Raw genomic sequence first — 57,671 nt, 5'->3', positions numbered from 1 at the left:
CTGGCAGATACGTTCGATTTCCGCCTGCAATGCGTTGAGTTCAGGCGAGGGGGATACACCCGCATAGATGCTGTGCGGCTTCTTGGAGCCGAAAGCATGGACACCCGACAGGTTGAGCATGAATTCAGGTCGCCGCACGCGATCAAGCGCATTGGCAACCTCGTCGGCCACATGGCCTTCCACATCTCCGATAAAACGTAGCGTTATGTGGTAGTTTTCAACATCAATCCAGCGTGCGCCGGGGAGACCGCCTCGCAACAACGAGAGCGAAAGCGCGGCGTCGCGCGGGATTTCGAGGGCAGTGAAAAGACGCGGCATAAGGCATCCTCCTCGAAGCGTTCCATGCCAGAGCGCCGGGCATCCAAAGGATGCATAAAGGACACTCTAGCATAGTGGTCTGATCTCGACATTTGCTTCCCGGTGCTACCATCTGCTCATGCAAATGTCGGGATCGAAAAGACCACTATTGACTTATAATTCTAGTGGATTTTTCGAATTTGACGTTTGAAGCAGCATCTATGTCGGTCGGGATTCAAACGTCAAATTCAATCCACTAGTAGAGTCAGTGCATCGTTCCATCGAAGATGATTCGATATTTGCCGATGCAGACTCAGCGAATCAAAGTTTGAGTCCGGGAGCAAGCTGTTTATGCTCCCGACCGGCGTCAGCCTCCCGATGTCCCCTTGTTTTGCATGTTCGTCAGGCTCTTTTCGATAGTGGGCATAAAGTTAGTCACCATCGTTTCGACGCCCTTTTCATTGGGGTGCATTCCGTCCTCGAGCAAAAAATCCTTCTTGGTTGCTACGCCGTCGAGGAAAAACGGGTAGAGCGGCACGCCATATTTTTGTGCCAGCTTCGGATAGATCGGGTTGAACTTGGCGGCATAGTCCTTGCCCATATTGGGCGGGGCCATCATGCCCGCAAGAATGACTGAAATGCCGCGCTGCTGCAGGCGCGCCAGCATCTCGTCGAGATTCTTTTCGGTAATGTCGGGTTCGATACCGCGCAGCGCGTCATTCGCACCCAGTTCAAGGATCACGAGATCGGTGCCATCGGGAACGGACCAGTCGATGCGCGAAAGCCCGCCCGTGGTCGTGTCGCCCGATACGCCCGCATTCTCGATCGAAACCTCGACGCCCTTGTCGTTGAGCGCCTTTTCCAGCTGCTGCGGAAAGGCGGCACCGGACGGCAGCATATAGCCCGCCATCAGGCTGTCGCCGAAGCCGACGATCTTGACCTGTGAAAGCTGCTCCGTCGGCAGTGCGTCTTCGAGGCCGGTCGGATCTTCCTGCGCGCTTGCCGCAATGATGGGACTTGCTGCCATAAAAGACGCAATCACCGCAAAAATCGGGAGCCATGCCGGAATTGAGAGTTTGAAACGCATCGTCGAAAACCCATATTTGAGGGGCTGTGGGCAAATGGCCCGCCGGACTTCTTCAATAATTGGCGCAACATAGGTTCAAATTTGTGGCGCGCTGTTTGGTTCTAAAGATTCATATAGGATAAAAACCGCGTGACGGAACAGGTTGTTGGCCCGATTATCGAACTTGAGAACGTTCATCTAACCCTTGGTCACGCCGCCTCATCGGTGCATGTGCTGAAGGGCGTCTCCCTTCATATATCGCAAGGACAATCGGTCGGCATCGTTGGTCCGTCCGGTTCCGGAAAGTCCACGCTGCTGATGGTTTTGGCCGGTCTGGAGCATGTCGATAACGGAACTGTGAAGATTGCAGGTCGGACGATCAGCCAGATGAGCGAAGATCAGGCCGCGGCTTTCCGCGGCGCCAATATCGGCATCGTGTTCCAGTCCTTCCACCTCATTCCCAACATGACGGCGCTCGAAAATGTCGCCGTACCGCTGGAGCTTGCCGGGCGCAGAGATGCTTTCGAGGTGGCGGAACGCGAATTGCGCGCCGTCGGCCTTGGCGAGCGCCTTACCCATTATCCATCCGAGCTTTCCGGCGGCGAACAGCAGCGCGTGGCGATTGCCCGCGCCCTTGCGCCAAGCCCGAAAATACTGATTGCCGATGAACCGACCGGCAATCTCGACACCACGACGGGACGTCAGATTGCCGATCTTCTGTTCACCAAGCAGCGCGAAAACGGCCTGACCATGGTTCTGGTCACGCATGATCCCGCACTTGCGGCGCGCTGCGACATCGAAATTCCGGTGCGCTCGGGCCGGATCGAGGAACCTGCACAGGGCACCTCCGTTCTCGAATCGCTGGCAGCTGGCGCATGAGTGCGGCAAAGTCGTTCTCGCTTGCTCTCCGTTTTGCGCTGCGTGAAATGCGCGGCGGCCTGTCCGGTTTCTATATTTTCCTCGCCTGTATCGCGCTTGGCGTTGCCGCAATCGGCGGCGTCAATTCGGTAGCACGGTCGGTGAGTACCGGCATTGCATCGGAAGGCCAGAGCATTCTGGGCGGCGATGTCAGCTTTGCGCTCAATCAGCGGGAAGCAACGGCGAAAGAGCGCGCCTTCATCGAAAAGCAGGGCAGAATGGCGGAGAGCGCCACGATGCGCTCCATGGCGCGCATGCCCGATGGCTCCGACCAGTCGCTGGTCGAGGTGAAGGCTGTCGACGCTGCCTATCCGCTCTATGGTCAATTGAAGGTCCAGCCGCAGCAATCGCTCGCTGACATAACCGGTGAGAAGGACGGCATCTATGGCGCCGCCGTCGCCCAGGATTTTCTCAATCGCATGGACCTGTCGCTTGGTGCGAAAGTGCTGCTCGGTTCGCAAGTGTTCGAACTGCGCGGCCTGATCGAAAGCGAACCGGACCTCTTGTCGTCCGGCTTCAATTTTGCACCGCGGTTTCTCGTTTCGCTTGATGGCTTGCGGGCTTCTGGCCTCATCCAGCCCGGCAGCCTTGTCCATCATATCTACAAGGTAGCGCTTCCCGATGGTGCGCCGGATGCGGCAATCGCCGACGTCAGGCGTCAGGCTGCCGCCGATTTTCCGGATGCAGGCTGGAATATCCGCTCCCGCGCCAATGCTGCGCCAGCGCTGAGCGCCAATATCGAGCGCTTTTCGCAATTCCTGACATTGGTGGGCCTGACGGCCTTGATCGTCGGCGGTGTCGGCGTTGCCAATGCGGTGCGCGCCTATCTTGATGGCAAGCGCGGCGTGATCGCCACCTTCAAGTCGCTTGGCGCGCCTGCGCGCTTCGCCGTGCTGGTCTATCTCGTGCAGATCATGGTGATCGGCCTGATCGGCATCGTGCTCGGACTCATTCTGGCGGCGATTATCCCCTATGCCGCTGCGCTGGCGCTCGCCAATTATCTGCCGGTCGCCGGTGGCGGCGGTTTCTTCCCCGGTGCGCTGGCACTTGCCGCCGTCTTCGGCCTCATCACCACGCTTGCCTTCGCGATCATTCCGCTTGGCAGGGCGCGGGATATTCCCGCGACGGCGTTGTTCCGCGAGCAGGGTTTTGAGCAGCGTGGCCTGCCGCCGCTGCTTTATCTTGGATTGGCGGTTCTGCTGATCGCAGCTCTTGCTGGGCTGGCGCTCTACGTCGCCTATGACCGGCGCATCGCCGCAATCTTCATCGTTTCGGCTATCGCAGCCTTCGGTGTGCTGCGGCTTGTCGCCGACGGTATTCGCTGGCTTGCCCGCCGGGTTCCGCGCGTGCGTTCGACAGCGCTTCGGCTGGCAGTGGGTAACATCCATCGTCCCGGCGCGCTTACCCCTTCGGTGGTGCTTTCGCTTGGCCTTGGCCTGACGTTGATGGTTGCGATTGCCCTGATCGATGGCAATCTGCGCCGTCAGGTCACGGAAAACATTCCGGCGCAGGCGCCTGACTTTTTCTTCGTCGATATTCAGAACCGCGACATCGGCGATTTCACCAAGCTGGTGAGCGACATCGTGCCGGATGGCAAACTCACTTCCGGTCCGATGCTGCGCGGGCGTATTGTTGCCTTCAACGGCACCAATGTGCGCGACATGACCATTCCGCCCGAAGCGGCCTGGGTGCTGCGTGGCGATCGCGGCATCACATTTGCCGATAAGGTGCCGGATAATTCGACCTTGAGCGAAGGCGAATGGTGGCCTGCCGATTATAGCGGTGAGCCGCTGGTCTCCTTCGCCGAACGCGAAGGCAAGGAACTGGGCCTGAAACTCGGCGACACGGTGACGGTCAATGTGCTTGGCCGCAACATCACCGCAAAGATCGCCAGCTTCCGGCAGGTGCAGTGGGAAACGCTTGCGATGAACTTCGTGATGGTGTTTTCGCCCAACACCTTTGCCGGTGCGCCGGCGACGTGGCTGGCGACGCTCACCATTCCCGACGGCCAGAAGAACTTTGCGCCTGATGTGCTGCGACAGGTAACCAAGACATGGCCCGCCGTCACGACCGTCAGTGTGACCGATGCGCTCAATGTCGCGAATGATCTGATCAGCCAGCTCGCGACCGCCATCCGTGCGGCGGCTTCCATTGCGCTGGCTGCATCGGTTCTGGTGCTGGGCGGGGCGCTGGCAGCCGGTAACCGTGCCCGCGTCCACGACGCAGTGGTGCTGAAGACGCTTGGCGCCACACGCGGCACGCTGATTACGGCCTATGTGTTTGAATATATGCTGCTCGGGCTTGCAACGGCGCTCTTCGCACTCGTCGCCGGCAGCGTGGCGGGCTGGTATGTCGTGGTGGAAATCATGAAGCTGAAAGCAAGCTTCCTGCCTGATGTCGCGCTGATGACCGTTGCCATAGCGCTGGTGCTGACTGTCGGTTTCGGCCTTGCAGGGACATGGCGCGTTCTCGGCCAGAAGCCTGCACAGGTACTCAGAACCATATGAACGATTTGTAATACGGAAGGGTGAGAAAACGTAAGCCGTTGGATATTATGGATAATGCGTTTGTGCTTTCACGCCGCTGCATCACGTTTTTTTACGGATGGTACTTGTACGCGAAGGCCGAAATCCCCATAATGTCAGGCAGGCATGCTGGGGTCCCGCCAGCGGCGCCTGGCGGCGGCTCGCCGGAATGAGCGCCCCGACACCGGACGGGACATGGCAAGAGGATTTAAGTCATGGCTGACTTTCGTAATATTCAGGCGCAGCAGAGGCCGGTAGGCGGCGCTCGTGCTGATGCAGGCATCGATCAGGGCCTGCGCAGCTATATGCTCGGCGTCTATAACATGATGGCTATCGGCTTGGCCGTTACCGGCCTTGCCGCATTTGCCGTTGCAGCACTCGCAACGACCACGGACCCGTCCGCAGCCGTCGCGCAGCTTGCCAACGGCAAGATGCTCACCGGTCTCGGTGTAGCGCTCTACACGTCCCCGCTTCGCTGGGTTGTGATGCTTGCGCCGCTCGCGGCAGTGTTCTTCCTGAGCTTCCGCATCGAGCGCATGTCGGTCTCGACCGCTAACGCCGTCTTCTGGGGCTATGCAGCTCTCGTCGGCCTGTCGCTGTCGTCGATCTTCCTGGTCTTCACCGGCCAGAGCATCGTTCGCACCTTCTTTGTGACGGCTGCTTCCTTTGGCGCGCTGTCGCTCTACGGTTACACGACCAAGCGCGACCTGTCCGCCATGGGATCGTTCCTGATCATGGGCCTGTTCGGCCTGATCCTGGCATCGGTCGTCAACATCTTCCTCGGTTCCACCGCGCTGCAGTTCGCGATCTCGGTGATCGGCGTTCTGATCTTCGCAGGCCTCACCGCCTATGACACGCAGTCGATCAAGGAAATGTATTACGAAGGCGATTCTTCTGATGCGCACGGTCGCAAGGTCGTGATGGGCGCGCTGCGTCTCTATCTCGACTTCATCAACATGTTCACCTTCCTGCTGCAGTTCATGGGCAACCGCGAATAGTCAGCTGAAGAGTGCTTGAACAAAAAGGGCAGCGGAAACGCTGCCCTTTTTGCTTTTATCGAGGCAACTCCTGATGCATTGTGAGGGCCAGTCCATGATTTGTCTGGTTCCCCTCATGCCTGTCATTCGTGATTTCCAGCCTGCCGATATCGAAACGATCACCGCAATCTATACGGAAGCCGTTCTGACCGGCGCCGGCTCCTACGAGATCAAGCCGCCGACAATGGACGAAATGGTGAAGCGCTTCGCGGCATTTGCGGAGCAGGGCTTTCCGATCCTCGTCGCGGAGGAGGATGGCCGGATTCTGGGCTATGCCTATGCGAGTTATTTCCGCGTCAGGCCTGCCTATCGCTGGCTTGCGGAGGATTCGATCTATATCGCTCCGGATGCGAAGGGAAAGGGCGTCGGCAAGCTCCTCCTGCGCGAACTTATCGAGCGCATCTCCGCATTGGGGTTCCGGCAATTGCTGGCGGTGATCGGCGATGGCGAACACAATATCGGTTCGGTGAAGCTGCATGAGAGCCTTGGTTTCACCCATTGCGGACGTATCGAGGGTTCCGGCTTCAAGCACGGACGCTGGCTGGACACCGTGCTGATGCAGCTGCCGCTCAACGGCGGGCGTTCAATCGAGCCGGGAACGCCGCCGCTTTCATAATCTACTGATGCATCGAAGGCTCAGCTTTCGACAAGCTTGAGGCTCTTGTCGAACACGCGCAGGACGCGCTCCAGCTCATGGCCGCGCTTCATGATAAGCCCGCTTGCGGCGATGACCGAATAGGCGCCTTGCTTCTGCGCCAGCTTCGGATTCTTCTCGATGCGGAAAAGCGGTATCTCGCTTGCCCGACGAAAGATGGAGAACACGGCGCGGTCAGCCAGATGGTCGATGGCATAATCGCGCCACGTGCCGGAGGCGACCATGCGGCCATAGATATTCAGGATTTTGCCGAGTTCGTGCCGGTTGAAACTGACGGGAGCAGATCGCGCACGGTCGAGGGGAATGACCTTTGGCGAAGCAGACGAGGGAGAAGGGGATGACAAATCCTCATTCGCTGCGCTTGACGTATCCATTTCCTTCCTTTCAGCCTTTTGCAGAGCACGGACCGAAAATCGGGCAGGCTCATAAACAAACTGCGCGCAACCGGTTTGGATATTCGGCAATGGCGAAGAAGCGAACCGAACCGGCGCATGACAACAGGGTGATGCTTTTGTGAAGCAATTTCAAGGGGAGGCTTCGGCGGGCCGATTTCAACCGCTGATTATTCACTGGAAAAAACCCCAATAAATAGGGACTGGAGGCCAAATATTAGTTATTCACGAAAAGAGAATGCCTGTTTGCAATGGTGATTGTCGGCCACATTTTCGCCTTGTCAGTTTCGCATTCCAGCCTGATTATGGCTTCAGCATCTACACGTTGCCTGAGACGGTTCGGTTCGGGTATGTCCGACCCCAAGCCCCCCGCCCAAAGGACTGCCCGAGCCGAACCAACCTTTTCCAGCTTCCGCTGAACCAAGTTGCAACACGCGCCCATAAGCCCTATGCAGAAGCCCGGCACGGCATCAGCCCAAAAGGAAAATCTGTTCGATCTGATCGGACGCGTTTCTCGCTATAAATCGCGCGAGAGCGATGAGGCTTGCTGAAGGCTCAGAGGCCGACTGGTTTCTTTTGCTTGAACATGCCGGCACCATGGATGGGGCCGAGCGTGTTGTCGTCGCGGGTTTCCTGCAGCACCACGGCACAGCCCGAAACGTCCTTGCGTTTCAGTTCCGAAGCCGGGATTTCGATTTTCAGTGGCTTGCCATCCCACATGCCGATCGTATTGGTATCGCGGACGGTGTTGCGATAGGTGACGGCCTGACCGGCATTTTCACCCTCCGTGATCGGGATAGTCACGGAATCACGGAAATAGAACAGCACCACATGCACAGGGGCCTTTGGTTTCTTGCCTGCGCCGATTTCGATGGATAGGCGCCCGTCATCGAGCTGTGTGATCGAAACCGGCACATCCAGCTTGTTGGCCGCAATCTGTGCCTGAACGGCTTCCCTGTCGCGCCCGTTGACCTCCGCCGTGCCATTGATGATGGCCTGCGGCGTATAGATCATGCGCGCATTGAAGGAATTGCGATAGGCGTTCTGCCGGTCGGTGTTCTCCTGGGTGGCAAGCGTATCGCGCCATCCCATATAATCCCAGTAATTGACGTGAAACGACAGTGCCAGAACATTGGGATCGTCGGCATATTTCGCGAAATTCTGGTCAGCCTGGGGGCAGGACTTGCAGCCCTGGCTGGTGTAAAGCTCCAGAACTGCGGTCTTCTTGCTGCTGTCCTGTGCCTTGGCTTGTCCCTGCATGGAGATGCAGCCGGTGAAAGCCAGCCCCAGAACGGCACAGATGCTACGCCAGCCGGGCAAATGCTCGCCGGTAAGCCATGGACCTGTCCCATAGAGAGGGGCGTGGAGTATCACTTCGTTTCATCCTGCAATTATTGTCGCTGACATCTATTATGTAAGAAGTCCTGCAATCAATAGGAATTCACGTTGCGGTGAGATTCGCAGAGGTCGCGAAACTCTTTTCAAAATTAGCTCACAACGGATCGTGCGGAAAAGAGACTGGTTGAACATGAGATCGAGCTTGAGAGAAAAAGCCATCGCTATCTGCGATGAGAAGATAGCGAAAAAGGGCGAACTGGTCGGTATTTCGTTCTATGCCTTCTTTGCCAACAGGAACACGGAGCCGGAATTGCTCATGGAGGCTGCCGAGTGGTGGATCAACACCCATACCCTCGATCACTTTGAAAAAGCGGTAAAAATCAGGGAAATGATCCGTTCGGGCCGATAGGTTCCGTGTCCAGTCCAAAATAAAAAAGCCGCCGGATTTCTCCGGCGACTTCTGATTTTTATGCTTTTGCCGATTAAGCGGCGAGGTCACGCAGAACGGTTTGCAGGATGCCGCCGTTCTTCATGTAGTCGAGCTCGTCCAGCGTATCGATGCGGCAGATGAGTGGAACCTTCTTCACCGAGCCGTCGGCATAGGTGATGGAGGCTTCGACCTTCTGACGCGGACGCACATCGGCCAGACCTTCGATGGTGACGATTTCGTCGCCCTTGAGGCCGAGCGTCTGCCAGCTCGTGCCTTCCTCGAAGACGAAAGGCACAATGCCCATACCGACGAGGTTGGAACGGTGGATACGCTCGAAGGACTGCGCGATCACAGCCTTGACGCCAAGCAGGTTGGTACCCTTGGCCGCCCAGTCGCGCGACGAACCGTTACCATATTCGACGCCTGCGAAGACGACGAGCGGCACGCCCTCGGCCTTGTATTCCATGGCCGCGTCGTAGATCGACATTTCTTCCTTCGACGGATAGTGGATGGTGTAGCCGCCTTCACGTCCGTTTTCGCCCAGCATGTGGTTGCGAATACGGATGTTTGCGAAGGTGCCGCGCATCATCACTTCATGGTTGCCGCGACGCGTGCCGTACTGGTTGAAGTCTGCAACGCCGACGCCATGGTCCAGCAGATACTTGCCGGCCGGCGACTGCGCCTTGATGGAACCGGCAGGCGAAATGTGGTCGGTCGTAATCTTGTCGCCGAAGAGGCCCAGAACGCGGGCGCCCTTGACGTCGCCGATCTGACCTGCCGACTTGCCCATGCCGACGAAGTAAGGCGGGTTCTGCACATAGGTCGAATCGTCGTCCCATGCATAGGTCTGGCCTGCGGGAACCTGAACGGCCTGCCAGTTTGCATCGCCCTTGAATACGTCCGCATATTTCTCCGAGAAAATCTTGCGGGTAACATTCTTGGCGATGAAATCCTGGATTTCCTGAGAGGAAGGCCAGATGTCACGCAGGAATACCGGGTTGCCGTCCTTGTCTTCGCCGAGCGGCTCCTTGGTCAGATCCTTGGTGACCGTACCGGCGAGAGCGTGAGCGACGACGAGCGGCGGCGAAGCCAGATAGTTGGCCTGAACGTCCGGCGAAACACGGCCTTCAAAGTTGCGGTTTCCGGAAAGAACGGCAGCCGCGATCAGGCCCTTCTCATTGATCACTTTGGAAATCGGTGCAGGCAGCGGACCGGAGTTACCGATGCAGGTCGTGCAACCGAAACCGACGAGATTGAAGCCGAGCGCGTCGAGATCCTTCTGGAGACCAGCGGATTCGAGATAGGCGGCAACCACCTGCGAGCCGGGGGCAAGCGAGGTCTTGACCCATGGCTTGGACTTGAGGCCCTTGGCAACCGCATTGCGTGCCAGAAGACCGGCTGCAATCAGGACGCTCGGGTTCGAGGTATTGGTGCATGACGTGATGGCGGCAATTGCCACATCGCCATGGCCGAGGTCATAGTCTTCACCTTCGACGGCATAACGTGTGGTCTGGCCGGTGGTCTTCTTGTACTCGTTTTCGAGCGAGGTGGCGAAACCGGAGCCGATGTTTTCCAGCGCAATGCGGCCTTCCGGGCGCTTCGGGCCAGCCATTGACGGAACGACATCGCCCATGTCGAGTTCGAGAACATCGGTGAAGACCGGATCAGCCGATCCGCTTTCACGCCACATGCCCTGCGCACGGCAGTAAGCTTCGACCAGTTCAAGACGGTGCTCGTCGCGACCGGTCATATGCATATAGGCAAGCGTTTCCTGATCGACCGGGAAGAAACCGCAGGTCGCGCCGTATTCGGGTGCCATATTGCCGATGGTCGCACGGTCGGCGAGCGTCATGTTTTCAAGGCCTGCGCCGAAGAACTCGACGAACTTGCCGACAACACCCTTCTTGCGCAGCATCTGCGTTACGGTGAGAACGAGGTCGGTCGCGGTCACGCCTTCCTTGAGCTTGCCGGTGAGGCGGAAGCCGATGACTTCCGGCAGAAGCATGGAAACTGGCTGACCGAGCATGGCCGCTTCGGCTTCGATGCCGCCGACGCCCCAGCCCAGAACGCCAAGGCCGTTGACCATGGTGGTGTGGCTGTCGGTGCCGACGCAGGTGTCAGGATAGGCAACAGTTTCGCCGTCTTCTTCCTTGGTCCAGACAGCCTGGGCCAGATATTCGAGGTTCACCTGATGGCAGATGCCGGTGCCCGGAGGAACGACGCGGAAGTTCTTGAATGCCTGCTGACCCCATTTGAGGAAGCGGTAGCGTTCGCCATTGCGCTGATATTCGAGGTCCACATTGGCCTTGAACGCGCTTGGATTGCCGAATTCGTCGACGATGACCGAGTGGTCGATGACGAGATCGACGGGAACGAGCGGATTGATCTTTTCCGGGTCGCCGCCGAGCGACTTGAGGCCGTCGCGCATGGCTGCGAGGTCAACGACGGCGGGAACGCCGGTGAAGTCCTGCATCAGCACGCGGGCCGGGCGGTAGGCGATTTCTGCGCCGGCAGAGCCGCGATCGTTCAGCCACTTGGCGACAGCTTCGATATCCGACTTCTTGACGGAGCGGTCGTCCTCAAAGCGGAGCAGGTTCTCGAGCAGAACCTTCATGGAGAATGGAAGCTTGGAAACGCCCTCAAGGCCGTTCTTTTCGGCTTCGGTCAGGCTGTAATAAACATAATCCTTACCACCCACGGTAAGGGTTTTGCGGCATTTAAAGCTGTCGATGTGCGACACTGCGTTCGTCCTTCATGCTACTGGCCGGAAAACCAGGACGAACGCCTAGGCTAGCGTTTCAAGGACGCGCCAAGGTGCGGGTGCAGTCATTTCCGCTGTCCGTCCCGAAGCCTGGGTCCTTACGGGCGCCAAGTGTTTGAGATCGGCCAAAAATGGTTTCCACGCCGACCGCTGGCGTGGTAGCCCTCATATAGAGAGTTTTCTAAAACGATTCCAGACAGAATATCGTGAATTCGGCCCCTTGCGGCGAAATGTTGCGATGCCTTTCCATGGATATTTCGGGGCTCCGGTTCTATTGGTCTGGCAATTATCCATCGGGGCTTAGAGGTATAAAATGCGGCTGGAAGCCGAAAATCTGGCGGGCGAAAGAGGCGGCGAAACGATTTTCGCTGGCCTGTATTTTGCTCTCAGTGAAGGCGAGGCGCTGGTGGTGACCGGACCGAATGGTTCGGGCAAATCCACGTTGCTGCGAATCATCTGCGGCCTGCTTCAGCCCGAAGCCGGAAAGGTGAAATTGAGCGACGACGGCACGGTTCTGCCGGTGCGTGCCGCTTGCCATTATCTCGGACACCAGAATGCGATGAAACCGGCGCTCAGCGTGCGCGAGAACCTGTCCTTCTGGCAGAAGTTCAACGGCGCCGCGCAAGCGGAGATCGATGAGGCGCTGGAAGCCGTCGATCTGCCCGGTGTGGAGCATCTGCCGTTCGGCTATCTGTCGACGGGGCAGAAGCGCCGTGTTTCCATCGCCAAGCTTCTGGTCAGCCATCGTCCGCTCTGGATCGTGGACGAGCCGACCGCCGGTCTCGACAAGGCGTCGGAAGCCCGCTTTGCAGAAATCATGCGCGGCCATATGCGAGAAGGGGGCATGATCGTCGCTGCAACGCATATTCCGTTGGGCTTGGATGCAGTTTCAGGGAAAGTGGAAACCGGTTTCCCGTCCGAAACTGCATTGGAAAGAAGTATTGGTGTCAGCACGCTCGACATGGCCGCCTATTCAGGTGAGGGCGCCTGATGCTGGCACTTTTCCTGAGAGACTTGCGCCTCAGTTTCCGCGCCGGTGGCGGCGCGCTGATCGGCATATTGTTCTTCCTCGCGGTCATTGCCGTCATGCCCTTCGGCGTCGGGCCTGACCTCAACCTTCTGGCGCGGATCGGCCCCGCCATGCTGTGGATCGGTGCGTTGCTGGCAACGCTCCTCGGCCTCGATCGGCTGTTTCAGGCAGACCGGGAGGATGGTTCGCTCGATCTGCTGCTGATCGGCGCGGACAGTCACATGCTGGCCTTCACGGTTTTTGTGAAATGCGCGGCCCATTGGGTGGCAAGTGTGCTGCCGCTGGTGATCGCATCGCCCATGCTCGGCCTGTTCATGAATATGGAGGCGACGGCAATCGGCGCAACATCGCTGACGCTTCTGGTGGGAACGCCCGCCATTGCCTTCATCGGCGCTGTGGGTGCAGCCCTTGCCGTAGCGCTGCCGCGCGGCGGGTTGCTGGTGTCGGTGATTGTTCTGCCGCTCACCATTCCGGTGCTCATTTTCGGTGTATCAGCTTCGCATGGAGCGACAGTAGACAATGCGCCCTTTCTGGCGCCCTTTCTCATTTTGGCCGCTCTCACCCTGTTCTTTGCCGTTCTTGGGCCGCTGGCCGCGAGCGCAGCGCTGAAAAGTTCGGCGGATTGACGCAGTTGATTACGGTCAATTGAACGGGACAGGGGTGGAAGGTAAATATAGGCCATGGAAAAAGACATGACCAAAGATGCCGTTAAAACCACGAGCTGGCTCGATCTGGCCAATCCCACGCGGTTCCTTGCCTTTGCAGGCAAGGTCTTGCCGTGGCTGGCCGGGCTTTCGGTACTGTTTCTGGCGGTTGGCCTCTATATGGTCTTCTTCCAGTCGCCGGAGGACTATCAGCAGGGGATGACGGTCCGCATCATGTATATCCATGTGCCTTTCGCATGGCTTTCCATGATGTGCTACTCGATCATGGCGGTGTCGGCGCTGGGCACGCTGGTCTGGCGGCATCCGCTGGCCGATGTCTCGATCCGCGCAGCCGCTCCGCTCGGCGCCGTCTTCACCGCGCTTGCGCTTGCCACCGGTTCGCTCTGGGGCAAGCCGATGTGGGGTACATGGTGGGTGTGGGATGCGCGGCTGACCTCGGTCTTCGTGCTGTTCCTGATGTATCTCGGCATTATCGCGCTGTCGCGCGCCATGGATGATCCGGCGAAAAGCGCCAGGCCGGTGGCCGTGCTCACGCTGGTCGGCTTCATTAATATTCCGATCATCAAATTCTCGGTCGACTGGTGGAACACGCTGCACCAGCCGGCTTCGGTGTTCCGCATGGACGGCCCCACCATCGATGCATCCATGCTGCGTCCGCTTTTCGTGATGGCCATCGGCTTTTCGCTTCTGTTCTTCACGCTGCACATGATGGCCATGCGCAATGAAATCTGGCGCCGCCGCGTGGCGTCGATGAAAAAGCTTGCCGCACGGAATGCCGACCGCAAGACCAAGACACAGGAGGGTGTAATATGAACCATCTCGGCTTTGTTCTGGCCTCCTATGGCATCACGGCAGCAGCGCTTGTCATCATCATCGGCTGGATATTGATCGATCAGCGCATCCAGAAAAACGAATTGAAACGGCTGGAAGTGCAGGGCGTGCGCCGCCGTTCTGCAAAAGCCCCCGGTAAAGCACAATGACCGAAACGACCGAGAAACCCGTCGCGCCGAAAAAGCGCTCCACATGGGTTGCCCTTTTGCCGCTGGCAATTTTCGTCGGACTGGCGGCGGTATTTGCCGTCCAGCTTCTGTCGGGCAAGGACAATACGACGATCCCTTCCGCGCTGATCGGCAAACAGGCGCCGCAGACGAACCTGCCGCCTGTCGAAGGTCTGCTGCGCGATGGCGTGCCTGTTCCCGGCCTCAACAGCGAAGATTTTAAGGGCAAGCTCACACTGGTGAATGTCTGGGGATCGTGGTGCGTTCCCTGTCGTCAGGAGCATCCGCTCTTGATGGAAATCGCCAAGGATGAGCGCGTCCGCGTGGTTGGCCTCAATTACAAGGACCAGCCGGAAAATGCGCGCCGTTTCCTCGGCGATCTCGGTAATCCCTTTGCTGCCGTCGGCGCCGACCGCGTCGGGCGTTCAGCCATCGAATGGGGCGTCTACGGCGTGCCGGAAACCTTCCTCGTCGATCAGGACGGCAAGATTGTCTACAAGCATGTGGGGCCGTTTACGCCGGAGTCGGTGAAGAACGATCTGATGCCGGCGGTGGAGAAGGTCCTTCAGTAATAGTCGTTGTGCTTAGTCCTGAATCGATGATTTGAGATCCTGCTGCAGCTTCTCCAGCATGGGAGCAGGCATGTTCAATCCCGCGAAATCGCAATATTCATCCAGAAGTTCTGGAGATTTCTGTCTGAACTTGGAGGTGTCGACTTCGCCCTCATCAGTCACGGCTCCAACCTTGTAAAGAAGGTCAGCAGTCGCTTTGACCGAGATACGGCCTAACTTAAAAGCAATGACTTCTTGCTGATCTCGGGCCATGATCGCAACCGTATCCAGTTTAAACTCTGAAGGCATGTCAAGCGTGAGGTCCATGACGCTAATCTTGTTGCTTTCCAGCGCCTCATAATACTGCTTGCCGAGCTCATAAGCCTTTTGTGTAAAACTGGACGACAAAAGGTAGGACGAGGCAGATGGATTTATTGCAGTTCCCATGTTCTGGATGAGAATTGCACATTGAAAATTTTTCAAAGATTTTGCAGGGAGTGCTAGATAATCTTGCTTGGTTAATTCCTGGCTCTGTGCCGGTGCAATTGACAACAGCGACGTTGATATAGATGCAAAAAGCATTGTTCTAAAATTCATGATTTCCAGTCTCCCAAAAAAATAAAAAGGGCTCCGAAGAGCCCTTAATAAAATACTTCGTAATGGAATCAATCCGGCAATTTCCGGACCGCACCCTTGGCAGCACTGGTTGCCATTGAGGCATAGGCCTTCAGCGCCGTGGAAATCTTGCGCTTGCGTTCCTCTGCTGGCTTCCAGCCGGTTGCATCCTGCTCGGCGCGGCGTTCTGCCAGCGTTGCATCATCAACAGCGAGGTGGATCTTGCGGTTCGGAATGTCGATATCGATGATATCGCCTTCGCGCACCAGGCCGATGGTGCCGCCTTCAGCCGCTTCCGGCGAGACATGGCCGATGGAGAGGCCCGAAGAGCCGCCCGAGAAACGTCCGTCGGTGATGAGCGCGCAGGCTTTGCCGAGGCCCTTCGACTTCAGATAGCTGGTCGGGTAGAGCATTTCCTGCATGCCGGGGCCGCCGCGCGGGCCTTCATAGCGGATCAGCACAATGTCGCCCGGCTTGATCTTGCCGTTCAAAATGCCGAGCACAGCCGAATCCTGGCTCTCGAAGATGCGGGCAGGGCCGGAGAATTTCAGGATGGAATCGTCCACGCCTGCCGTTTTCACGATGCAGCCGTCTTCGGCCAGATTGCCGTAAAGTACCGCCAGACCACCGTCCTGACTGAAGGCATGTTCCTTGGAACGGATGACGCCCTTTTCACGGTCAGAATCGACGCTGTCAAAGCGGCGCTCCTGAGAGAAGGCAACCTGCGTCGGCACGCCGCCGGGAGCAGCCCTATAGAACTTGTGCACCATCTCGCTATTGGAGCGCGTGACGTCCCAATGATCGAGCGCCTTACCCATGGATTCACTATGGACGGTCGGCAGATCGGTGTTGATGAGGCCCGCCTTTTCGAGCTGGCCCAGAATACCCATGATGCCGCCAGCGCGATGCACGTCTTCCATATGAACGGAGGCGACGGCAGGCGCGACCTTGCAGAGGACCGGCACGCGACGCGACAGGCGGTCGATATCGGCCATGGTGAAGTCAATCTCGGCTTCCTGTGCAGCGGCAAGCAGATGCAGAACCGTATTGGTCGAACCGCCCATGGCAATGTCGAGCGTCATGGCGTTTTCAAAAGCCGGGAAGCTTGCAATCGAGCGCGGCAGCACGCTTTCGTCGTTCTGCTCGTAATAACGCCGCGCGAGATCGACGACCAGATGACCGGCTTCCACGAAGAGGCGCTTGCGGTCGGCATGGGTTGCGAGCGTCGAGCCATTGCCCGGCAGCGACAGACCCAGCGCTTCGGTGAGGCAGTTCATCGAATTGGCGGTGAACATGCCCGAGCAGGAGCCGCAAGTCGGGCAGGCGGAGCGCTCGATTGCCTTGACCTGATCGTCAGTGTAGTGGTCGTCGGCAGCGGCAACCATCGCATCCACGAGGTCGAGCTTCTTGACGGAATCGTCCCAGACCACCTTGCCCGCTTCCATCGGTCCGCCGGAAACGAACACGACCGGGATATTGAGGCGCAGCGCGGCCATCAGCATGCCGGGGGTGATCTTGTCGCAGTTGGAAATGCACACCATCGCGTCGGCGCAATGCGCATTGACCATATATTCGACCGAGTCGGCGATGAGTTCACGCGACGGCAGCGAATAGAGCATGCCGTCATGGCCCATGGCGATGCCGTCATCGACCGCAATGGTGTTGAATTCTTTTGCCACGCCGCCAGCGCTTTCGATTTCGCGTGCGACGAGCTGGCCGAGGTCTTTCAGATGCACATGGCCCGGCACGAACTGGGTGAACGAGTTCACCACGGCAATAATCGGCTTGCCGAAATCCTCATCCTTCATGCCGGTGGCGCGCCATAGGCCGCGCGCGCCGGCCATGTTGCGACCGTGGGTGGTTGTACGCGAACGATAAGGAGGCATTTTCAAACCTTTTAGGAACTATTCTAATTGTAACCGCTATGACAGAACCGCCCCCGCTGGGCAAAGCGCAAATTGCCCCATATCGCCCATTTTGCCCGGAGTACGGGGAGAGCAGCGAGACCGTTTGCAGACTTGCGGACAACGGAAAGGGTTCCGGCGTGCGACAGCTTTCGCAGGCACAGACAGGGCAATCTAGCACGTTCTTGTTATAAGGCAAAAGATTTTGCGCTGAAAACGTAAGGAAATTGCTTGGCTTTAAGTGGACGCCGTGGCCATGGCGGTATCGAGCAGGGCATTTGCCGTTTTCATCCGCTGTTCTGCGGCAGGGCGAAACTCTTCCGGCAGGCGGTCGGGATGGTTGCTGGCGGCAAAGCTGCGGCGTCGTTGCTGCAATTCTGCGCGTTTCAGGTCAGGGCGCAGGTCCAGCTCCCGGCGGATCGCATCCGGTGACTGTTTCTGCATGCGCGTTTCTATTGCCTGCCTTTCCTGTTCAGGCGCTGGTCCAGTCTCCGGCAGGTCTTCGACGTCGAACAGGCTATCCAGATTGTCCGGCTGGCGGGGCGGCATCGGGGCGTTGTCCAAGTCAGCGGAAAAGACGGCCGACGCAAACCCGAATTGCGGACGGCGGCCGTGGTCCGCCTGATCTGCATCGGCCTCGACTTCCTTCAGCACGGTTGCAAAATCGGGAGATGTCTGCCGCATCCTGCCTCGTCAGACCATATGCGAAGCGAGGGCGGAAGCCAGCGTGCGTGTCAGCACCGATGGCGGGATCGGCTTCTGGAAAACCGGCACTTCCGGATAGCGGTCCGCCAGACGGGCAGGCAATCCGCCCCCGGTATGGATGACCACGAAGATGTCGCGGCTCTTTAACCGGTCCAGCACCGCTTCCACATCGCCATCGGCAAGGTTTACATCGAGAATGGCTGCGTCGACTTCATTGCGGTTGATGATATCGATCGCCTGCCGGACGGTACCCACCGGACCCAGCACGGTGCCGTTGGCATCCTCGACAGTCGCGGCGACGTCAAGTGCGACGAAAATCTCGTCTTCCACCACCAATACCCGCCGCTGTCCAAGATCGTTCATCACCTGTCTCGCTGCCTCCTTTTTGAGGTAAGCCCTTCACGCAAGAAATGCGCGAGCGCAAGCAGAGGTTCCCTTTGCCGACATGATAATTCGTTAATGGTGAATCAAACCTTTACCGGTCGGGAGCGATGAAGCGAGCGCGTGTCAGAACGCCGTAAAGGTCAGCGTCGTCAGCGAGCGAACGATATTGGGAATGTCGAGGACATTCTGGGCGATGAACTTGCCGATGTCCTGATCTTCGGCGATGTAGATCTTGGCCAGAAGGTCGAACTCGCCGCTGGTGGAATAAAGCTCGGAGACGATTTCACGCTGAAAGAGCGTATCGGCGACTTCGTAGGTCTTGCCGGGCGTGCACTGCAGTTGCAGGAAAACGGGCTTCATGTCTCTTCCTTTCGCGACGGGACTGCGTGGCGCATATGATAGCGCATATCACGGCAATGTTTGCAGGTTACAAACACGGACAGCCCGATGAAATCAAGAGCGAAAGCGGCGGATTGCGACATGCAGCCGGATGGTCATGTCTGCAGTCCTGCCCAGCACGCATAGCTGGTCAACCAGGAAGTTTTAATTTACGCAATTGTAATTTTCTTTAGAGGGCGCGATAAGTCTTCTCCCAAAAATTGCAAGTTTCGCGTCCGATTTATATGAAATTCGTGCTGCCCGCCGTTCTGCTTCTGTTTTCGATGGCTCTCGCGATCACGTGGATTTCCGATCGTGAACGCCGGATACTTGTTTGGTGCAGCCTGGGTTTTATGTTCATCGGTATCGCCATGTTGTCGCAATTGGCCTTTGTGCCGGGCGATGTCGGCCTGAACACGCTTGTTTCGGCGACCCTTTATGTGGCCGGTACTCTGGCGGGCGGCCGCGGTATCCTGCTGCGCTCGGATATGGATATTTCCTGGTTGTTTGTTGCTATCAGCTTCGCTCTGATCATCGGGGGTATCGGGTATTTCTTTTACATCGACCGGAATCTTGTTGCGCGTGTCTATATTCTGAATTTTGGCATGGCTGCTATGATTCTGGTCTTCGCCTGGCGATTGCGCAGACTGGCAAAAGGCGCCCTGATAGATCGTCTCCTGCTTGTCACGCTCGTTCTCGTGGCATTGCATTTCATTCCGCGCACGCTACTGACGATACAATCCCTGGTGGACGACGAGAATGTTGCCAATTTCGCGGTTACGGCCTTCTGGCAATGGACAGTGTTTTCCACCACCATCGCAGCGGTCGTTCTAGGCTTCGTATTGCTGGCTGCCGCCGGTTATGACCGTATCGGTGTGCTGTCACACGAACGTGACAGCGATCCCCTGACCGGACTTCTCAACCGGCGCGGACTGGAAATACGTTACAATGCGCTTTCGCAGGCGAAAAAGGGCGTATCCGGCTGGGTCGCTGTTTGCGATATCGATTACTTCAAAGCGGTGAACGATGCTTACGGTCACGCGGCGGGCGATGCCGTCCTGAAGGAGTTTGCCGGAATCCTGCGCAGGCTCATCGGCGAACGGCCGCTGATTGCCCGTACCGGTGGTGAGGAATTCGTGATCTGTCTCGACGAGATGCACGCTGATAATGTCCTCCAGCTTATGGAAGGGGTGAGGCAGAATATCGAGAGACATCGTTTCCAGCGCCTATCCAAGGAAACCAGTGTCACCTGCAGCATTGGCTGTGTCCGTCTGCCGGAGCGGGGGGATCTCTGGCAAACAGTCGATAGGGCCGACAAAGTCCTCTATGCCGCCAAGAAAGGAGGGCGCAATCGGACCTATGTGGAAGAGTGAGCCCAAATAGCCGTATGCGAAGATAAATTTGGGGGATGGCGGTTTTTACGGTTGGCCTTCGATAAGTTTCCGGTGATGATCCGTACATTGCCGCAAATCATGGCTACTATCACCACCGATAATGTGAGTGCCGAGGAGTTCCCGAAAGTCCGATGAAATTCATGCCCGTTCTGTTGTCCGCATCCGCTGTTGCCAGTCTATTCCTTTTCGATGCGGCGTTTTCCCCGTCTTTTGCGATGAACGCCTCTGAAAAGGCCCAGCTTGAGAAGCTCGATCCGGCAACCCGCCTTGAGCAGCGTTGCGATGTGGAAGCCATGGAGCGCATCACGCGGGAACAGAAGTTTTCGGTCGACAAGGTTCTGGCCTATGCCTTTTCTGACCCGGTAACCAGGAAGAATTCCATCAGGGCCGATGGTGCGGCCTTCCGCAGTCGCGAGCATTGGTACAAGCTGTCCTTCGTCTGCAAGACGGACGAAGACCATATTAATATCGTTTCGTTCCGCTACGATATCGGTGACGAAGTGCCCCACAACCAATGGGACAAGCATTACCTCGTCCCGTAACGGGGATCTCCTATTCTTCCGGATCGTCCGAACGGCACGCCGACAGCAGCGTCACTTCCTTGGCCGTGTGATCGGCTTCGAGATGGCTCAGCACGGCCTGTCCGTCCTTATCGCTCCAGCGGTAGCTGTCCTGCTCATCAATGGCGACATACTTTTTGAGATTGTCGTGCCATTGCAGCGCAATCATCTTGCCCTCGGCATCGAGCACGGCAAATTCGGGAGCGCTGCCGTTGCGGATATAGGTGACAGGCACGACGACCCCGCGCTCGCATATGTAATCGACCCGCTCAATGGGGTTCAGATTCTGGGCTTGCGCTGATGCAGAAGGTGCGAACAGCATTGCCGGGCCTGTCGCAATCACGAAAAGAGCGCCGATATAGCGCCTGCAATATGCCATGGTCGGAAAATCCTCTGGTCAGTCAATCGATACAGGGAAAGTAACTCTTCGGCGGCATAGTTCAAGAGAGCGCTTGGTGCGCTCGATATGGCTGCAACTCGACTGCAAAAAATAATCGACCGTAACTGATTTCCTGCAACCGAAACAGGTTTCGCCCGTTGTTAGTCTGCCGGTCGCGAGACTGGCCGAGGCCCGGATGAATACTTGCCCCCGCAACCCCAGTCCGGGCCTCGCCTGCATGGGCTGCCGGTTCCTTTACGGCTTCAATGGGAAACGCTTTGAACTTTGCGTCCGAAGGCAGTTTTGCAGGTCGAATGGAAAAAATATTTCCCGATGCCGCGTAGGAAAAGAGCAGATTTTTCGAAGTCGTTTCAAATAACGACCGGCTTGTGGCATCCTGTCTTCAAAGAGCTCTGATACTGTCTTGACCAATGAACCATGGAGGCGGTCATGAAGATATCGAGATTTTCGCTCACATTGGCGGCATTGGTCGCTGCGGCTTCGCTGGCCGGGACAGTTCGGCCAGGCTTTGCAGATCAGACGCTTCTGAACGTATCCTACGATCCGACGCGTGAACTCTACAAGGATTACAACGCCGCTTTTGCCGCCCACTGGAAGGCGGAAACCGGCGAAACTGTCACCATTCGCGCATCCCATGGCGGGTCGGGCAAGCAGGCGCGGTCGGTGATCGACGGAATCAAGGCCGACGTGGTCACGCTTGCGCTGGAAAGCGATATCGATGCTATCGCTGAGCTTTCAGGCAAGATCGACAAGGACTGGCGCAAGCGCTTGCCCAACAATTCGGCGCCCTATACGTCAACCATCGTCTTTCTCGTGCGCAAGGGTAACCCAAAGGGCATCAAGGATTGGGGCGATCTGGTGAAGGACGGCGTCGAGGTCATCACGCCGAACCCGAAGACTTCCGGCGGCGCACGCTGGAACTATCTCGCCGCTTGGGCTTGGGCCTACAAGCAATACGGTGGCGACGAGCAGAAGATCAAGGATTACATCGGCGAACTGTTCCGCCATGTGCCTGTGCTCGACACCGGCGCGCGTGGCGCGACGACCACTTTCGTGCAGCGCCAGCTCGGCGATGTGCTGTTGGCCTGGGAGAACGAAGCCTATCTCTCGGTCGCGGAATTTGGCGAGGATGCATTCGACATCGTCGTTCCGCCGCAGTCCATTCTGGCCGAACCGCCGGTCGCGGTGGTGGACAAGAACGCTGAGGAAAACGGCACCACCAAACTGGCAACTGCCTATCTCGAATATCTGTATTCGCCGGAAGGGCAAGCGCTTGCCGCCAAGCATTTCTACCGTCCGTCGAAGCCTGACGTCATTCCAGCCGACAAGCAGCGCAAGTTCCCTGACTTGACGCTGGTGACGATCGATGATCCGATTTTCGGCGGATGGGCCAAGGCTCAGCCCTATCATTTCGGCGACGGAGGAACCTTCGACCAGATCTACAAGCCGGGAAAATAGTCCGGAAATCGAGGACAAGCAGCAAACAGTAAGTACTGAAGAGGGAACAAACCAACGCATGTCTTCGCTCCCTGCACGGGCCAGGGCGGGGTCGCACTTTCGAAAGCCGAGCGTCATTCCCGGTTTCGGGCTGACGTTCGGCTTCAGTGTTGCCTATCTGACCCTTCTCATTCTCATTCCGCTTGCGGCATTGGTGCTGCGTTCCAGCGAAGTCGGGATTTCCGGCTTCTGGCGACTCATTACTGATGAGCGCACCTTGAAGGCGCTTGAAACGAGCTTCGGCACCGCCTTCATCGCGGCGCTGGTCAATGTGGTCTTTGGCGTCATCCTCGCCTGGGTGCTCGTGCGTTATCGGTTTCCAGGGCGCCGATTTGTCGATGCCATCGTCGATATTCCGTTTGCTTTGCCGACGGCAGTGGCGGGTATTGCACTTGCCGCGATCTATGCGCCGAATGGCTGGATCGGCAGCCTGCTGACCCCGCTCGGCATTCGCATCGCCTTTTCGCGGGCGGGCATCGTCATCGCGCTGATCTTCATCGGCCTGCCCTTTGTGGTGCGCACGGTCCAGCCGATCATGGAGGAAATCAGCCGTGAGGTCGAAGAGGCTGCGGCAACCCTTGGCGCATCCCGGTTCCAGACCATCTGGCGGGTGTTGTTGCCGAGCCTGCAACCTGCCATCCTGACTGGCTTCGCGCTCGCCTTCGCGCGCGGCGTCGGCGAATATGGCTCGGTCATCTTCATCGCGGGCAACACGCCCTATGTCTCGGAAATCGCGCCGCTTCTGATCGTCATCAAGCTGGAGGAATATGATTATGCCGGGGCGACCGCGCTTGCCACGGTGATGCTGGCGCTTTCCTTCGCGATGCTGCTTTTCATCAATCTCATCCAGTCGTGGACACGGAGGAAATACGGTCATGGCGAATGAACCTGTCTCTTCCGCTGCCCGCAAAAGCCGAAGCGCTGTCACCGAAAGTCTGCCGACGCGCATCACGTTGATCGCTCTGGCGCTGGCTTTTCTGGCTCTCTTCCTCATCCTGCCGGTCATTGCGGTCTTCGTTGAAGCCTTCCGCAAGGGAGCAGGTGAATATCTGGCAGCACTGGTCGAGCCGGATGCCTGGGCCGCGATAAAGCTAACGCTCATGGTCGCTGCCATCGCCGTGCCGCTCAATCTGGCCTTCGGCATTGCAGCTGCTTGGGCCATCGCCAAGTTCGAGTTCAAGGGCAAGGCGCTGCTGACGACGCTGATCGATCTGCCTTTTTCCGTGTCGCCGGTCATTTCAGGCCTTGTTTTCGTGCTGCTTTTTTCCAGTCACAGCCTGCTTGGCCCGTGGCTGTCGCGGCATGGGATCGAGATATTGTTCGCAGTCCCCGGCATCGTGCTGGCAACGGTATTCGTGACGTTTCCCTTCGTTGCGCGCGAACTGATCCCGCTGATGCAGGAACAAGGAACCGGCGACGAGGAGGCAGCCATTTCGCTGGGCGCCAATGGCTGGCAGACTTTCCGTTACGTGACGCTGCCCAATATCAAATGGGGGCTGCTTTACGGTGTGCTGCTCTGCAATGCGCGTGCAATGGGCGAGTTCGGCGCTGTTTCCGTTGTGTCCGGACATATTCGCGGTCTCACCAATACGATGCCGCTGCATGTGGAAATTCTCTACAACGAATATAACTTCGTCGGTGCATTCGCGGTGGCGTCGCTCCTGGCTTTTCTGGCCTTGTTGACGCTTGCCATCAAGACAGCGCTGGAACTGCGCTATGGCGATGAACTGGCCGGCAGCGGAAACGGACATTAAAATTAAACCGATAGCCGTCCGCAAGGCGGTAGAAATGAACATGGCCGCGCAGCGGCAGGGGAAAGGATTGGGAATGGAAGTTCGTGTTGCCGGTGTGCGTAAGGAGTTCGCTCGCTTCCCGGCGTTGCATAATGTCTCGCTGGATATTCGTTCCGGCGAGCTGATCGCCCTGCTTGGACCTTCCGGTTCGGGCAAGACCACGCTTTTGCGTCTGATTGCCGGGCTGGAAACACCGACCGAAGGCACGATCTTCTTCGGTGAAGAGGATGCGTCGCAGAAGAGCGTTCAGGAGCGCAATGTCGGCTTCGTCTTCCAGCATTATGCGCTGTTCCGTCATATGACGGTGGCCGACAATATCGGCTTCGGCCTCAAGGTGCGCCCGAGCGCGACGCGCCCGTCGAGCGAAGCCATTCGCAATCGCGCGCTGGAGTTGCTCGATCTCGTTCAGCTGCAGGGACTGGAGAAGCGCTATCCGGCGCAGCTTTCCGGCGGCCAGCGCCAGCGCGTGGCGCTTGCCCGCGCCATGGCGATCGAACCAAAAGTCCTGCTTCTCGACGAACCTTTCGGCGCGCTCGATGCGCTGGTGCGCAAGGAATTGCGCCGCTGGCTGCGCGAAATCCACGACAAGACCGGCCATACCACCGTTTTCGTGACGCATGATCAGGATGAGGCGCTGGAACTGGCCGACCGCGTGGTGGTGATGAGCCAGGGCCGTATCGAGCAGATCGGCACGCCGGACGAGGTCTATGACAATCCGAATTCCCCCGGCGTCTATGGCTTCATCGGCGAGTCCAGCACGCTTCCGGTGCGGGTTGAAAAGGGCGAAATCTGGTTGGTGGATCGCAATATCGGCCTGACGGCGCAAGATGTGGCGGATGGTGATGCGCAGCTTTTCTTCCGTCCGCATGATGTCGAATTGCTGGATGGCTGCGGCGGCTGCATCGCAGGCACGGTGGTTGCCAGCCGCCGTTCGGGCGGCAAGCGGCGTGTCGAACTGGAAGTGGGTGGCGCGCGCGAGCGGGTCGAGATCGAAATTCCTGCGGAACATCCAGCCGCAGAAAAGAGCCGCATCGCTTTCCGACCGCGTTACTGGAAGCTTTTTCCGGCCAATGAAACCGGTTCATGATCGTCACTTTCTGGTGAACTGAAACGCAAGGCCCGGCAGACATGCGGTGATTCCCGAATGTCTGCCGGGCTTTTCTCTATTGAGGGTCGCAGCCTTGCCGCGCTGAAATTTTCCAGCACGTTACCTGCGGTAGTATTATTTTTATTTTCAATATGTTAGGGTTGCAGGAAACGGGGTGTTCCATAACGCAACATTAATGGGCGGAAAGAATTGTGCGTTGCGATTCAAACGGTTTGAATATCAGCACATTGCGCCGTCGCATTTTGGCCAAATGCGGTCGACATTCAGGGAACCGAACACGGATACTGCCGTTTCCTTGAAATGAAAATTCAGAATAATGTCAGTATCCACCCGCCGCAGATAACTCATTTCCTTCGGAAAGGCTGTTAAGGCAGATGCCGGAATTGTCTTCTTCGCTCTCCAATTCAACCTCTACCGAGAATAAATCGCCGATGCAGAAACCTTCGATGGAGCCCAAATCCAGCGAGCCCGATGCATCGGGCCGGATTCCGCCTGAACAGCCATCTCCCATCCGGGCCTTGTACAAAACCGAGGAAGAGCTTGGCGCGCTTGCCGCTGCCGTGGCGCGCGGCGAAGACATTCCGCTGCCGGGCTATATCGCCTTCCCGTTCGATCAGCGTCTTTCTGAAAACGGCAAGCTGATCCTGCATGCCTATCGCGCTTCCGACGCCGCATCGCGGGCGGGTGAAACCATCACGCCAGCTGCACAATGGCTGCTCGACAATCACTACCAGATCGACAAGAACGTGCAGCAGGCCCGTCGCGACCTGCCGCGCCGCTTCATTCGCCAGCTGCCGCTCTACAAGGCCCCGGCTGAAAATTACGAGGGCATGCCGCGCATTTTCGCGCTGGCCTGGCTCTATGTCGCCCATACGGACAGCAATTTCTCGCTGAAGACGTTGACGGCTATCGTCAAGGGTTTCCAGACCGTCGAACCGCTGAAGATCGGTGAATTGTGGGCGCTGCCGTCTGCGGTGCGCTATTTCCTGATCGAAAATGCGCGCCGTCTGGCGCTGCGGGTCGATCGCGCGCGCATCATGCGCAATCTGGCCAATACGGCTGCCGACCGCATCGTGGTCGCTGCCGACGGGGCCGAACTGGATTCGGTTCTGGCGCAGTATGCCGATGCCGCCCGCGACAGCACTTTCGCGACCCATCTTCTTTATCGCCTGCGCTCCTCTTCGACCGACACCACGGCTGCTGCCGGCTGGCTGGAACGGATTCTGGAGCAGGAGGGCAGCAATCCCGAAGACGCCATCGTCGAGGAACATGCCCGCCAGTCCACTGGCGGCGTCACGATGGGCAACGTCATCCGCTCGCTCAAATCCATTGATGATGTGGACTGGGAAACCTGGTTTGAAACCGTCAACGAGGTTGATGCGATCCTGCGCGACCACAGCGATTTCGAACTTCTGGATTTCCGCTCCCGCAATGCCTATCGCGTGACCATCGAAAAGCTCGCCCGCTATTCGGACATGAGCGAAATCGATATCACATGGGCAGCGCTCAAGCTGGCCGAGGATGGGCACCGTGCGGAAAAGGCCGGTCATCCGGAAGCGGAAGGTAAGGGCGCAATCGCCTATTATCTTTCGGGCGAAGGCCGCAAGGAATTGGAAAAAGTCTGCGGTTACAAAGCGCCGTTTGGTGTCAAGGCGCTGCGTTTCTATCGCGGTCTTGGTCTCTGGGGCCTGTTCGTGCCCACGGCGATCTTCACGATCCTCATTCTGTTGCTCGTCAATTACTGCATGATCCGTGCCGGTCTTTCGACCGATCTGCGCACGCTGTTCACGCTTCTGGCAATCTTCCCGGCAATGGATGCGTCCTATTCGCTGTTCAATGCGCTGGTGCCATGGTTCGTCCAGCCGACACGGCTCATCGGTTTCGAATATAAGGAAGGCTTGCCGGAGGAGGCGCGCACGCTGGTCGCGGTGCCGACCTTCATCACCTCGCGTGATTCCATCGACGAGCAGATTCGCAATCTCGAAGTGCATTATCTCACCAATCCGCGTGGCGAAATCTACTTCGCTCTGGTCAGCGACTGGACCGATGCGAAGCACGAGATCACGCCTGCGGATATGGAAATCTACGAATATGCGCGTGAGGAAATCGCCAAGCTCAACGAGCACTATACCGGCGACGACCAGCCGCGTTTCTTCCTTCTGCATCGCCGCCGCCTGTTCAACGAGAAGCAGAATTGCTGGATGGGCTGGGAGCGCAAGCGCGGCAAGCTGCATGAGCTGAACCTGCTCTTACGCGGTGATCAGGATACAAGCTTCTTCCCCGCCGACGAACGTCTGCCGAAGGCAATCAAATATGTCATGACGCTGGACGCCGACACGCGTCTGACACCGGAATCCGTCACGCATCTGGCCGGCAAGCTCAGCCATCCGCTGAACCGTCCCGTCATCGACGAAAAGACCGGCAAGGTCATCCGTGGCTATGGCATTCTTCAGCCGCGCGTCACGCCATCGCTCACCACCGGCGACGAAGCATCGTTCCTGCAGCGTGTCTTCTCGGTCAATCGCGGTATCGACCCTTATGTCTTCGCCGTCTCCGACACCTATCAGGACCTGCTTGGCGAAGGCACGTTCACCGGCAAGGGGCTTTACGACATCGATGCTTTCGAGGCGGCGCTGAAAGGCCGCGTGCCGGAAAACACGCTGCTCAGCCACGATCTTCTCGAAGGCGGCTATGCCCGCGCGGCTCTGGTCAGCGACGTCGAAGTGGTCGAGGATTATCCGACCGGCTACAATGTCGATGTATCGCGTCACCATCGCTGGGCGCGTGGCGACTGGCAGCTGCTGCCCTGGCTGTTTTCGACGAGCCGTGGCGTCAGCCACATCACGCGCTGGAAGATGGTCGATAATCTGCGCCGCTCGCTCAATCCGATCCTGTGGCTGATCGCAGCCGTCGTCGGCTGGAGCGTGCTGCCAATCGGGCCTGCTGCCGTCTGGCAGGGCTTCCTCATTCTCTCCATGTTCGTCGCGCCGACATTCGGCATTGTCACCAATCTTATTCCATCAAACATGGACTATTCGCTGAAAGGCCATGCGCAGTCGGTGCTGACCGACATCGCGCTCGGCACGGCTGATGTGGCGCTGCGCACCACCTTCATCGCGCATTCGGCGTTCCTGATGGCGGATGCCATTGCGCGCACCGTCTATCGCCTGTTCGTTTCGCATCGCAATCTTCTGGAATGGCGCACGGCAGCGCAGGCGAGAACCTCGCCCGATACGCTGCTTTACTATTTCCAGCTCATGTGGCCCGCCATAGCGATTGCGGGTCTGGCGATATTCTTCCCGCTTGCCGCCCAAAGTCATGCGGCAATGATCGCAGCGCCGTTTGCCGTCATCTGGTTTGCCTCGCCGCTGATTGCTTGGCTGGTCAGCCGCTCGGCGAAGCCGCAGGACACGCTGGAGGTGCTTTCTTCCGACAAGTCGGACCTGCGCCGCTATGCACGCCGGACCTGGCGTTACTTCGCCGAGTTCGCAAATGACGAAAATCATCATTTGCCGCCGGATAACTTCCAGGAAGATCCGGCACCGATTGTCGCGCAGCGCACGTCGCCGACCAATATCGGTGTCTATCTCCTGTCCGTCGTCGCCGCGCGCGATTTCGGCTGGATCGGCTTCGGTGAAACGCTGGATCGCGTTCAGGCCACTGTCGATACGCTTGAGAAGATGGAGAAGTATCAGGGCCATCTCTATAACTGGTACGAGACCAATACGCTGACGCCGATGCGCCCGCTTTATGTCTCGGCAGTGGATAGCGGCAATCTTGCCGGTCATCTGGTCACACTGTCGTCGGCATTGGAAGAATGGGCGGAAGCACCGTCTGTCTATATGCAGGGCGACCTTGACGGCATTCTCGATGTCAATGATATCCTTGAAGAAACCATCGCCGGAATCCCGGATGATCGCCGGATTCTGCGTCCGCTGCGCCGCCGTCTGGAAGAGCGGATTGCCAATTTCCGCCGGGCGGTGCTGTCTATCAAGGATGAGCCGGAAACGGCATCCTTCCGCACCATCAACCTGTCGCTGTTCGCAACCGACATCGTTCGCCTGATGGACGAACTCGATGGCGAAATCGAAACACCGGCAAGCGCTGAAGCCGTGGAATGGGCGCGCATTCTGGTCGATACCTGCAAGGCGCATACCGATGATTCCATCGGCGAGCACGATACGGACGCGTTGCGTGAGCGCTTGCGCGACCTTGCGACCCGTTCGCGCCAGCTCGCATTCGACATGCAGTTCGGCTTCCTTGAACGGAAAGAACGCCGCCTTCTCTCCATCGGTTTCCGCGTGCAGGAAAACGAACTGGATGAAAGCTGCTACGATCTTCTGGCGTCCGAAGCGCGTCTGGCGAGCCTGTTTGCGATTGCCAAGGGCGACGTGCCGGTCGAACATTGGTTCAAGCTTGGCCGTCTTCTGGTGCCGGTGGGCTGGAAGGGCGCTCTGCTCTCCTGGTCCGGCTCGATGTTCGAATATCTGATGCCGCCGCTGGTCATGTCTGAGCCGCTCGGTTCGCTTCTCGACCAGACCAACAAGCTCGTGGTGCAGCGCCAGATCGACTACGCGACCTCGCGCGGCCTGCCATGGGGTATTTCGGAAGCGGCGTTCAATGCGCGTGACGCACATATGAACTACCAGTATTCCAACTTCGGTGTGCCCAATCTGGGCCTCCAGCGCGGCCTGTCGCGCAATGCGGTTATTGCACCCTATGCGAGCCTGCTTGCCGCGCAGTATCAGCCTGCTGCCGCTGTCGCAAACCTGAAGCGCCTCGCCAAGCTTGGCGCGCTCGGACGCTATGGCTTCCACGATTCGGTGGACTTCACGCCGTCGCGTGTTCGCGAAGGCGAGCTTTGCGCTGTGGTGAAGAACTACTACGCCCACCACCACGGCATGGCGATCATCGCGGTCAACAACGTGATCTTTGAAGGCCGGATGCGCGAGCGTTTCCACTCCGATCCGGTGATCGAGGCTGCCGAACTGCTGCTGCAGGAAAAGGCACCGCGTGAAATCCCGATGATCTACGCCAAGACGGAAAATCCGATGCGCGTGGATTCCGGCGGCTTCGACGATGCGCCGATGCGGATTGTCGACAAGCCGTTCAAGGCACCGCGTACCACGCATATGATGTCGAACGGACAATATGCGCTGATGGTGACGGCAAACGGTTCGGGCTACAGCCGTTGGCACAATTGGGACATTACCCGCTTCCACGCCGATGCGTCGGAAGATTTGCAGGGCACGTTCCTGTTCCTGCGCGACATGGAAAGCGGATATTGGTGGTCGGCGACCGGCGAACCGGTCCGCAATCCGGAAGAGGAAACCAAGACGGTCTTCACCGAGGACAAGGCGGAATTCTACAAGACCGCCGGTGACATCAAGACCGTCATGGAAGTGATCGTGTCGTCGGAATCGGACGGCGAAGGCCGCAGGCTCGACATCATCAACACGTCTGCCCGCGATCGTATGATCGAGGTCACCTCCTATGCGGAACTGGTGTTGAACGATAGCGACAGCGATGCCGCCCATCCGGCCTTTGCCAAGATGTTCGTGGAAACCGAAATCTCCGATAACGGTTCCACCATCTATGCCAAGCGCCGCAAGCGGGCGCCGTCCGATCCGGATATCCACGTTGCGCATTTCGTGACCGATCTTTCCGGCTCGATCCGCGAAACGGAAGTCGAAACCGACCGCCGTGCCTTTGTCGGGCGTGGTCGCAGCTTGCGCGATGCGGCTGCCTTCGATCAGGGTGCCAAGTTCACCGGCAGCCAGGGCTGTGTGCTCGACCCGATTGCTTCGGTGCGCACACGCGTCCGCGTACCGGCGCACAAGAAGGTGAGCCTCGTGTTCTGGACTTTCGCAGGCGGCAGCCGCGATGCGGTGGAACATGCCGTGGCGCTGCATCGCCATCCGGAAACCTTCGCCCGCGAATATTCCCTGTCGTGGACCAGTTCGCAGGTACAGCTCTACCATATCGGCATCAAGCCTGCCGAGGCTGCCGATTATCAGAAGGTGGCTGCCTATCTGCTCTATCCGGAGCGGACATTGCGTCAGCCGCCGGAAACCATCGCCAGCGGCCTCGGCAAGCAGTCGGACCTGTGGCCGATGTCGATTTCCGGCGACTATCCGATCTTCGCGCTGCGCATCGACAACGAAGCTGATCTCGACGTGTTGCGCGGCGTGCTGCGCGCGCAGGAATACTGGCGCAGCAAGGGTCTTACGGTCGATGTCGTGGCGGTCAACGAACGTGCCTTCTCCTATGCGCAGGACACACAGCGGGCCATCGACTGGATCGTGGAAGGTTTCCGTGCTCGTGGCGGCGGTCAGCCGCACATCTTCGCGGTGCGCCGCGACCAGATGAGCGATGAAAGCTACAATACGCTGCTTGCTTCGGCGCGCATCGTCATGCATGCGCAGAACGGCTCGCTGGCCGAACAGCTCCGCCGCAGCGAAGAAATCACCGTCGATCTGGCTGCGCGCGACGCCAAGACCGCCATTGGCAGTCAGGCTTCGGCTCAGATGTCTGCTCAGGGACTCGGCGCTGCAGGTCTTGCACCTGTCGCCATCGAGCGTGGAACGGAAGAACGCCGTCCTGTGGTCAAGCCTGCGGTGAACCGTCCTGCTCCGTCCGGCGACGATCTCCGCTTCTGGAACGGCTATGGCGGCTTTGCCGAGGATGGCTCTTATGTGGTGCGCATCAACAATCGCACCAACACGCCGCATCCGTGGATCAATGTGATCGCCAATCCGAATTTCGGGTTCCATGTCTCGGCGGAAGGTTCGGCCTTCACCTGGGCAGGCAACAGCCGCGATTATCAGCTCACCCCATGGGCGAACGATCCGGTAACGAACCGTCCGGGCGAGGCGATCTATATCCTTGACCGCGAAACGGGCCGCACCTTTGCACCGACGGCAAGTGTGCTGCGCGATGAGGCGGTGACCTATGAAGCACGTCATGGACATGGCTATTCGAGCTTCGGGGCACAGCATGGTGAACTGGCGCTTGATCTGACCCACATTGTGGATGCGGACAAGCCAGTGCGTCTGTCGCGCCTGACCGTCACCAATAATGGACGTTCCAAGCGCAAGCTGCGCGTCTATGGTTATGTCGAATGGGTGCTGGGCAATGCCCGCTCCAAGAATGTGCCTTTCATCGTGCCATCGCAGGACGAGGAACTGGGCGCGCTCTTTGCAGGCAATCCGTATCATCCGGACAAGTCCGGGCAGGTCGCCTTCTTTGCTGCAACCGAACAGCCGCAATCCGTCACTGCCGACCGCAGCGAGTTCATCGGCACCACCGGTTCGGTGGATAAGCCGGAGGTTGTGCTGGCTGGCAAGGCGCTTTCGGATACAGTTGAAGCAGGCCGTGATCCATGCGCCGCGCTTGCCCTCGATATCGAAGTGGGGCCGGGTGAAGCACGCGAGATCGTCTTCCTGCTTGGCAATGCTGCCGATCAGAAACAGGCAAAGGCTTTGATCGCCGAGACCCGCAAGGCTTCGTTCGGCGACAAGCTTGCCGCCGCCAAGCAACAGTGGGAAGGCCTGTTCGACCGCGTTCAGGTGAAAACGCCAGACCCGGCTTTCGACCTTCTGGTCAATGGCTGGCTGCCTTATCAGGCTATTGCCTGCCGCATCTGGGCGCGCGCTGCCTTCTATCAGGCAAGTGGTGCCTTCGGCTTCCGCGACCAGTTGCAGGACACGCTTTCGCTGCTTCTGATCGATCCGACGCTTGCCCGTGCGCAGTTACTCAATGCTGCATCGCGGCAGTTCCCGGAAGGCGATGTTCAGCATTGGTGGCTGCCAGCAACGGGTGCGGGCGTACGCACACTGATCTCGGACGATGTGGTCTGGCTTGGCTATGGTGCCTCACTTTATGTCGAGACGACGGGCGACCGCTCGATTCTCGATGAAAAGCTGTCGTTCCTCGAAGGGCGCAAGCTGGAGGACGGCGAACATGATGCCTTCTATCAGCCGGAAATCTCCGAGAAGACGGCAAGCCTTTATGAGCATTGCGCCCTGGCGCTCGACCTTGCGGTGGAACGTACCGGCAAGCACGGCCTGCCGCTGATCCTTGGCGGCGACTGGAACGACGGCATGAATCTCGTCGGCGTGAAGGGAGAGGGCGAGAGCGTGTGGCTCGGCTGGTTCCTCGCCTATACGCTCGGCAAGTTCATCCCGATTGCCGAAGCACGCAAGGACAAGAAGCGCGTCGATATCTGGAAAGCGCATCTGGAAAGCCTGACGAAGGCCCTCGACCGCGATGGTTGGGATGGCCAGTGGTATCGCCGTGGTTTCTACGACAGTGGCGCGCCGCTTGGCTCGAAGGACAGCGACGAATGCCAGATCGATGCCATCGCGCAATCGTGGAGCGTGCTGTCCGGCGTTGCCGATCCGAAGCGCGCCGAACAGGCGATGGCCTCGCTCGAAAAATACCTGCTGGATGACGAAGGCGAATTGCTGCGTCTGTTCACGCCGCCTTTCGACGTCACCATTCAGGAGCCGGGCTATATCAAGGGCTATCCGCCGGGCGTTCGTGAGAATGGTGGCCAATACACGCACGGCGCGACCTGGGCTATTCTGGCGCTCGCCCGTATGGGAAAGACGGCGGAAGCATGGAAGCTGTTCTCGCTCATCAGCCCGGTCAGCCATGGCCGTAATCCGGACACTTACCGTGTCGAGCCCTATGTGATTGCAGCCGACATCTATTCCGTCGAGCCGCGTCGCGGGCAGGGCGGCTGGACCTGGTATACTGGCTCCGCAGGCTGGTTCTACCGCGTTGCGACCGAGGGTATTCTCGGCGTCACAAAACGTGGCGACCGGCTGCATCTCGATCCGGCCCTGCCGCCGGAATGGGACGGCTATGAAGCAGAGCTCCGCTTCGGCGAAGCGCTCTATCGCGTCAAGGTCGTTGCCGGTGCCAAAGACAGGACGGTAAAGCTCAATGGTCGGAAGGTGAGCAAGCCGGATGAAGGCGTGCCGATCAAGCCGGACGGCGAACATGAAATCGTCGTAGAGCTTCCCAAACAGAAGTGAACCGATTAGAAAGGCGGGTGAAAACCCGCCTTTCTTTTTGCTGCCAAGCATTTGGTTTGGTTGAAGCATATGATCATGCAATGGAGGCCGTCATGGCCAAGACTGATATTGCGCGCCGCGTCTACAATCACGCATGGAAGCTCGATCCCATTGTCCGCAGCCTTCTGGATACGGATTTCTACAAGCTTCTGATGCTGCAGATGATCTGGGGCCTTTACCCCAAGGTGGATGCAACCTTCTCGCTCATCAACCGCACGACTTCCGTGCGCCTTGCCGACGAAATCGACGAGGGCGAACTGCGTGCGCAGCTCGATCATGCGCGCACGCTACGCTTTTCCAAGAAGGAAATGATCTGGCTGGCGGGTAACAGTTTCTATGGCCGCAAGCAGATTTTCCAGCCCGAGTTCCTGAACTGGCTGCACGATTTCCAGCTGCCGGAGTATGATCTGCGCCGTAAGGACGGCCAGTACGAGCTGCATTTCCATGGACCGTGGTCGCACACGACCATGTGGGAAATTCCCGCACTTGCCATCATCAATGAGCTGCGTTCGCGCGCGGCGATGAAAAATCTCGGGCCATTTTCGCTCGACGTGCTTTATGCGCGCGCCAAAGCGAAGATGTGGAGCAAGGTCGAACGTCTGCGCCAGCTTCCCGACCTGAAGATTTCGGACTTCGGCACGCGCCGCCGCCATTCATTCCTGTGGCAGCGCTGGTGCGTCGAGGCGCTGAAGGAAGGCATCGGCAATGCCTTTACCGGCACCAGCAATGTGCTTCTGGCTATGGATACCGACGTTGAAGCGCTCGGCACCAATGCGCATGAATTGCCGATGGTGCTGGCAGCGCTTGCCAAGAATGACGAGGAACTGCGTTCAGCGCCTTATCGTGTGCTGCAAGACTGGAACCGTTACTATGGCGGCAATCTTCTGATCGTGCTGCCCGATGCTTTCGGAACGGCTGCCTTCCTGCGCAATGCGCCCGACTGGGTTGCCGACTGGACCGGCTTCCGCCCCGACAGCGCCCCGCCTATCGAAGGCGGTGAGCGCATCATCGAATGGTGGAAGTCGCGCGGCAAGGACCCGCGTGAAAAACTGCTGATCTTTTCCGATGCGCTTGATGTGGACACGATCGAGGAGACCTATCGTCATTTCGAGGGACGTGTGCGCATGAGCTTCGGCTGGGGCACCAATCTCACCAATGATTTCGCGGGCTGCGCCCCGAAGGAAATCGAAGGGCTGAATGCCATCTCGCTGGTCTGCAAGGTGACGGATGCAAACGGCCATCCGGCGGTCAAGCTTTCCGACAATCCGCAAAAGGCGACGGGCGATCCCAAGGAAGTGGCGCGTTATCTCAAGTTCTTCGGGAATGAGGAACGGGTGGAGCAGCTCGTCCGTGTGTGACGAGCTGCAACGCTGTCTATTTGTTTTTACGCATGTCTTTATCCCGTCGTAGCGGGGTCAGAAATCAATCCAGTGGACTGATTTCCCCGCGGAGGCGGTTTCCACTTTCGGGAGACATGCTCTATTCCATCAACCGCGCTGTGCCGGAAACGCGGATAGAGCCGCCGCGTTCATTGCCGATCCGGGCGCGCAGATGTGAGGGGCTGCCCATATCCTCGCCTTGAAAGACCTCGATCTCGCCGCCATGAGGCCAGCCGCTGTCACGCAGATAAGCGGCAAAGGCCGCCGTGGCCGCACCGGTCGCCGGGTCTTCATATACTCCGCCCGATGCAAACGGGTTGCGGCTGTGAAAGCGCTGCGGCGTTTCCGAATAGATGAGCAGGATCGTCGTCCATCCCTGCCGGTTCATCAGGATGCGTCCGCGCGGCAGGTCGTAATGCATCGAAGCGAGCTTCTCGCGTGAACGAAGCGGAAGCACGATATGGTCCGCACCGGCATGGATCAGTGCGGGCGCAAGGCCGGGCGCCAGATCGTCTTTTTCATAACCGAACAGGGCGAGCGCCTGCTCGATTTCCGTTTCCGTAGCGGCGCGCTGGCGTGTTGGCGGCGATTGCAGGCTGGCCGCAAACAGCTCGCCTTCCTTGCGGCCTTCGACGCTGATATCGCCATTGTTGAGCTTGAGCGCGAAACGGCCATCGCCTTCACGCATGGCCAACGCGGCGCCGAGAGCAATCGTGGCATGACCGCAGAACGGCACTTCCATTTCCGGCGCAAAATAACGAACGCGCCAGCTATCGTCCTCCGGCGCAGCAAAGGCGGTTTCGGAAAAGCCGACATCCTTTGCGATTTTCTGCATATCCTGCGGGGAGGGCAGGCGATCGGCGATCAACACTCCAGCGGGATTGCCGCCCTGATTGCCTTGCGAAAAGGCAGCAATGCGCAACACGTCCATGGTTTCTCCTCGCCAGTCTGATTCGTGTCCCGCCCACCCCTATAAAAAGCGTGAAATGTGGCCGGTCAAGCAGTCTGTCGGCTAGTGTGGCGAATTCGAAATTCGCATCACTTGGGAGCAGCGCCGTGAACGATTTTCGGATTCAAGTCCACCACATTGGCGGAAACTATCAACAGCATAGGCCGCTCCATTTCCTCCGACAGGGCTGGCCATGCCGCGATCTGCTCTGGCGACGGTCTCCATTCCTCCAGCCGGTTGATGGCAAATCCGGCCTCAATCAGTGCGTTGACTGTCGTGCTGAGACGGCGGTGATATTTGATGACGCCGTCTGCCAGCCAGTCGGTTCGCCGCTCACCTTCCACGGCGTAATGATCCACTGGCCACCGCTTCTGGCCATTACTTTCTTCGATCCAGCCCGGCGCGTGTGGTGCCATGAAGATCGGATGCTCGATCGTGAAAACAAACCGGCCTTCGGACCGCAAAGCCGCGTGGATCGTTTTCAAAAGCCGCGGGAAATCGCGAATATAGTGAAAGGCCAAGGAACTATAGACGAGATCGAAGCTTGCTTTCGGAAGTTCCAGCTCCTCCATGTCTGCCTGAATATAGCGAACGGCGTCATCATCAGTGTCGCGGCGCGCGCGTTCCAGCATGTTTTCCGAAAGATCGTAGCCGGTGACGGAGGCAGCCCCCTTTGCGCGGGCAAAGCGGCAAAACCAGCCGAAGCCGCAGCCGAGATCGCCGACGTCACGACCGGTCAGATCGGGCAGAAGGGAGCGGACGAAGGGCCATTCCGGTGCGCCTTCCAGCCCATGCACCGAGCGCGGCAGCTGGCTGTAAGCGGTGAAGAAATCGTCGCGATCATAAATATTCTGGGCCATGGTCTATCGTTCGGTCAGTGCGAGTTTTGCCCCGAGCGCGACGAAGGCGGCAGCAAAGCTGCGGCGCATCCATGCAAGTACGGCGGGGCGCGATATGATCTGGTTGCGGACGCCAGCTGCGAAAACACCGTAGATCGCAAACACCACGAATGTCATCGCCATGAAAACGAGCGACAGTTCCACCATGCGGGCAACCGTCCCGCCCTGCTGCGTATTCACGAATTGCGGCAGGAAGGCAAAGAAGAATATCGACAGTTTGGGATTCAACAGATTGACGAGGATCGCCGACCAGATCACCTCACGGTCCGAACGCGGCGCGTCGTCAGTCTCGATCTTCAGTGTGCCGTGTTCCTTGAGCGTCATCCACGCCATATAGAGCAGATAGGCAACACCTGCATATTTGATGATTTCAAAAGCCAGTGCGCTGGCATGGAGCAGGGCTGCGAGCCCTGTCACGGCAGCCAGCATATGCGGCACGATGCCGAGCGCGCAGCCGAGCGCGGCAATGACCGAGGCGCGTGCGCCACGGGAGAGCCCGGCAGCAAGCGTTACCAGCACGCCAGTGCCGGGGGAGGCAACGATGATGAAGGATGTCAGCAGAAATTCGATGCTCATGATGCGTCAGCTTTCTTTTGCGCATTATCCTACGCAAAACCGCTTCGCACTTTTGCTGGAAATACTTGTGCACGCATCATGTCACGGCTTTTCTGTGCGTCAATCCTTCATCTCATGCGCCCATGGCGGGTTTGCCCCTGCGCGCGAAACAGTTACCGCAGCAGCCCGGACTCCGAGCGCGACAGCGGAATGAATCTGGTCTTCGGTCAGTTCGGCAAGCGCATCCTTGTCGAGAAGGCTCTGATTGTGAAGGCTGGCAAGAATGCCTGCGTTGACTGTGTCTCCCGCGCCAACGGTGTCGACCACGTCCACTTTTACACCCGGCACACGCACGGTTGCCTTGGCGGTATAGGCGTCGGCACCATGCGCACCCTTGGTGATGACCACCAGTTTCGGTCCAAGCTTCAGCCATTCGGCGGCGATTTCGTCGTGGCTACCCTTTTCGCCAAACCAGGCAAGGTCTTCGTCCGAGAGCTTCACGATATCGGCAAGCGCGATCATACGTTTCATGCGTGCCAGATGCTTTTTGCGGTCGGTGATGAAGCTTGCGCGGATATTCGGGTCGAGGAACATGACACGTCTTGATGCTTCGCGCGTCATCAGCGATTCATAAACACTGCCGCACGGTTCGGAAATCAGGCTGATACAGCCGAACAGCATGGCATCGATGGCATCGTCGACATAGGGCATGTCGCTTTCTGCCAGCATGCGGCCTGCTGTGTTTTCATCATAGAAGGCATAACGTGCCTGTCCGTCCACCAGACGCACGAAAGCCAGTGTCGTCGGCCGATCCGAGATTGCCGCGAAGGAATAATCGACATTGGATCGCGCCAGATTATCGCGCAGCACTTCGCCAAAAAAATCAGATGAAATACCGGAAAAGAAACCGGTTGGTACATCAAGCCGTCCAAGTGCGATGGCCGTGTTGAAGACAGAACCGCCCGCGAAAGGCTGGAACGCGGTCTCACCGCCTGTTGTTTCGCGTGGCAGCATGTCGATCAGGGATTCACCGCAGCACAGGATCATGAAGGCACAACTCAGCTGTTAAATCGATTGAAACAGACATAAGCACAAAAGCACGGAGAATTTCAATCTCCGCGCTTTGTTTGGATATCAGACGTGCTGGCCGCCATTGATATGAATTTCCGAGCCCGTCACATAGGACGAAGCCTCAGAACAGAGGAAATAGATGGTTTCTGCCACTTCCGATGTTTTGCCGAGGCGGCGCATCGGAAGCTGTTCCACCAGCTTGTCGGTCCCCGGCGAAAGGATCGCCGTATCGATTTCGCCGGGCGCAATGGCATTGACGCGGATGCCATAGGGCCCGAAGTCGGACGCCATTTCGCGGGTCAGGGCAGCAAGTGCGGCCTTCGAGGTTGCATAGGCGGTTCCGGCGAATGGGTGCACGCGGCTACCGGCGATAGAGGTCACATTGACGACAGAGCCTTGTGCTGCTTCCAGTTCCTTGAACAGGCCGCGGGCCAGCATGATCGGCGCCATGAAATTTACCTGGAACACGTCACGCCAGACTGCCATCGGTGTCTCGATGGAATTCATGCGGCGACCGCCTTCGGCCTTCGGCGAAATGCCCGCATTGTTGACCAGCGCATGCAGCTTGCTGCCATCGGCCTCGAGACGGCGGCGGATTTCGGCTATTGCCTTGCCGACATCTTCCTGATCGGCCAGATCGACCTTGATGTGGTCTTCCGGTCCTGCGGGCCAGGGGCAATTGTCGGAAAAATCCTGTCGGGAGCAGGTGATGACACGCCACCCGGCACGCGAAAAACGTTTCACTGTCGCGTGGCCGATGCCACGGCTGGCCCCGGTCAGGACCAGAGTTTTACGCTCGGTATCCGTCTTGGGAGTATCGGAATCGGAAACGTCTGTTTTGGTAACTTGGGACATGGAAACCTCGCTCTCCAATCTTGAATAGACCAAGCCGCTCAAGATTTCGAGGGGAATTAAAGCGCATTCCGAAAAGTGTGAAACGGTTTTCGGATTTAATACGCGTTAGCGAAAATAGTGAGAGCGCCGTTCTGATTTAATCAGATCGAAACGCCCTTGAGCACACTTGCATTGAAGCTGCTTCACTTGATCGTACGTAAAGGCCGCCTGTGGTGACGGCCCCTGCTGGTGCTACTGCGAATTACCCATGATGATGTCGAGCAATGTCGTGGATTTTCCCGACTGCTGCCCACCGCCCACATCGCCGGGGGGAACCGGGCGATAGTTATCATTGGCCGGGTATGTGGCCGCGCCGGATTGTTCGGCGAGCGGGCGTCCCGTCTCACTCGACTGCTGGATCCCGTTGCGGGCCGTGGAATCCGGCGCAGGCGGCCAATAGCCGTCATCACCATTGCCTGCCATCGGCTGATTGCCATAGGGATCCTGGGGCATCATGCCGGGATCGTAAGGCGCATTCGGGTCGATGCCGTCGCTGCCGCCAGGGACAATGTTCTGGATGTCGTAGTGGCCGGGAAGTTGGGCGATAGGCACGCCCTTGTGTGCTTCCTTCATGAAATTTTTCCAGGCTGCCACGGGAAGGGTCGAACCGAATACGCGCTTCATGCCCTTGCCGTCATCATTGCCGAACCATACGCCGGTTGTGAGATTGGCCGTATAGCCGACGAACCAGGCATCACGGAAGTTCTGGCTGGTGCCGGTCTTGCCTGCGGCAGGCCAGCCGAAGGCAGCACGCTTTGCCGTTCCGTCCTCGACGGTGCGCTGCAGCATGGCATTCATCATGCCGACATTGCGCTCGTCAATCACGCGCGGGCCGACGCCATCTTCCTTCTGATAAAGTACCTTGCCGTCCGAATCCGTTACCTTGGTGATAAAATAGACCGGCGCGCGATAGCCGCCATTGGCAAACGGTACATAGGCGTCGGTCAGTTCCAGCAAGGTCACTTCCGATGTTCCGAGCGCCAGCGAGGCATTGGCTTCGAGTTTCGATTGAACCCCAAGCCGATGCGCCGTGTCGATCACGGTCTGCGGGCCGACTTCCATCACGAGCTGTGCCGCTACCGAGTTCAGCGAATGAGAAAGCGCGGTCGCGAGCGTCACCTGTCCCATATATTTGCCATTATCGTTGCTTGGCGTCCACTTGCCGATGCGGACAGGGGCGTCATTGCGTACCGAATCCGGCGTGCGGCCCTGTTCCAGCGCTGAAAGATAGACGAAAGGCTTGAAAGAGGAGGCTGGCTGGCGGCGCGCATCGGTGACACGGTCGAACTGGCTTGTCGCGTAATCGACGCCACCGACCATGGTGCGAACAGCGCCGGTGCTATCTATGGAAACGAGCGCACCCTGGCTGGCATTCATCTTTTTGCCATTCTGGGAAATCTGGTCCTTGATTGCCTCTTCACCGGCGCGCTGCAGGTTGAGGTCAATGGTGGTCTGGACGGTGATGTCTTCCTTCGCTTCACCGATCAGCTCGGGCAGTTCCGCCACAACCTTGTCGGCGACATAGTTTTCGGAACCCTGCCAGTAGGATGGCGCACGCGTCATCGGTTCGCTCTCCGCGATCGCCATCTGGCTGTCGTCGATCATGCCTTCCTGACGCATGGCGCCCAGCACCAGCTTGGCACGTGCGGCGGCGGCTTCCGGATCGCGGGCAGGCGACAGGCGCGACGGTGCTTTTAGAAGACCAGCAAGTGTTGCCGCTTCCATCAGGTTCACGTCCTTGGCGGGCTTGCTGAAATAACGCCGCGAGGCTGCATCAACGCCGAAAGCGCCGGAACCGAGATAGACCCGGTTCAGATACATCTCGAGGATTTGATCCTTGGTGTATTTGTGCTCGAGCCACAGCGCGAGCATGACTTCCTGCACCTTACGCTCCAGTGTGCGATCAGGAGAAAGAAAAAGGTTCTTGGCAAGTTGCTGCGTGAGCGTCGATCCGCCTTGAACGGCGCGGCCTGAAACGACATTGGTTACAACCGCGCGCGCAAGGCCGATAGGATCTATGCCGAAATGCGAATAGAAGCGCCGATCCTCGATGGCGATGACCGCTTTTGGAATATAAGGCGACATTTCATGCAAGCCGACAGCCTCGCCGCCGGTGGTGCCGCGATTGGCGATCAGGTTACCGTTGACATCGACGATGCGTACATTCGGTGGACGATCCGGGATAGTCCAGTCGGTCGTCGGCGGCATTTTGGCGGCGAAATAGACGAGCATGCCTGCAAAGGCGATGCCGCCCCATAATCCCAGCACGAGGCACCAATAGATCGAGCGGCGCAGAAAACCGAGAAAGCCGCGCGGCTTCTTCTTGCCGCGTCGTGAGGAACGCGGTTCCGGTTCGTCTGATTTCTTGCGCCGGCGTTGCTGTGTGCGAGCCATGCGGTCCTCCTCATCAACGCGAAACACCTCGTCATCTTTTTTCTCTTCGCCACCGAAGGAAGGTTCGATGCGTCGGTTTTTATCGTCACGCGATGCCATGTCAGTCTGGAGCCGCCCACCCGTTTGCCGGTACAATCGTGATGAAAACCGGTCATTATGAATAATGTTTGCGTGTTTTACGGGATTTTGCGCCGCAAAAGCAAACAAGGGTCTAACCCGGTGCAGGGTAAATGCGGCAGTTTAAAGGGAGGCTTCTTATTAATACGTAAAAAGCCCCGCATGCTGCGAGGCTTTTCAAAGCGTGCTTTAAAAGCGATCAGAACTTGTATGCTACACCGAGACGAATGTCATTCGTGGTGAAGTGGTTCTTCGTGCCGACATCAATGCCCGCAGGCCGGATATCATTCTTACCGAAGTCGGTGTAGCGGTATTCCAGGCGAAGAATGATGTTATCCGTTGCAGCGTAATCAACACCGGCACCTGCGGTCCAACCGGTGCTCGTTTTGCTGGACGTACCGCTGATGACATGCAGTTGGTCAAGAACAATATTGTATGAGTTTTTGACCTGACCGAAGGCGACGCCGCCTGCTACGTAGGGCATAAAGCGGTCGGCAGCGTAACCGATACGGCCGCGAACAGCGCCAGACCAGCGGTTTTTGGTTTCAATGCTGTTATCGCCGCCGAAAGCAAATTTCTTGGAGATGCCAGCATAGGAAAAATCGCCGTCGACGCCGAGAATGACGTTGTTTCCGACGTCAAAATTATAACCCGCATAAACGCCGCCGAGAAAGCCCTTGGGCTTGAAGGAATCAACGCCGTCACCAAAGTCCGTATTGCTGAATTTCGATTTGCCGAAGCCGTATCCAACTTGACCGCCGATATAGGCGCCGCTCCAGCTAAAGCCTGGCATGACAGCGATCGGTGCAGGTTCTTCAGCAACGATTGCATCAGCCGCTTTGGCGCTGGTCACAGCCAAGAGTCCAAAGAAAGATGCGGTGATCAACGATCCAAATTTCATTACAATCTCCTAAAATAAATATAGTATGGAACTATTCTTTTCGTATAAAGCATCGTGTCATTTATGTATGTAGTAAATATGCAACTATAAATCAAATTCACATAGTTTAAAATTATTACATATTATTGTTAAGTAATAGTTTAGTGTATATTATGAGATAATGAAATTGATTTTCCGCCAGTCGATGGTGATGTTTCTCTATATGAGGAAGTCAATCCGACGACCGATTTCCTTACCTGGCTCTAAACGCGAAAAAGCCCCGCATTGCGGGGCTTTCCGAACTTGATCCAATCAGAATTAGAACTTGTATGCGACGCCCAGGCGGACTTCGTTGGTCTTGAAATCCTGGTTGACGTTCACGCCGCCGAAGTCGATATCCTTGTCGCCGTAGTCAGTGTAGCGATATTCGAGGCGCAGGATCACATTGTCCGTTGCGGCGTAATCAACGCCGGCACCTGCCGTCCAACCGGTAAGCGTCTTGCTCTCGGAGAACTCTACGGGGCCAACATTGCCGCTGGTTTTGACCTGTCCGAAGGCTACACCACCTGCGATATAAGGCAGGAAGCGATCAAATGCGTAGCCGACACGGCCGCGAACGGCGCCCGACCAGCGAAGCTTGCTTTCAAGCGAGCCGCCAAGTCCGGTGAAGTCATCTTTCAGATTGTTGTAAGTAGCGTCACCATCAATGCCGAGAACGACATTGTTGCCGAGGTCAAAGTTGTAACCGGCATAGAGACCGCCGAGGAAGCCATCCGGCTTCAGTTCGAGAGTATCGAAACCATCATCAAATCGGGATTTGCCCCAGCCATAACCGATCTGGCCACCGATATAGGCACCGTTCCAGGTGAAGGTTGGAGCAATCACGACCGGAGCCGGTTCCTGTTCGATGACGGCGTCAGCGGCCTTCGCGCCGGTAGCGGCTACAACGGCGACAGTCGATGCAAGAAGAAGGGCTTTGAGCTTCATGATAAACCTCCTGAAGGAAAGTCTCAGAACCAATAGTTGTCCCTAATATAAGCGATCGCTGTTAAATGTCTGTAGCAAACAAGACACATCAAGGGGAATGTCGCTTGGGTAGTACACGTTCCCGTGAATGCCATGAGAGGGGTTTTCACCTCAGACAGGTGCAATATGGCGCAGGCTCACGCAGATTCTTCGGGATACTATTCTGCCGCCGTTCGCGTTATAGAAGGCAGCTGAACTTGCGGGGGAAACGAGAATGCATGACATGAAGAGCGTAAACGGGCGGATCGACTGGGTCGATATTGCCAAGGGCATCTGCATCATCTTCGTGGTCATGATGCATTCCACGCTTGGCGTGGAGAAGGCAGCCGGTGCACAAGGCTGGATGCACTACGTTGTCGCCTTTGCCAAGCCTTTCCGTATGCCGGATTTCTTCATGATATCGGGCCTGTTCCTCAGTCTTGTCATTGATAGGCCATGGCGGCGCTATCTCGACCGCAAGATCGTACACTTTCTCTATTTTTATGTTCTGTGGCTCACGATACAGTTTGCCTTCAAGGCACCGGGCATTGCCAGCGAAGCGGGGATTTCCGGTGTGCTGAACGCTTATCTGATGGCCTTCATAGAGCCATTCGGGACGTTGTGGTTCATCTATATTCTGCCTGTTTTCTTCATCGCGACGCGGCTTTTAAAGCGCGTGCCTGTGGGGGTGACCTTTACCGCACTGGCTTTTCTGGAAATTCTGCCCGTGCATACGGGCTGGGTGATGATCGACGAATTCTGCTCGCGTTTCGTCTATTTTTATGCGGGCTATGCCTTTGCTCCCGCCATCTTTCGGGCTGCAGACTGGCTACGCCAGCGTCCGTTGATCGCCATTGTCGGACTGCTCGTCTGGGGTCTTGTCGAATATAAGCTCGTCTTTATGCCAGTGCCGGAAAGCCTTGCTGCGTTAATATCGCCCGCAAGCGACCTTCTGAACGGGCGCGGTGCAGTCAGTGATCTGCCGGTTGTGTCGCTCCTGTTGGGGCTGGTGGGAGCACTGGCGATCATCTCTATCTCCTCACTTCTGAGTCTGCTGCCAGTCAGAAACTGGCTGCATCGTGGCTTGAGCTGGCTCGGCGCGCATTCGATTGTCGTCTATCTGGCCTTCTTCTTGCCCATGGCCATTGCCCGCACGGTGCTGCTGAAACTCGGCATCGGCGATATCGGCACCGTCTCGCTTCTGACAACCGCAAGCGGCGTTATTGGCCCGGTCATTCTTTATGGCCTTATCCAGTGGAGCGGCCACGGGCAATTTCTGTTCCGCCGCCCCGGCTGGGCTTATATCGACCAGGCGCCGCAAAAGAAAACGGCGGCTGCCGCCGCCATTTGATTTCATCACGAATGCGCGAAAATATCGTCTTCCGGCCAGCCCATCAGATCGAGTTCCGAGCGCGTCGGCAGGAATTTGAAGCAGGCCTCGGCCTGTTTCGCGCGGCTATCGCGCTCAAGACGCTGTTCCAGAACGGCCTTCAGGCGATGCAGATAGAGCACGTCGGATGCCGCATATTCGAGCTGGGCAGCGGACAGAGTTTCCGCGGCCCAGTCGGATGATTGCTGCTGCTTGGAAATCGACACGTCGAGAAGCTCGTTGCAAAGCTCTTTCAGCCCGTGACGATCCGTATAGGTGCGGGTCAGCTTCGACGCGATCTTGGTGCAGAAGACCGGCTGCGGCATGGTGCCGAAAGCGTGCGCCAGAACGGCCAAGTCGAAACGGCCGAAATGAAAGATCTTGGTGATCGATCGATCTTTCAGTAACTTGACCAGATTGGGAGCCTTCTTCTGCCCGGCCTCGATCTGGATCACATCTGCCGTGCCGTCGCCGGGCGAAATCTGCACCACGCAGAGCCGGTCGCGATGCGGATTGAGGCCCAGCGTTTCGGTGTCTATGGCGACCGCATCAACCTGATAATGGTCGAGGTTCGGCAGATCGTTTTTATGAAAACGGATAGTCATCTAATGTTCCTTACTTGGCGGCAATAGCCGCCATAATTCTTGCCCAAGAGCGCTGGCCTTTGTGGAAAGAGTTCAGCTCGTATTTTTCGTTGGGCGAATGAATGCGGTCATCTTCGAGGCCAAAGCCGACGAGAAGCGATTCCATGCCGAGGAACTTGTCGAAATCGCCGACAATTGGAATCGAGCCGCCCATGGCGATCAGCACGGCTGGCTTCGGCCATTCGTCGGAAAGCGCATCCTTGGCCTTGGAAACCAGCGGTGAATCATAAGGCAGCTGGATTGCAGGCGAACCGCCATGCGGATGAAATTCGACCGAGCAATCGGCTGGAACACGCTCTTTCACGAAGGCGCGGAAGGCTTCGCGGATCTTCACCGGATCCTGCTTATGCACGAGGCGGAACGAGACCTTGGCGGAAGCTTCCGCTGCGATAACGGTCTTGAAGCCTTCGCCGGTATAGCCGCCGGTGATGCCGTTGACTTCCGCAGTCGGGCGCGCCCAGGTGAGCTCCAGAACGCTGCGACCTTTTTCACCGGACGGGATGGAAAGGCCGATAGGTCCGAGGAAGTTTTCCGCGGTGCGGCCAAGGCTTTCCCAGGATTGCAGGATTTGCGACGGGGTTTCCTCCACGCCTTCATAGAAACCCGTAACGGTGATGCGTCCGGTTTCGTCATGCAGGTCGGCTAGAATTTTGGTGAGAATGTGGATCGGGTTTGCTGCCGCGCCACCGAAGAAACCCGAATGCAGATCGCGGTCGGCGGCCTTGATGACGATTTCTTCGCCAACCAGCCCGCGCAACCCGACGCTGATGGCAGGCGTTTCCGCGTCCCACATGGCCGTGTCGCAAACCAGCGCCACATCGGCCTTGAGCTCTTCCTTGTTAGCGTCGAGGAAAGGCTTCAGCGATGGTGAACCGGATTCCTCTTCACCTTCAAACAGGAGCGTCACTTTGACTGGCAGCTTGCCATTGATCGCCTTATAGGCACGGCAGGCTTCCACAAAGGTCATCAGCTGGCCCTTGTCGTCGGACGTGCCGCGGCCGGTCAGAATCTTGCGGCCATTGCCAAGATCCTTGATGGCCGGATCGAAGGGGTCGTTTTCCCACAGGTTCAGCGGATCGACCGGCTGTACATCGTAGTGACCATAGAAGAGCACATGCGGCGCATCCGGCGTGGCGCCGTCATGGTGAGCAACCACCATCGGATGGCCCGGCGTGTCGCGCACACTGGCGTCAAAGCCAATCGACTTCAGATCGGCCACAAGCCATTCCGCAGCCTTGCGGCAGTCGGCCTTGTAGGCCGGATCGGTGGAAATTGACTTGATCCGCAAAAGATCGAACAGGCGGTCGAGGCTCTTGTCGAGATTGGTGTCGAGATGGGTAAGGACTTTGTCGAGCGATTGCGCGGACATGGAAACTTCCTGACGAGTCGTAACGTAAACTGGCGGCACACTACAACCAGCTTCGTCAAGAAGAAACCCAAATTGAGAGAAGGGCATCTCTCCGAAAATGAATTGGCCGTTACGGTGAGGGGGTTACCGTAACGGCCATATCACTACACTCAAAGCGGCAGCCCGGAGAGGGGAATGAGGCTGCCGCTAACATCCGGTATCCAACGGGGGACGGGTCAGAAAACCGGCGACCGACGAACTGTCGATGACCTGGATTTGGCCTTTCAACTGTGGCTATTCAAGGGCACAGAAGATTACAAATCTGTAACAAACGTGTTATCGTGCCGTGATCGGTTTTCTTTCGTGGACGGACGTTTCTCCTGACACCGGAGCGGTTTCCTTTATGGCCGCTTTCCTCTAATTCTATCTTATGAAAAAAGGCGATCATCTCTTTCTCGTTGACGGCTCGGGCTATATTTTCCGCGCCTATCATGCCCTGCCACCGCTGACCCGCAAGACGGATGGTCTGCCGGTTGGGGCCGTCTCGGGCTTCTGCAACATGCTGTGGAAGCTCTTGAAGGATGCGCGCAATACGGATGTCGGTGTGGTGCCGACCCATTTTGCGGTTATTTTCGATTATTCGTCGAAGACGTTCCGCAACGAAATCTATCCCGAATACAAGGCGAACCGTACCGCACCGCCGGAAGATCTCATTCCGCAATTCGGGCTCATCCGTCAGGCGACGCGCGCCTTCAATCTGCCCTGCATCGAGAAGGAAGGGTTTGAGGCCGACGACCTGATCGCGACCTATGCCCGTATTGCTGAGCAGGCTGGCGGTGATGTCACCATCGTTTCGTCGGACAAGGACCTCATGCAGCTCGTGACGTCGAGTGTGTCGATGTATGACAGCATGAAGGACAAGCAGATTTCGATTCCGGAAGTGATCGAGAAATGGGGCGTTCCACCGGAAAAGATGATCGACCTGCAATCGCTGACCGGCGACAGCACGGATAATGTGCCCGGTATTCCCGGCATAGGTCCCAAGACGGCAGCGCAATTGCTGGAGGAATTCGGTGATCTCGACACGCTTCTGGCCCGCGCCTCGGAAATCAAGCAGAACAAGCGCCGCGAAAACATTCTGGCCTTTGCAGACCAGACCAAGATTTCGCGCGAGCTGGTGACGCTCAAGACTGACGTACCGCTGGATGTCGATCTGGACGCTCTGGTTCTCGAACCGCAGAACGGGCCGAAGCTGATCGGCTTCCTCAAGGCCATGGAGTTCACCTCGCTGACGCGGCGCGTCGCCGAAGCGACCGACACGGATGCGTCCGCCGTCGAGCCGTGCCATGTCGAGACGCAATGGGGCGCGGATGCGCATGGTCCGGACGTCGATGTCGTGGTGACGAGCGTTGAAGAAGTCACGGTCGTCGCGGCAGCGACGGGAGAGCCTGCTGCTGCGGCAACAGGCTATACGCCGCAGGCACTGGCCGAAAAGCGCGCCGCACAAGCCACCGCGCAGAAAATCGATACCAGCGCTTACACCTGCATTCGCGATATCGCCACGCTCAAGCTGTGGCTGGCTGACGCGGTCGAAATCGGTCTCATGGCTTTCGACACGGAAACCAATTCGCTTGATCCGATGCAGGCGGAACTCATCGGCTTCTCGCTGGCGCTCCCGGGCCAGAACAGCACGTCCAAGGCGGCTTATATCCCGCTTCAGCACAAATCCGGTCAGGGCGATTTGCTCGGGGGCGGTATGGTCGAAGGACAAATTCCGCTGGGTGATGCGCTGGCCGCTTTGAAGATCGTGCTTGAGGATGCTTCCGTTCTCAAGATTGCGCAGAACATGAAATATGACTGGCTGGTCATGCGCCGCCACGGCATCAACACTGTATCCTTCGACGATACGATGCTGATTTCCTATGTGCTCGACGCCGGTACGGGCAGTCATGGCATGGACCCGCTTTCGGAGCGCTGGCTGGGTCATACGCCAATCGCCTACAAGGATGTTGCGGGCAGTGGCAAAAGCGCCGTGACCTTCGATATGGTCGATATCGACCGTGCGACGGCCTATGCGGCTGAAGACGCCGATGTGACTTTACGCCTGTGGCAAGTCCTGAAGCCGCGGCTCGCGGCTGAGGGGCTGATGTCGGTCTATGAACGGCTGGAGCGTCCGCTGGTGGATGTGCTGGCGCGTATGGAAGAGCGCGGCATCGCCGTGGATCGACAGGTGCTGTCGCGCCTCTCCGGCGATCTGGCGCAGGCCGCAGCCGCCTATGAAGACGAGATTTACGAACTGGCGGGCGAAAAATTCAATATCGGTTCGCCGAAACAGCTTGGCGATATCCTATTCGGCAAGATGAGTTTGTCCGGCGCATCCAAGACCAAGACCGGCCAATGGTCCACATCTGCGCAGGTGCTGGAAGACCTCGCAGCCGAAGGCCATCCGTTGCCGCGCAAGATCGTCGACTGGCGCCAGCTGACCAAGCTCAAATCCACCTATACCGATGCGCTGCCGGGGTTCATCAACCCTGAGACCAAGCGCGTCCATACATCCTATGCGATGGCTTCCACCTCGACCGGCCGCCTCTCTTCATCCGATCCGAACCTGCAGAATATTCCGGTCCGCACCGCCGAAGGCCGCAAGATCAGGACGGCCTTTATCGCAGAACCGGGCAACAAGCTGATTTCCGCCGATTACAGCCAGATCGAACTGCGCGTTCTGGCCCATGTGGCCGATATTGCGCAATTGAAGCAGGCTTTTGCAGACGGCATCGACATTCACGCCATGACGGCATCGGAAATGTTCGGTGTGCCAGTGGAAGGCATGCCGTCGGAAGTGCGCCGCCGCGCCAAGGCGATCAATTTCGGCATCATCTACGGCATCTCCGCTTTCGGTCTGGCGAACCAGTTGTCGATTCCGCGTGAAGAAGCCGGGCAATATATTCGGACCTATTTCGAGCGCTTTCCCGGCATCAAGGACTACATGGAGGCGACCAAGGCTTTCGCGCGCGAGCATGGCTATGTCGAAACGATTTTCGGTCGCCGTGCGCATTATCCCGATATCAGGGCATCCAACCCGCAGGTTCGCGCTTTCAACGAACGCGCGGCCATTAACGCGCCGATACAGGGTTCGGCTGCCGACATCATCCGCCGCGCCATGATTCGCATGGAAGACGCGCTTGAAAAAGAGAAGCTCGCTGCCCGCATGTTGTTGCAGGTGCACGACGAACTGATCTTCGAAGTGCCTGATCATGAAGTCGAAAAGACCATTCCGGTGGTTCGTCACATTATGGAAAATGCGGCCATGCCCGCTGTCTCGCTTGCAGTGCCGCTGCATGTCGATGCGCGCGCAGCGCATAACTGGGATGAGGCACACTAGAGCGCATTCCGAAAAGTGTGAAACGGTTTTCGGGCCAAATGCGCGTCAAAAAGGACCAGAGCGGCGGTACGATTCAACCGGATCGAATTGCGCTCTGAGGCTTGGCCGGTTGACCTGAGCGGTCCAACCCTATAGGGAAGCACCAATTCTGTTGCTTCGGTGGTCGTCAGGGGAGTCGTGGACAAGTGGGTTCGCGACCAATGGGTATACGGCTTGAGAAGCTTTTTTCGTGAAAGTGGTTCATGTCTTTGCCCGAAACCATCGCTCCGGCTCTGTCCGGAGCATTAGCCGCTCGCGGTTATAATACACTCACTGCCGTTCAAAACGCTGTTCTGGCACCCGAAACGCTCGATGCCGATCTTCTCGTTTCCGCACAAACCGGATCAGGCAAGACGGTTGCTTTCGGCCTTGCCATGGCCAACACCATTCTGGAAGATGAACTTCGCTTCGGCGATGCAGGTAGCCCGCTTGCCATGATCATCGCGCCGACGCGTGAACTGGCACTTCAGGTTCGCCGCGAGCTGGAATGGCTCTATGCCGATACCGGTGCGCGCATTGCATCCTGCGTTGGTGGCATGGATATCCGCACCGAGCGCCGGGCGTTGGAACGAGGAAGCCATATCGTCGTCGGCACGCCGGGACGTCTGCGCGACCACATTACGCGCAATGCGCTTGATATGTCGGAGCTGCGCGCTGTCGTTCTTGATGAAGCAGACGAAATGCTCGACATGGGCTTTCGCGAAGACCTCGAATTCATTCTCGGCGAAGCACCGGAAGATCGTCGCACGCTGATGTTCTCGGCAACTGTGCCAAAGCCGATTGCTCAGCTTGCCAAGCGCTTCCAGAACGACGCGCTGCGCATTACCGTTCAAAGCGAGACCAGCCAGCACGCCGACATCGACTATGTTGCCATGCCGGTGCCGCCGCATGAGCGCGACCACGCGATCATCAATACACTGCTCTATTACGATTCCCAGAATTCGATCATTTTCTGCTCGACCCGTGAAGCAGTGAAGCACATGGCAAGCCGGCTTTCCAATCGCGGTTTCGCCGTCGTTGCACTGTCGGGCGAACTGAGCCAGGCGGAACGCAACAACGCGCTTCAGGCCATGCGCGACGGACGCGCCCGTGTCTGCGTTGCAACCGACGTTGCTGCGCGCGGTATTGATCTGCCGAACCTTGATCTCGTTATTCACGCCGATCTTCCGAACAATCCTGAAACGATGCTGCACCGTTCGGGTCGTACCGGTCGCGCAGGTCGCAAGGGCACCTGCGTGCTGGTCGTGCCGTTCTCGCGTCGCCGCACTGCAGAGCGCCTTCTGCATATGGCAAAGCTCGATGCGCAGACGGTTCCGGCACCAAGCATTGCTGCTGTTCAAGCCAAGACCAATGAGCGCATTTTGAATGCGGAAGTCTTCAACCAGCCGGTTGAAGAAGAATATCAGGATCTCCTGAAGGCGCTGACTGAGCGTTACACGCCGGAACAGATCGCTAGCGCCTTCCTCAACCGCGAAGTCGCTTCCTACCCGGCCGCAGAAGAAGTGTCCGATGCACCGGTGCATCCAGTTGGTGGTAAGAAACCACGCGAGCGTAGTGACCGGTTTGAGCGCGGCGACCGCTTCGAACGCGGCGAGCGCCGTGAGCGTGGCGAACCGGGCGAGCGTTTCGACCGTAACGCACATTTTGACGGCGTTTGGTTCTCGGTTTCTGCCGGTCGCAAGCATCGTGCTGATCCGAAGTGGCTGCTTCCGCTCATCTGCAAGGCGGGCGATGTGTCCAAGCGCGATGTCGGGTCGATCAAGATTTTCGACAATGAAACCCGCTTCGAAATCACAGCGTCCAAAGCTGATGAGTTTCGCCGTTCGGTCGAAGAACGTGGAACCGGCGAAAAGGGTCTCGTGATCCGCACTGCCGTTGCAGGTGCAGGCGGCGATGCTGCCCCGCGTGACGGCAAGGGCGGTTTTAAACCGCGCGGCGACAAGTTCAAGGAAGGCGGCTTCCGCGACGGCTACAAGAGCGATGGCTATAAAGGCGACCGCTCGAAAGGCGACAAGTGGGACAAGCCGCGTGATTTCTCCCGTGGAGACGACTTCAAGAAAGACGGCTTCAAGAAGGGTGGTAAAAAGCCCGAAGGCGGCGGTTACAGTAAGAAGCGCCGCGGCGAATGATTGCTCAGGCAGAGCGTTTCCCAATCGGAAACGCTCTGCCTGAATTATGCGCACGACGACTCAAAGTGCACCAAGCGTTCGGTTGAAGAAACTTGCTATTTCCGCATTGATCTTCTGGTGAAGCGCGCTGCGATTGATCTTTGCATTATCGATGCACAGTTCTGGGGCGGATCGAACCAATTGCGGCAAGCAAGGCGCAAGGAATGTGAAATGCCCTGCGTTCGGAATCACCTCCAGTGTTGTTTTGGTGGCCAACTCATGGGCAAGAGCAATTGCGTTGTCGGAAGGTGACAATTCTTTGTCCTCGCTTCCAACGAATATAAGCGCTGGAACATTTATTCGCTTCAATTCCTCCGGCGGGAATATGACGCTGAAAGGCGCAAGCAAAACCAGAGACCGAATGCGTGGATCAGCCGAAGGTGCAAGCTCAGGCCGGTCGTTTCTGATTTTCCCCTGTGCTTCGCACACGTGCCGGTCATCAGGGCGCTGGGTACAATAACTCTCGAAGCGAGAAAAAGTCGGTTTTGCTCCCGCTAGGATGAGGCCTGTGGTGCCCCCTGCAGAAAATCCAACGAAACCAATTCGTTGCGAATTCATATGTGGAGCGAGTATCGAATCTTGGAGTGCGGCGTTCAGAATTGCCGTTATTTGCGCGGGTCTGCCATAAATGTTACTGACAGCGCCGACTTGGCTCGTATCCCGAAAATTATCGCCCGGGTGAGTAACACTGATAACGATATTGCCCTTGCGGGCAAGAGTGGATGCGAGGTCGTGGTGGCTCCACATGCTGCCCGCGCTGCCATGCGATATCAAAATTAAAGGATAACGATTTCCCTCGATTGCTGCCGATTTGGACGCAGCAATTTTATAGGGACCGATTGAGGTTTCTTCCGTTTGTCCAGAACTGGGAAAGAACGCGACCGCATCCATTGGACGCTGCCCAACCGGGTCAATTACATCAAGCTTCTTTACACCAACCCCTTTGATATCTTCTGCGTTTGCGTGTCCGATGGAAAGAAATGTTGCGCACAGCATAAATAATAACTTCAAAAACATATCGCTCAAATCCTGGAAAGGTCACAACAGTTTCCCAGGTTATAACTACAAGCACGGTCACAAAACTCCCCATTTTACATGAGGTGCAACAGTGCTCTGCAACATGAAAAGACATAACGCGTAGTTTTCAAGAGAAAGCCCCGGGTGTCCGGGGCTTTCTTTATCAAACGTCCAGATTGGCAACGCTCAGCGCGTTTTCCTGGATGAATTCGCGGCGCGGTTCCACCTCGTCGCCCATGAGGCGCGTGAAGAGTGAATCGGCGTCGGTCGCATCCGTCACCTTGACCTGCAGCAGCGAACGCACATTCGGATCGAGCGTGGTTTCCCAAAGCTGTTCGGCGTTCATTTCGCCCAGGCCTTTATAACGCTGCAGGGTCAGGCCCTTGCGGCCCGTCGCAAAGATCGCATCGAGCAAAGCCATCGGGCCGGAAAGCGTCTCCACCTTGTCCTTGCGACGCAGCACCGGCGGCTCGGCAAAGACTTCCGACAGGCGTGCAGCCACGCGATCGATCTGGCGGGCGTCGGCAGAACCGAGCAGCGCCATATCGAGAATGGCAACATCCTTCACGCCGCGCACCATGCGCTCGAAGCGATAGCCGCCATCTTCCGTTACATGGGCTTCCCAGCCACGCTCGGTTTCTTCCGAGATCATGTCGAGACGCTTTGCAACAATATCGGCGGAACGCTGTGCGGTCTCATTGTCTTTCGAGGCATCCGGGTTCAGCAGCCCGGCAATGGCTGCTTGTTCCACCACGCGACGATCATAGCGCGTGTGAAGACCGGCCAGAAGCTGACGCATGGTGCGTGCATCCTCCACCACTGAACGCAGGTCCGGCCCGGCGCGAACTTCACCGCTTGCCATTTCCAATGTGGCTTCTTCAAGACCCGTTTCGATGAGGAAGTCTTCGAAGGCGGCTTCGTTCTTGATGTATTGCGAGGATTTGCCGCGCGACACCTTATAGAGCGGCGGCTGCGCGATATAGATATGGCCGCGCTCGATCAGTTCCGGCATCTGGCGGAAGAAGAACGTCAGCAGCAATGTACGGATATGCGCGCCGTCGACGTCAGCATCGGTCATGATGATGATCTTATGGTAGCGCAGCTTGTCCGGGTTGAAGCCGTGCGTTTCATCCTTGCCGATCGATGTGCCGAGCGCGGTAATCAGCGTGCCGACCTGATCGGAAGAGATCATGCGGTCGAAACGAACGCGTTCCACATTGAGAATCTTGCCGCGTAGCGGCAAAATCGCCTGGTTCTGGCGCGAGCGTCCACTCTTGGCGGAACCGCCTGCGGAGTCGCCCTCGACGATGAAGATTTCAGATTTCGCCGGGTCGCGTTCCTGACAGTCGGCAAGCTTGCCGGGCAGGGACGTCACGCCCAGATTGCTCTTGCGGGTGATGTCGCGTGCCTTGCGGGCCGCTTCACGTGCCGCTGCTGCCTGAATAACCTTTTCGACCACGATCTTGCCGCCCGCCGGATGTTCTTCAAGCCATGTCGAAAGCGCTTCGTTGACGAGGCTTTCCACAACCGGGCGAACTTCCGAGGAAACCAGCTTGTCCTTGGTCTGCGATGAGAATTTCGGATCGGGAACCTTGACCGAAAGAACGGCGGTCAGGCCTTCGCGGCAGTCATCGCCGGTAAGCGTCACCTTTTCCTTCTTGGTCATGCCCGAAGCATCGGCATAGCCTGTCACCTGACGCGTCAGCGCGCCGCGGAAACCGGCCAGATGCGTGCCGCCATCGCGCTGCGGGATGTTGTTGGTGAAGCACAGCACTTTCTCGTGGTAGGAATCGTTCCACCACATGGCGACCTCAACCGTCATGCCGTCTTTTTCACTGCGGATATAGATCGGCTCTTCCAGAAGCGATTTCTTGCTCTGGTCGATATATTTTACAAACTCCACAAGCCCGCCGTCATAGTGCAGCTCATGCTCAACCACATCCGCATGGCGGCGGTCGGTGAGCTTGATGCGTACACCGGAATTGAGGAAGGCGAGTTCGCGCAGGCGGCGCTCCAGTGTGTCGAAATCGAATTCGACCATGCTGAAGGTTTCGGGCGATGGCAGGAAGCTTACTTCCGTGCCTGTCTCTGCACCGGCATCGCCGGTTACCACGAGCGGAGCATCGGCCACGCCATGGGTAAAGCGCATCTCATGGATTTTACCAGCGCGGCGAATCTTCAGTTTCAGCCAGATCGACAGCGCGTTCACCACCGATACGCCGACGCCGTGCAGACCACCGGACACCTTGTAGGAATTCTGGTCGAACTTACCGCCAGCGTGAAGCTGGGTCATGATGACTTCGGCCGCCGAAACGCCTTCTTCCTTATGGATGTCGGTCGGGATGCCGCGACCGTTATCGGTCACGGTACAGGATCCGTCCGGATTGAGGGCGACGGTGACAAGCGTGGCATGTCCTGCCAGCGCTTCGTCGATCGCATTGTCCACGACCTCGTAGACCATATGATGCAGGCCGGAGCCGTCATCCGTGTCACCGATATACATGCCGGGGCGCTTGCGAACAGCATCCAGACCTTTCAGGACACGAATGGAATCCGCGCCATACTCGGCGGGGGCTTCGGAATTCATCTCGGGCATCTCGCTCATGAAAATCTTTCGAAAAACGCGCTGCGAATGCAGCTTCAAAGATATGTCGAATCACGCGACAAACATGGCTTTAATATAGGTGCTAACGGCTTTTTTTCCAAATTCTGGCGGTAAATTTACCGGGGATTCCGGCAGTCTGTACGTATGAGGGCGATCCGGGCGCTGAATGGCTTTTGGAACTGCCATAATTGGCGCTTATATCCGGTTTGACGGGGGCGTTCTCGACCTGTTTTATGACGAAAGGAACGCTTGATGGAAATTGCGAACGTCATGAGCGAAAGACCGGGTCCATTCGTGCCGCCGGCGCCGCGCCCGCGCGAAAAGCCGGTGGGGCGTTTCGAGATGATGCGGGTCGTTTACAAAAACCCGCTCGAGCTGTGGGGCGAGCCGTCCTATAACGAGCGGTGGATTTCCGTCAGCTGGTTCGGCATGAAAACCATCATCGCCAACGATCCGGGGCTGATCCGCCATGTAC

Annotated in this window: 45 protein-coding genes (2 of these 45 only partly in view); 22 read left to right on the top strand and 23 right to left on the bottom strand. The window is 57.7% G+C overall.

Features of this window, described 5'->3' with window-relative positions:
- A protein-coding gene (gene thpR, locus JNC70_RS02905; RefSeq protein WP_104757165.1) for an RNA 2',3'-cyclic phosphodiesterase crosses the window boundary here: on the bottom strand, window positions 1–318 show its 5' portion. It extends 273 nt beyond the left edge of the window; only the first 318 of its 591 coding nucleotides appear in the window; its start codon is at window positions 316–318; its stop codon lies beyond the left edge, outside the window.
- Between the two features lie 346 nt (window positions 319–664).
- Window positions 665–1,384 (bottom strand): arylesterase, encoded by a 720-nt coding sequence (locus JNC70_RS02900; protein WP_104757164.1) that lies wholly within the window; start codon window positions 1,382–1,384, stop codon window positions 665–667.
- A gap of 129 nt (window positions 1,385–1,513) precedes the next feature.
- Here JNC70_RS02900 and JNC70_RS02895 point away from each other — a divergent pair, with 129 nt between their 5' ends.
- The 4 genes from JNC70_RS02895 (at window position 1,514) to JNC70_RS02880 (ending at window position 6,459) form a co-directional block, all read left to right on the top strand.
- Window positions 1,514–2,242 carry an ABC transporter ATP-binding protein gene (locus JNC70_RS02895; RefSeq protein ID WP_104757163.1) on the top strand — a complete coding sequence of 243 codons (729 nt, stop codon included), beginning with the start codon at window positions 1,514–1,516 and terminating at the stop codon, window positions 2,240–2,242.
- Complete coding sequence (locus tag JNC70_RS02890) at window positions 2,239–4,788, top strand: ABC transporter permease (protein WP_104757162.1); 2,550 nt, start codon at window positions 2,239–2,241, stop codon at window positions 4,786–4,788. The genes JNC70_RS02895 and JNC70_RS02890 overlap by 4 nt, the downstream gene beginning before the upstream one ends.
- 233 nt (window positions 4,789–5,021) lie before the next feature.
- Entirely contained in the window at window positions 5,022–5,804 is a 783-nt protein-coding gene (locus JNC70_RS02885) for a Bax inhibitor-1/YccA family protein (protein WP_104757161.1), read from the top strand.
- Window positions 5,805–5,919: 115 nt separating this feature from the next.
- Window positions 5,920–6,459: a GNAT family N-acetyltransferase gene (locus JNC70_RS02880; protein ID WP_104757160.1), complete on the top strand. Its 540-nt coding sequence runs from the start codon at window positions 5,920–5,922 to the stop codon at window positions 6,457–6,459.
- 20 nt (window positions 6,460–6,479) lie between these two features.
- Here JNC70_RS02880 and JNC70_RS02875 read toward each other — a convergent pair whose 3' ends face one another.
- Both JNC70_RS02875 and JNC70_RS02870 read right to left on the bottom strand, forming a co-directional pair.
- Window positions 6,480–6,872 carry a DUF2794 domain-containing protein gene (locus tag JNC70_RS02875; RefSeq protein ID WP_104757159.1) on the bottom strand — a complete coding sequence of 131 codons (393 nt, stop codon included), beginning with the start codon at window positions 6,870–6,872 and terminating at the stop codon, window positions 6,480–6,482.
- A gap of 573 nt (window positions 6,873–7,445) precedes the next feature.
- Window positions 7,446–8,180, bottom strand: coding sequence for a DUF1223 domain-containing protein (locus JNC70_RS02870; RefSeq protein ID WP_104757197.1), 735 nt, complete (start codon window positions 8,178–8,180; stop codon window positions 7,446–7,448).
- 238 nt (window positions 8,181–8,418) lie between these two features.
- Here JNC70_RS02870 and JNC70_RS02865 point away from each other — a divergent pair, with 238 nt between their 5' ends.
- The gene (locus JNC70_RS02865; protein ID WP_104757157.1) at window positions 8,419–8,637 is read left to right on the top strand and encodes a DUF6500 family protein; all 219 of its coding nucleotides are present in this window, start codon (window positions 8,419–8,421) and stop codon (window positions 8,635–8,637) included.
- 73 nt (window positions 8,638–8,710) lie between these two features.
- Here the strand turns inward: JNC70_RS02865 and acnA are convergent, their stop codons facing one another.
- Window positions 8,711–11,398 carry an aconitate hydratase AcnA gene (gene acnA / locus JNC70_RS02860; protein WP_104757156.1) on the bottom strand — a complete coding sequence of 896 codons (2,688 nt, stop codon included), beginning with the start codon at window positions 11,396–11,398 and terminating at the stop codon, window positions 8,711–8,713.
- 334 nt (window positions 11,399–11,732) lie between these two features.
- Between acnA and ccmA the strand changes: the two genes are divergently transcribed.
- The 5 genes from ccmA (at window position 11,733) to JNC70_RS02835 (ending at window position 14,684) form a co-directional block, all read left to right on the top strand.
- Window positions 11,733–12,410 (top strand): heme ABC exporter ATP-binding protein CcmA, encoded by a 678-nt coding sequence (ccmA, locus tag JNC70_RS02855; protein ID WP_104757155.1) that lies wholly within the window; start codon window positions 11,733–11,735, stop codon window positions 12,408–12,410.
- Window positions 12,410–13,075 carry a heme exporter protein CcmB gene (gene ccmB, locus JNC70_RS02850; protein ID WP_104757154.1) on the top strand — a complete coding sequence of 222 codons (666 nt, stop codon included), beginning with the start codon at window positions 12,410–12,412 and terminating at the stop codon, window positions 13,073–13,075. The genes ccmA and ccmB overlap by 1 nt, the downstream gene beginning before the upstream one ends.
- A 66-nt stretch (window positions 13,076–13,141) precedes the next feature.
- Entirely contained in the window at window positions 13,142–13,927 is a 786-nt protein-coding gene (locus tag JNC70_RS02845; RefSeq protein WP_208623491.1) for a heme ABC transporter permease, read from the top strand.
- Window positions 13,924–14,094, top strand: coding sequence for a heme exporter protein CcmD (gene ccmD / locus JNC70_RS02840; protein ID WP_104757152.1), 171 nt, complete (start codon window positions 13,924–13,926; stop codon window positions 14,092–14,094). Before JNC70_RS02845 ends, ccmD begins: the two co-directional genes overlap by 4 nt.
- Entirely contained in the window at window positions 14,091–14,684 is a 594-nt protein-coding gene (locus JNC70_RS02835; RefSeq protein WP_374788541.1) for a DsbE family thiol:disulfide interchange protein, read from the top strand. The genes ccmD and JNC70_RS02835 overlap by 4 nt, the downstream gene beginning before the upstream one ends.
- A 12-nt stretch (window positions 14,685–14,696) precedes the next feature.
- Here JNC70_RS02835 and JNC70_RS02830 read toward each other — a convergent pair whose 3' ends face one another.
- From JNC70_RS02830 to JNC70_RS02810, 5 genes are all read right to left on the bottom strand, one after another.
- On the bottom strand, window positions 14,697–15,260 hold the full coding sequence (locus JNC70_RS02830; protein ID WP_104757150.1) for a hypothetical protein: 564 nt from the start codon (window positions 15,258–15,260) through the stop codon (window positions 14,697–14,699).
- 68 nt (window positions 15,261–15,328) lie between these two features.
- The gene (gene ilvD / locus JNC70_RS02825; RefSeq protein WP_104757149.1) at window positions 15,329–17,164 is read right to left on the bottom strand and encodes a dihydroxy-acid dehydratase; all 1,836 of its coding nucleotides are present in this window, start codon (window positions 17,162–17,164) and stop codon (window positions 15,329–15,331) included.
- A gap of 255 nt (window positions 17,165–17,419) precedes the next feature.
- Entirely contained in the window at window positions 17,420–17,866 is a 447-nt protein-coding gene (locus JNC70_RS02820) for a hypothetical protein (protein ID WP_104757148.1), read from the bottom strand.
- A 9-nt stretch (window positions 17,867–17,875) separates the two neighbouring features.
- A complete protein-coding gene (locus JNC70_RS02815; RefSeq protein WP_104757147.1) occupies window positions 17,876–18,250 on the bottom strand; it encodes a response regulator in 375 nt (124 codons plus the stop codon).
- Between the two features lie 144 nt (window positions 18,251–18,394).
- Window positions 18,395–18,631, bottom strand: a complete 237-nt coding sequence (locus JNC70_RS02810) for an Lrp/AsnC ligand binding domain-containing protein (protein WP_104757146.1) — start codon at window positions 18,629–18,631, stop codon at window positions 18,395–18,397.
- Between the two features lie 263 nt (window positions 18,632–18,894).
- Between JNC70_RS02810 and JNC70_RS02805 the strand changes: the two genes are divergently transcribed.
- Both JNC70_RS02805 and JNC70_RS02800 read left to right on the top strand, forming a co-directional pair.
- The gene (locus JNC70_RS02805; RefSeq protein ID WP_104757145.1) at window positions 18,895–20,022 is read left to right on the top strand and encodes a GGDEF domain-containing protein; all 1,128 of its coding nucleotides are present in this window, start codon (window positions 18,895–18,897) and stop codon (window positions 20,020–20,022) included.
- A 152-nt stretch (window positions 20,023–20,174) separates the two neighbouring features.
- Window positions 20,175–20,585 (top strand): DUF930 domain-containing protein, encoded by a 411-nt coding sequence (locus JNC70_RS02800; protein ID WP_104757144.1) that lies wholly within the window; start codon window positions 20,175–20,177, stop codon window positions 20,583–20,585.
- Between the two features lie 10 nt (window positions 20,586–20,595).
- Here JNC70_RS02800 and JNC70_RS02795 read toward each other — a convergent pair whose 3' ends face one another.
- Window positions 20,596–20,982 (bottom strand): hypothetical protein, encoded by a 387-nt coding sequence (locus JNC70_RS02795; RefSeq protein ID WP_104757143.1) that lies wholly within the window; start codon window positions 20,980–20,982, stop codon window positions 20,596–20,598.
- A 450-nt stretch (window positions 20,983–21,432) separates the two neighbouring features.
- Between JNC70_RS02795 and JNC70_RS02790 the strand changes: the two genes are divergently transcribed.
- The 6 genes from JNC70_RS02790 to pncB all read left to right on the top strand — a co-directional run bounded on the left by JNC70_RS02790 (window position 21,433) and on the right by pncB (window position 35,839).
- Window positions 21,433–22,461 carry a sulfate ABC transporter substrate-binding protein gene (locus tag JNC70_RS02790; RefSeq protein ID WP_104757142.1) on the top strand — a complete coding sequence of 343 codons (1,029 nt, stop codon included), beginning with the start codon at window positions 21,433–21,435 and terminating at the stop codon, window positions 22,459–22,461.
- A 58-nt stretch (window positions 22,462–22,519) separates the two neighbouring features.
- On the top strand, window positions 22,520–23,386 hold the full coding sequence (gene cysT, locus JNC70_RS02785) for a sulfate ABC transporter permease subunit CysT (RefSeq protein WP_104757141.1): 867 nt from the start codon (window positions 22,520–22,522) through the stop codon (window positions 23,384–23,386).
- Window positions 23,376–24,254, top strand: a complete 879-nt coding sequence (gene cysW, locus JNC70_RS02780; RefSeq protein WP_104757140.1) for a sulfate ABC transporter permease subunit CysW — start codon at window positions 23,376–23,378, stop codon at window positions 24,252–24,254. Before cysT ends, cysW begins: the two co-directional genes overlap by 11 nt.
- A 73-nt stretch (window positions 24,255–24,327) precedes the next feature.
- On the top strand, window positions 24,328–25,380 hold the full coding sequence (locus tag JNC70_RS02775; RefSeq protein WP_104757196.1) for a sulfate/molybdate ABC transporter ATP-binding protein: 1,053 nt from the start codon (window positions 24,328–24,330) through the stop codon (window positions 25,378–25,380).
- 395 nt (window positions 25,381–25,775) lie between these two features.
- Window positions 25,776–34,442, top strand: coding sequence for a glycoside hydrolase family 94 protein (locus tag JNC70_RS02770; RefSeq protein ID WP_104757139.1), 8,667 nt, complete (start codon window positions 25,776–25,778; stop codon window positions 34,440–34,442).
- Between the two features lie 92 nt (window positions 34,443–34,534).
- Entirely contained in the window at window positions 34,535–35,839 is a 1,305-nt protein-coding gene (gene pncB, locus JNC70_RS02765; RefSeq protein ID WP_104757195.1) for a nicotinate phosphoribosyltransferase, read from the top strand.
- 121 nt (window positions 35,840–35,960) lie between these two features.
- Here pncB and JNC70_RS02760 read toward each other — a convergent pair whose 3' ends face one another.
- From JNC70_RS02760 to JNC70_RS02725, 8 genes are all read right to left on the bottom strand, one after another.
- Window positions 35,961–36,791, bottom strand: a complete 831-nt coding sequence (locus tag JNC70_RS02760; RefSeq protein WP_104757137.1) for a PhzF family protein — start codon at window positions 36,789–36,791, stop codon at window positions 35,961–35,963.
- A 107-nt stretch (window positions 36,792–36,898) separates the two neighbouring features.
- Complete coding sequence (locus JNC70_RS02755; protein ID WP_104757136.1) at window positions 36,899–37,669, bottom strand: class I SAM-dependent methyltransferase; 771 nt, start codon at window positions 37,667–37,669, stop codon at window positions 36,899–36,901.
- A 3-nt stretch (window positions 37,670–37,672) separates the two neighbouring features.
- A complete protein-coding gene (locus JNC70_RS02750) occupies window positions 37,673–38,284 on the bottom strand; it encodes a LysE family translocator (protein ID WP_104757135.1) in 612 nt (203 codons plus the stop codon).
- Window positions 38,285–38,383: 99 nt separating this feature from the next.
- Entirely contained in the window at window positions 38,384–39,310 is a 927-nt protein-coding gene (locus JNC70_RS02745; RefSeq protein WP_104757134.1) for a carbohydrate kinase family protein, read from the bottom strand.
- 87 nt (window positions 39,311–39,397) lie between these two features.
- Window positions 39,398–40,189 carry an SDR family NAD(P)-dependent oxidoreductase gene (locus JNC70_RS02740; RefSeq protein ID WP_104757133.1) on the bottom strand — a complete coding sequence of 264 codons (792 nt, stop codon included), beginning with the start codon at window positions 40,187–40,189 and terminating at the stop codon, window positions 39,398–39,400.
- Between the two features lie 231 nt (window positions 40,190–40,420).
- Window positions 40,421–42,721 carry a transglycosylase domain-containing protein gene (locus tag JNC70_RS02735; protein ID WP_104757132.1) on the bottom strand — a complete coding sequence of 767 codons (2,301 nt, stop codon included), beginning with the start codon at window positions 42,719–42,721 and terminating at the stop codon, window positions 40,421–40,423.
- 217 nt (window positions 42,722–42,938) lie between these two features.
- Window positions 42,939–43,640 carry an outer membrane protein gene (locus tag JNC70_RS02730; RefSeq protein ID WP_104757131.1) on the bottom strand — a complete coding sequence of 234 codons (702 nt, stop codon included), beginning with the start codon at window positions 43,638–43,640 and terminating at the stop codon, window positions 42,939–42,941.
- A 297-nt stretch (window positions 43,641–43,937) separates the two neighbouring features.
- On the bottom strand, window positions 43,938–44,606 hold the full coding sequence (locus tag JNC70_RS02725; protein ID WP_104757130.1) for an outer membrane protein: 669 nt from the start codon (window positions 44,604–44,606) through the stop codon (window positions 43,938–43,940).
- Between the two features lie 253 nt (window positions 44,607–44,859).
- Between JNC70_RS02725 and JNC70_RS02720 the strand changes: the two genes are divergently transcribed.
- The gene (locus JNC70_RS02720; RefSeq protein ID WP_104757129.1) at window positions 44,860–45,975 is read left to right on the top strand and encodes an acyltransferase family protein; all 1,116 of its coding nucleotides are present in this window, start codon (window positions 44,860–44,862) and stop codon (window positions 45,973–45,975) included.
- A 5-nt stretch (window positions 45,976–45,980) separates the two neighbouring features.
- Here JNC70_RS02720 and JNC70_RS02715 read toward each other — a convergent pair whose 3' ends face one another.
- Together JNC70_RS02715 and JNC70_RS02710 are read right to left on the bottom strand one after the other, a co-directional pair.
- Window positions 45,981–46,598, bottom strand: coding sequence for a ribonuclease D (locus JNC70_RS02715; protein ID WP_104757128.1), 618 nt, complete (start codon window positions 46,596–46,598; stop codon window positions 45,981–45,983).
- A 10-nt stretch (window positions 46,599–46,608) separates the two neighbouring features.
- Window positions 46,609–48,006: a dipeptidase gene (locus JNC70_RS02710; protein WP_104757127.1), complete on the bottom strand. Its 1,398-nt coding sequence runs from the start codon at window positions 48,004–48,006 to the stop codon at window positions 46,609–46,611.
- 409 nt (window positions 48,007–48,415) lie between these two features.
- Here JNC70_RS02710 and polA point away from each other — a divergent pair, with 409 nt between their 5' ends.
- Window positions 48,416–51,367, top strand: coding sequence for a DNA polymerase I (gene polA, locus JNC70_RS02705; protein WP_104757126.1), 2,952 nt, complete (start codon window positions 48,416–48,418; stop codon window positions 51,365–51,367).
- Window positions 51,368–51,609: 242 nt separating this feature from the next.
- Window positions 51,610–53,535 (top strand): DEAD/DEAH box helicase, encoded by a 1,926-nt coding sequence (locus JNC70_RS02700; RefSeq protein WP_104757125.1) that lies wholly within the window; start codon window positions 51,610–51,612, stop codon window positions 53,533–53,535.
- A gap of 60 nt (window positions 53,536–53,595) precedes the next feature.
- On the opposite strand, the gene JNC70_RS02695 is transcribed toward JNC70_RS02700, so the two are convergent.
- Together JNC70_RS02695 and gyrB are read right to left on the bottom strand one after the other, a co-directional pair.
- Window positions 53,596–54,591 (bottom strand): alpha/beta hydrolase family protein, encoded by a 996-nt coding sequence (locus tag JNC70_RS02695; protein ID WP_104757124.1) that lies wholly within the window; start codon window positions 54,589–54,591, stop codon window positions 53,596–53,598.
- Window positions 54,592–54,754: 163 nt separating this feature from the next.
- Window positions 54,755–57,196 carry a DNA topoisomerase (ATP-hydrolyzing) subunit B gene (gene gyrB / locus JNC70_RS02690; protein WP_211692183.1) on the bottom strand — a complete coding sequence of 814 codons (2,442 nt, stop codon included), beginning with the start codon at window positions 57,194–57,196 and terminating at the stop codon, window positions 54,755–54,757.
- 252 nt (window positions 57,197–57,448) lie between these two features.
- Here gyrB and JNC70_RS02685 point away from each other — a divergent pair, with 252 nt between their 5' ends.
- Window positions 57,449–57,671, top strand: partial view of a cytochrome P450 gene (locus JNC70_RS02685; RefSeq protein ID WP_104757123.1) — the 5' end (the start) only. 1,172 nt of this gene lie beyond the right edge of the window; 223 of the gene's 1,395 nt are visible here — the first part of the coding sequence; the start codon lies at window positions 57,449–57,451; its stop codon lies off the right edge, out of view.

This window comes from Brucella oryzae (assembly GCF_041929965.1).
Lineage (GTDB): Bacteria > Pseudomonadota > Alphaproteobacteria > Rhizobiales > Rhizobiaceae > Brucella > Brucella oryzae.
This window is presented reverse-complemented; position numbering and strand designations above follow the sequence as displayed.

What these genes read in the sequence shown, in the direction of transcription:
- ccmA (WP_104757155.1), top strand. Translation starts at nt 11,733, where the DNA reads ATGCGGCTGGAAGCCGAAAATCTGGCGGGCGAAAGAGGCGGCGAAACG.
- JNC70_RS02725 (WP_104757130.1), bottom strand. Translation starts at nt 44,606, where the DNA reads ATGAAGCTCAAAGCCCTTCTTCTTGCATCGACTGTCGCCGTTGTAGCC.
- JNC70_RS02810 (WP_104757146.1), bottom strand. Translation starts at nt 18,631, where the DNA reads ATGAAGCCCGTTTTCCTGCAACTGCAGTGCACGCCCGGCAAGACCTAC.
- JNC70_RS02730 (WP_104757131.1), bottom strand. Translation starts at nt 43,640, where the DNA reads ATGAAATTTGGATCGTTGATCACCGCATCTTTCTTTGGACTCTTGGCT.
- JNC70_RS02820 (WP_104757148.1), bottom strand. Translation starts at nt 17,866, where the DNA reads ATGCGGCAGACATCTCCCGATTTTGCAACCGTGCTGAAGGAAGTCGAG.
- cysT (WP_104757141.1), top strand. Translation starts at nt 22,520, where the DNA reads ATGTCTTCGCTCCCTGCACGGGCCAGGGCGGGGTCGCACTTTCGAAAG.
- JNC70_RS02715 (WP_104757128.1), bottom strand. Translation starts at nt 46,598, where the DNA reads ATGACTATCCGTTTTCATAAAAACGATCTGCCGAACCTCGACCATTAT.
- JNC70_RS02745 (WP_104757134.1), bottom strand. Translation starts at nt 39,310, where the DNA reads ATGATCCTGTGCTGCGGTGAATCCCTGATCGACATGCTGCCACGCGAA.
- JNC70_RS02830 (WP_104757150.1), bottom strand. Translation starts at nt 15,260, where the DNA reads ATGAATTTTAGAACAATGCTTTTTGCATCTATATCAACGTCGCTGTTG.
- JNC70_RS02775 (WP_104757196.1), top strand. Translation starts at nt 24,328, where the DNA reads ATGGAAGTTCGTGTTGCCGGTGTGCGTAAGGAGTTCGCTCGCTTCCCG.
- JNC70_RS02865 (WP_104757157.1), top strand. Translation starts at nt 8,419, where the DNA reads ATGAGATCGAGCTTGAGAGAAAAAGCCATCGCTATCTGCGATGAGAAG.
- JNC70_RS02795 (WP_104757143.1), bottom strand. Translation starts at nt 20,982, where the DNA reads ATGGCATATTGCAGGCGCTATATCGGCGCTCTTTTCGTGATTGCGACA.
- JNC70_RS02845 (WP_208623491.1), top strand. Translation starts at nt 13,142, where the DNA reads ATGACCAAAGATGCCGTTAAAACCACGAGCTGGCTCGATCTGGCCAAT.
- JNC70_RS02760 (WP_104757137.1), bottom strand. Translation starts at nt 36,791, where the DNA reads ATGGACGTGTTGCGCATTGCTGCCTTTTCGCAAGGCAATCAGGGCGGC.
- JNC70_RS02900 (WP_104757164.1), bottom strand. Translation starts at nt 1,384, where the DNA reads ATGCGTTTCAAACTCTCAATTCCGGCATGGCTCCCGATTTTTGCGGTG.
- JNC70_RS02750 (WP_104757135.1), bottom strand. Translation starts at nt 38,284, where the DNA reads ATGAGCATCGAATTTCTGCTGACATCCTTCATCATCGTTGCCTCCCCC.
- JNC70_RS02885 (WP_104757161.1), top strand. Translation starts at nt 5,022, where the DNA reads ATGGCTGACTTTCGTAATATTCAGGCGCAGCAGAGGCCGGTAGGCGGC.
- JNC70_RS02835 (WP_374788541.1), top strand. Translation starts at nt 14,091, where the DNA reads ATGACCGAAACGACCGAGAAACCCGTCGCGCCGAAAAAGCGCTCCACA.
- pncB (WP_104757195.1), top strand. Translation starts at nt 34,535, where the DNA reads ATGGCCAAGACTGATATTGCGCGCCGCGTCTACAATCACGCATGGAAG.
- JNC70_RS02800 (WP_104757144.1), top strand. Translation starts at nt 20,175, where the DNA reads ATGAAATTCATGCCCGTTCTGTTGTCCGCATCCGCTGTTGCCAGTCTA.
- JNC70_RS02695 (WP_104757124.1), bottom strand. Translation starts at nt 54,591, where the DNA reads ATGTTTTTGAAGTTATTATTTATGCTGTGCGCAACATTTCTTTCCATC.
- JNC70_RS02735 (WP_104757132.1), bottom strand. Translation starts at nt 42,721, where the DNA reads ATGGCATCGCGTGACGATAAAAACCGACGCATCGAACCTTCCTTCGGT.
- JNC70_RS02805 (WP_104757145.1), top strand. Translation starts at nt 18,895, where the DNA reads ATGAAATTCGTGCTGCCCGCCGTTCTGCTTCTGTTTTCGATGGCTCTC.
- ccmB (WP_104757154.1), top strand. Translation starts at nt 12,410, where the DNA reads ATGCTGGCACTTTTCCTGAGAGACTTGCGCCTCAGTTTCCGCGCCGGT.
- polA (WP_104757126.1), top strand. Translation starts at nt 48,416, where the DNA reads ATGAAAAAAGGCGATCATCTCTTTCTCGTTGACGGCTCGGGCTATATT.
- JNC70_RS02770 (WP_104757139.1), top strand. Translation starts at nt 25,776, where the DNA reads ATGCCGGAATTGTCTTCTTCGCTCTCCAATTCAACCTCTACCGAGAAT.
- ilvD (WP_104757149.1), bottom strand. Translation starts at nt 17,164, where the DNA reads ATGCCTCCTTATCGTTCGCGTACAACCACCCACGGTCGCAACATGGCC.
- cysW (WP_104757140.1), top strand. Translation starts at nt 23,376, where the DNA reads ATGGCGAATGAACCTGTCTCTTCCGCTGCCCGCAAAAGCCGAAGCGCT.
- gyrB (WP_211692183.1), bottom strand. Translation starts at nt 57,196, where the DNA reads ATGAGCGAGATGCCCGAGATGAATTCCGAAGCCCCCGCCGAGTATGGC.
- JNC70_RS02790 (WP_104757142.1), top strand. Translation starts at nt 21,433, where the DNA reads ATGAAGATATCGAGATTTTCGCTCACATTGGCGGCATTGGTCGCTGCG.
- JNC70_RS02815 (WP_104757147.1), bottom strand. Translation starts at nt 18,250, where the DNA reads ATGAACGATCTTGGACAGCGGCGGGTATTGGTGGTGGAAGACGAGATT.
- JNC70_RS02890 (WP_104757162.1), top strand. Translation starts at nt 2,239, where the DNA reads ATGAGTGCGGCAAAGTCGTTCTCGCTTGCTCTCCGTTTTGCGCTGCGT.
- JNC70_RS02710 (WP_104757127.1), bottom strand. Translation starts at nt 48,006, where the DNA reads ATGTCCGCGCAATCGCTCGACAAAGTCCTTACCCATCTCGACACCAAT.
- ccmD (WP_104757152.1), top strand. Translation starts at nt 13,924, where the DNA reads ATGAACCATCTCGGCTTTGTTCTGGCCTCCTATGGCATCACGGCAGCA.
- JNC70_RS02740 (WP_104757133.1), bottom strand. Translation starts at nt 40,189, where the DNA reads ATGTCCCAAGTTACCAAAACAGACGTTTCCGATTCCGATACTCCCAAG.
- JNC70_RS02875 (WP_104757159.1), bottom strand. Translation starts at nt 6,872, where the DNA reads ATGGATACGTCAAGCGCAGCGAATGAGGATTTGTCATCCCCTTCTCCC.
- JNC70_RS02700 (WP_104757125.1), top strand. Translation starts at nt 51,610, where the DNA reads ATGTCTTTGCCCGAAACCATCGCTCCGGCTCTGTCCGGAGCATTAGCC.
- JNC70_RS02720 (WP_104757129.1), top strand. Translation starts at nt 44,860, where the DNA reads ATGCATGACATGAAGAGCGTAAACGGGCGGATCGACTGGGTCGATATT.
- JNC70_RS02880 (WP_104757160.1), top strand. Translation starts at nt 5,920, where the DNA reads ATGCCTGTCATTCGTGATTTCCAGCCTGCCGATATCGAAACGATCACC.
- JNC70_RS02755 (WP_104757136.1), bottom strand. Translation starts at nt 37,669, where the DNA reads ATGGCCCAGAATATTTATGATCGCGACGATTTCTTCACCGCTTACAGC.